We start from the raw sequence: 57,671 nt of genomic DNA, 5'->3' as shown, positions 1-57,671 counted from the left end.
TCAGAGTCATCGACGACGACCGACTCGGCCCAACTCGCCCAGGTTGGTGAAGAAATGGACAACGATGCGGCCATGCCGGCGTCTGGTCCTGTGTATAGGGAAATGATTTACGGCGACCCTGCCGCTCCGGTGACAATCGTTGAATATGCGTCTTTGACGTGTAGCCATTGCGCCACATTCCACACAACTGTGCTACCTGAACTCAAAAAGAATTACATTGATACAGGCAAAGTCCGCTTGGTGTTTCGTGATTTTCCACTTGATGGCCTAGCGATGGCCGGCGCGATGCTTGCACGGTGCGCTGAAGGCGACCGCGGCCAAGCCCTGATTAACGTTATGTTCCGTCAACAGGGCATCTGGGTGACGTCTCAGCGTCCCATCGAGCCTCTCACCTCATATGCAAAACTCGCAGGCCTCTCAGAAGACGATGTTAATGCGTGCCTCGAAAACGAAAATATTATGAACGCTATTCGAGAAGGGCAAGAAACTGCATCGACTCAGTATCAAATTGGCTCCACGCCGACATTCTTCATTGAGGATGTCAAAGTTGAAGGCAATCGCGGTTATGAGTTCATGGCCGATGTCATTGACGAAAAATTGGCGGAGAAAGGCTCCTAAAGCTTAGGGCCTTAATCCTTTAGAATTGTTTTCTTTCCCGTAACAGAACGTTTTTGCGGAGACCTGATCCTTGGTTGAATTTACCCGGCTGCGCTTGACCGGCTTTAAATCCTTTGTCGATCCGACCGATCTATTGATCGAGAAAGGTATGACTGGCGTCGTTGGTCCCAACGGCTGCGGCAAATCGAACCTCGTTGAAGCCCTGCGCTGGGTTATGGGTGAAACCTCCGCTAAGCAGATGCGCGGTGGCGAGATGGACGAGATTATTTTCGGCGGCACACGTGATCGGCCCGCCCGCAACATTGCCGAAGTCACCTTGGTAATGGACAATAGCACGCGCAAAGCCACCGCACAGTTTAACGACACGGACGAACTAGAAGTCACGCGCCGCATTGAACGCGGCAAAGGCTCGGTTTACCGGGTTAATGGGCGTGACGTTAGGGCGAAAGACGTACAACTGCTGTTCGCCGATCTGTCTTCCGGTGCGCGCTCGACCGCATTAGTGAGTCAAGGTCGTATTGGCGCAATTATCAATGCGAAACCACAGCAACGGCGGCACCTTCTGGAAGAAGCCGCCAACATCACTGGGTTACATAGTCGTCGGCATGAAGCTGAATTGCGCCTGAAAGCTGCCGAAACCAACCTGGAACGGCTAGATGATGTTATTCAAGCCTTGGATACACAACTTCAAAGCTTAAAGAAACAAGCCCGCCAGGCCGCCAGGTATCGGACCATCTCTGATTCCATACGATCTGCTGACGCAATGGTGCTGACAATACGGCAAAGCGCGACAGAAGCTGATTTAAGCCGGGCGAACGAAGGTCTGAGCGCAGCAGAAACCGCCGTGAATGAAAGAACGGCAGTCGTAGCCGAGGCGACCACATTGCAGGCGAACGCGGCGGAAGCGGTTCCACCGCTGCGCCAAGCAGAGGCCGCTGAAGCTGCGAAAGTTCAACGTTTGAATCTGGCCCGCGAGCAATTGGATGAAGAAGAGCAGCGCCTTGCAGCTGCGCAAGAAGCAGCAGAAATGCGGCTCTCTCAATTACGTGAGGATATGGCGCGCGAGAAAGAACGTATTGCAGATGCGCGCGGTGCCTTGGACCGACTGGGTCGGGAAAAGTCAGACCTGGAAGAAGCACAAGCCAGTCAAGCCAACTCCCTTGAGCATGCCAGGACGACACTAAAAACCGCCGCTCAGGCTGTTGAAGAATTAGAATCTGAAATCGCGCATCTCGGTGCCGCACTTGCTGAGGCAGACTCTGCTCGTGCAACAGCTCGCCAAAAAGCTGAAGAAGCTAAGCTTCGTGGCGGACGCGCACTGCGTCGTTTGGAAGAGGTTGATGAACAGTTGGATGCCACGCGCGTTCAAGCTCAACCCGCACTGGATCTAAAAGCTGAAGAAGTAACAGCGCAACAATGCGAAGAAACAATGTCATCGGTTCGCGCACAATGGGAACAAGCTGAAACATCGCGGGCACAAGCCCAAGAAGAAGATCAGGCTTTACGCGACCAGCTCCAGGAACGGCGTGGCGAGGAATCTAAAGTTCAAGCCGAGATTATCGCACTTGAAGGCCTTCTGGCAGAGCGCGAGACCGACGCAACATGGAGTCCAATTCTTGACTCCGTGACTGTTGAGCCCGGTTATGAAGCTGCTCTTGGCGCTGCAGTTGGTGATGACCTGAATGGTGCCGCAGATGACACTTCAGCCGTGCACTGGTCTAGTCTTCCGCCTTTCGCGCCCGCGCCTTTATTACCTGATGGCGTCCGCCTTCTCAGCAGCATCGTACAAGCACCAGACAAGCTTTCACGCCGCCTATCGCAAGTTGGTATTGTGGACGATGAGGCCGCTGGTAACGCGTTGCACAGCACGTTAAAGCCGGGTCAACGCCTGGTCACAACAAGTGGAGATTTATGGCGTTGGGATGGCTTTGTAAGTGCATCAGGAGCCCCAAGTGCTGCAGCGCAGCGCCTGAAACATAAGAATCGGCTTAAAGAACTGCGGAGCGAAATCGAAACGCGTCGCCTTGCGACACAAGATGCAGAAACCAAAGCAACAACAGCACGGACATTGGTTAACACTACATCCGAAGCTGAAAAAGAACTGCGCGCAAAAGTTCGCGAAGCTGAACAAGCGCTCGAAACGGCGCGGGCTGCTTTGGCGGAACGCCAGCGCCTCGCAGCCGCGCTGGAAAGCAGAATTTCCAGCCTAGAAGAAACACGTAAAACTCTGGTTGGCGAACGAGATGAAGCGGGTGGCCAAGAGCGGGCCGCACAAAGCACACTCAATGAGTTGGGCGACGGGTCCGAAGAACGCCAGCGGCAATCTACGCTGCAGAGTCAGCTGGCTGGACGACGTAATGAATTAATGGAAGCCCGTGCGGCTTATGATGCACTGACACGCGCATCGGAAGAACGCCACCGGCGGCTGGCCGCTCTAGCTGAAGATACAGACTCCTGGTCAACCCGCAGAACAGAAGCTGAGAATCAGCTCTCAGCATTAACAGAGCGTGAAGGGTCAGCTGTAAGTGAAGTTGAAGACCTGGCCGGCAAGCCAGAAGCTCTGGCCGCTCAACGGCAAGAACTGATGGTCCAGCTGGACGCAGCGGAAAGCGCACGCCGAACAGCAGCTGATGCTCTGCTCCGCGCAGAAACAACACTGAACGAGGCGAATAAAGCGTTGCGTCAGGCTGAACAAAGCGCTGCCACGGCGCGCGAAGAGCGTGTCCGTCGTGAATCAGCGGTCGCACAAGCAACACAAGCCCTAGAAACACTGGCTGCCGCCATTCAAGAACGCATTGGCTGTGCGCCATCTGAGGTCCGTGCCCAAACGCGCCTCAAGGATGATGAAGAGCTACCTCCCCTTGAAAAGGCTGAAAAGAGCCTGCAGCGCCTGATCAGTGAGCGCGACAACATGGGAGCCATCAATCTGCGCGCCGAGCAAGAAAGTGAAGAGTTGAGCGAGCAGATCGAAACCCTTGATACCGAACGGGAAGACCTCATTAACGCCATTGCACGTCTGCGAGACGGTATCTCAAAGCTCAATCGTGAAGGTCGCCAGAGGCTGCTGCAATCCTTTAAGGAAGTAGACGCCCATTTCCGCACCCTCTTCACCAAACTCTTTGGTGGCGGTCGGGCGCACTTGTCCATGACGGAAGCAGAGGACCCCCTTGAAGCGGGACTCGAGATCATGGCCAGTCCGCCCGGAAAACGCCTCCAGAACCTCGGTTTATTGTCAGGCGGAGAACAAGCTTTGACAGCCATTGCGTTGCTGTTTGCCGTCTTCATGGTCAATCCAGCCCCAATTTGTGTGCTGGACGAAGTTGACGCCCCCTTAGATGACGCAAACGTGGATAGGTTTTGCAATCTTATCACCCAGATCACGGAAGCCACAGGCACCCGGGTTATTGTCGTAACTCACCACCGTATGAGCATGGCGCGGGTTGACCGGTTGTTTGGGGTCACAATGGCCGAGCGTGGCGTTTCAAAATTGGTCTCCGTAAACCTCAATGAGGCCGAATCCTTCCGTAATACAGCTTGATCTGTGCCAATTTTTGCCGGTTTTCAGGTTTTGCATGAACGTGCTAAACAAGCCACAGGTCTAAGACCATCCTCGATTAGGTCCAAGCCTCAAAAAAGCCCGGAATTCGGCGGCGTTTCCGCCTTGACAGGGGTCCGGCTGCTTCCTATTGTGCGCCCGCTTTTCGCGCTGCAACAGGCCGGTTCCGGCCCGAGCTTCGATCGTCTTAAAAGGTGGGGTTTTCAGCCCTAAATGTTCAATCAACCGCGGTTCCGGAACATGCCAATCGGTCTAGAGGACCTTCATGGCGACGCAAGACCCGCTAAATGATCTGAATGCCCGTTTAAAGGCTGCTCGAGGCAACAGAGACACGGAATCTGCCTCTCGTGGGCGTGGAACGCAAAGCGGACTAGGCCAAGGTCTCCGTATCGGGATCGAAATGGTGGTTTCCGTCGCCGTCGGCGCTGGATTAGGCTATTTCATCGATAATTGGGTTGGTTCTACGCCGCTTTTTATGATCGTGTTTTTGTTTCTTGGATTTGCCGCAGGCATTATGAATGTGCTGCGTATTGCCAGGGGGCTGGATGAGGCGGTTGGCCTCGGTCGCGCGATCAGAGAAAAAGAAGCCCGGGACAAAGAAAACCTGGATACTGAGACGAAGAATTAAAGTGGTCTAGATCATATCGATCCAGACACCACAAAACGGAGCGGACGAACATCATGGCAGCTGGACAGGGCCCAATGGCACAGTTCGAAATCAAGCCCCTGATTGACCTCAATCTGGGTGGCTATGATATCTCGTACACCAATTCTGCGCTTTTCATGACTCTGGCCGTAATCTGCACGTTCAGTCTGTTTTGGGCTGCCACGCGGAAGCGCACCATGGTCCCGAGCAGAATCCAGTCTATCGGCGAGTTGATGTTTGAATTCGTCGCTGGAATGATCAAAGAAAACGTGGGCAAGGAAGGCATGAAATACTTCCCCTTCATTTTTGCCCTGTTCTTTTTCATTCTCTTTGGCAACGTCCTAGGACTATTGCCCTACAGCTTTACCTTTACGTCCCACATTATTGTGAATGGGGCTTTGGCGGTTTTCATATTTATCGCCGTCACTATCATCGGATTTGCCACTCATGGCTTGCATTACCTGCGCCTATTCTGCCCTCCCGGAACACCACTGCCTGTGGCGATTGTTTTGGTACCGATTGAAATTATGTCCTACTTCATTCGCCCCGTAAGCCTGAGCTTGCGTCTATTTGCCAACATGCTGGCCGGACACGTACTGCTTAAAGTGCTGGCTGGGTTTGTCATTTCCCTGGGCGTCTTCGGCATCGTGCCATTCCTGGCCGTAGGCGCCGTGACCATGTTGGAAATCATGGTGGCTGTCATTCAAGCTTACGTATTCGCTTTGCTCTCGACCATCTATCTCAACGACGCTGTTCATCTTCATTGAGAATAGCGCTACAACAACCGCGTATTATTTTAAGACATCATCCTAAGGAAGGACTCTAAAAATGGAATTAGAAGCTGCAAAAATGATTGGTGCTGGCTTGGCTGCTATCGGTGTTATCGGTGGCGGTGTTGGTGTGGGTATCGTGTTCGGCAACTATATGACTGCCGCCGCGCGCAACCCTTCACTCAAAGATGAACTTCGTACATACGCATTCTTGGGCTTCGCCCTGTCAGAAGCGACTGCGTTGTTCGCCCTCGTGATTGCACTCATCGTTCTCTTTACCTGAGTCGTCACACCGCCCCGCCACTTGATATTGAGTGGCGGGATTTAAGCTTTCTGAAAACTGCGAGGCGTCATGCCACAGTTCGACCCTTCGACCTTCTCTTCTCAGCTGTTTTGGCTGGTGATCAGTTTTGTTGCGCTTTATTGGGTGGTCTCAAAATTCGCGATTCCGCGGATTGCAGACATCCTGGAGCAACGCGAGCGCGTTGTACAAGACGATCTCGACCGTGCTGAAAGCCTTAAAACAGAAGCTGAGCAAGCTCTAGCTGATTATCAAGCAGCCATGGCTGATGCCCGCGAACAGGCCCGCAGTATGATGTTTGCGGTCACCAGTGAGGCGAAAGCTGAAGCTGAAGCCCGTAATAAAGTTATTGGGGCTAAAGTCACAGCGCAAATCGCCGAGGCCGAAAAGCGCATTGCGACCGCGCGTGACGAAGCATTGGCTAGTCTGACAACAATTGCAGCGGATGCTGCTCAAGATGCTGCCCGTCGTTTGGCAGGTCTAGAGGTCAGCAACAACGATGCCGAAGCCGCCGTGAGCGCAGCCATGAAGGGGAACGCCTGATGTTCTCAGATCCCTCCTTTTGGGTTGGCCTCGCCTTTGTTTTGGTTGTTGGTTATTTGGCCCGTCCGATCGCGCGCAGTGTGTCTGCCTCACTCGACGGTCGCGCCGATAAAATTCGCACGCAGATTGAAGATGCCCGCAAGCTGCGCGAAGAAGCTCAAGCCTTGTTGGCCGAGTACCAACGCAAACAGCGTGATGCACTCTCCGAAGCCGAGAGCATTGTGGCTCAGGCCAAAGAAGAAGCCAACCGCATGAAAGTTCAGGCCGAGAAAGACCTTGAGCATTCTATCGCGCGCCGCCAGAGCCAAGCCCTTGAACGCATTGCACAGTCAGAAGCCCAGGCGATCGCCAGCGTCCGCAATACCGCCGTCGATGTGGCCGTTGCAGCAGCTGAAAAATTGATCACCGATCAAATGAACGGGGATCGTCAGGCTGCGTTGGTTGATCAATCGATCAAAGACTTACCGAGCCGCTTGAACTAATAAGGTCGCTTTACAGACGTTTAAAAAGCCTCAGTCAATGACTGGGGCTTTTTTTATGTGGTGGCTTTAGGGTTGTCGTAACGACCCAGTCCCTTGACGCTGATACAATGTCTGACCGCGCCTCATCACAATGTCAGGATGTGAAAACGCTGTGATGTCTTTGGCTGGGTCATAGGGCAAAACAATAAAGTCAGCGTCCATACCAGTGGCCAACTGACCGGTGCTATTGGACCGGCCAAACCGTTTAGCTGGAGCTGTTGTGAGCGATGACAGTATCTGATCGAAGGTCAGGCCGGCCTCTCGCATCAAGAGGTATTCATCCGTCGGATCAAAATCGGTCATGTACCCAACGTCCGTGCCAAATAGGATTTCACCACCTAACTGCGAGACCGTGAAGACCTGCTCCTGAGCAATACTGGTAGCGTACACAATAGAAGCTTCAGGCAAAGCAAACCGCTCACCCTCGTAGCGCAACAGCTTCAATGTAGGGATAAGGGCAACCTCCCTCTCGATCATCGCCGAGGGAATAGTGCGATCCCATCCTTCCTGAGGAAATGTATGAGCCAGTATATCAACTCCACCACGCACAGCTGCCCAGGCGCCTGTATTGTTGCTTGGATGGGCTATGACAAACATACCGCGGGCATGGGCGGCATCTGTGACGCCCTTCACCACAGCAACATCCATGGGAACAACCTCTGGCCCGGCAGGAGACAGCCCAACAATTGATCCTGTATAAATTTTGATCGCGTCAGCGCCCATCTGAAGTGCTAAATCAACCTGTGCTTGGGCGCGTGTGGGTAATTCAGCATCAGGCAATACAGTTGGGCGCAAATAGAATGGTGAGGCACCAGCGGGCACCAGAGATCCACCAGCGACCAAAATATGAGGCCCTTTCATTTCGCCACTTTCAACACGCCGTCTGATCTCTGTGGCCATCCCGGGCATCGACCCCGTATCAAGAACATAGAGAAAGCCACGGCTAAGCAGCATATCTGTGACGTAAGCTATTAAGTTACCCTGACTTAGCACATCAAGGGACGGCAGGTTAAAATGAACATGGGAGTTTGAAAGCCCAGCCGTAATGGTTTTCCCAGTTACATTAATCACTTCAGCTGAGGCAGGAACGTCTATCTCGCTAGACCGGCCTATACCTGTGATAATGCCATCACGAACAAGAATAGAACCTCGCTCGATAGGTGCTCGGCCGGGTGCCGAGTAAATTTTAGCCCCTACAAAGGCGGCCTCGTCGGCACCAGCCTGGGACAGCCAGATCAGATTCGACGCGATAACGCAGAAAAAGATGAGGACAAGCGATCGGATAAAATATTCCAATCGCATCAGCATTAGGCCCTACTCCGCTGCGTGTTTGAGCGGCTCTGGCTTCCACCGTAAAACTGGCTTCCGCGCGGCCTGGGTCTCATCAAGACGACGACGCGGCGTAAGCTGCGGGGCCGACAAGAACTCTGACGCCGTATCGCCGCGTTTGGCCTTGCGCGCCAAAGCCAAAACAGACTCACAGTACTGATCCAATGTCGCCTTGCTCTCGGTTTCAGTCGGCTCCATCAACAGAGCGCCATGCACGACAAGCGGGAAGTACATGGTGGGCGGGTGAAAGCCTTCGTCAATCATCGACTTTGCAAAGTCGAGTGTTGAGACACCAGTGCCCTTAAGAAAACGATCATCGAACAAGGCTTCATGCATACAGATACCCTCGTACGAAGACGTTAGCTCTTCTGACAAGCGCACCCGCAGATAGTTGGCGTTGAGCACAGCGTCGCCTGACGCTTTACGCAGTCCATCTTTGCCTAGACTCATCATATAAGACAATGCGCGCACAAAGACACCAAATTGGCCGTGATAGCCCTTCATGCGACCAAAGCTTTGCGGCGCATCTTTATCACCCGCATGCTCAGCCATATGGAAACCATTGCTGTCGTGCACCAAAAAGGGAACAGGTGCGAACGGCGCTAGGGCTTCAGACAAGACTGTCGGCCCTGCCCCTGGACCGCCGCCGCCATGAGGCGTGGAAAAGGTTTTATGGAGATTGATGTGCATAGCATCAACGCCAAGCTCGGACAGCGTAACGCGCCCGACGATGGCATTGAAATTCGCGCCATCCATATAAAAGTAAGCCCCGGCTGCATGGACAGCATCCGCGATCGTCCGCGCTTCATTTTCAAATAATCCACAGGTGTTTGGGTTGGTGATCATGACCGCCGCAACATCCGGCCCGAGCCGTGACTTAAGCGCGTCCAAATCAACACGGCCCTCGCCGTTTCCGGGAATAGATTCAACCGAATAGCCGCAGATGGCTGCTGTGGCCGGATTTGTGCCGTGCGCGGACTCTGGCACCAACACAACCATGCGGTGGTCGTTCCCCGCAGCCTGATGAGCTGCACGGATGGCCATAAGGCCACAGAGCTCACCATGGGCCCCAGCCGCCGGAGATAGGGCGACAGCAGGCAAGCCGGTAAGCTCTTTTAACCAGGTGGCCAGCGTATCCATAAGGCGATAGGCCCCCTGGACCGTGGATTCCGGTTGAAACGGATGAATGTCCCCAAGGCCAGGAAGGCGGGCCATTTTTTCATTAAGACGAGGATTGTGCTTCATGGTGCACGAGCCAAGAGGATAGAATCCGGTGTCGATGGAATAGTTTTTTTGCGACAGTCGCGTGTAGTGTCTCACCACTTCGGGCTCTGATAACCCAGGCAAACCTATGGACCCTTTGCGCCGCAAACCGCCAAGGCGATCCTTATCGTGTGCCGGTGGCTCCAAATCGACCGCCGTGGACCCCGGCGAGTCCAGCTCGAAGATCAATGCCTCTTCAAATTGAAGGCCACGATTTCCTGATGTGGTTTCGATATGAGTGGCCTGGTCAGTCATCACAGCACCTTGTTCAAGTTAGAAACGAGCTGATCTATATCGTCTTCGGTTGTGAGTTCAGTCGCCGTTACAAGCAGTATGTTATTTAGTTCTTCGTACTGAGGATAAAACCGCGAAACAGGCACACCACCCAGGACGCCCTTGCGCACCAGGTCCTCGACGACAGTATCGGCCGCACTAGGCAAAGACACTGCAAATTCGTTGAAGAAGGTTTGCGGAATAACTTTAACGCCTGCAATATCATTCAATCGCTCCGCCATGGTAACCGCGTTGGCATGGTTGACCTCAGCCAACCGGGCAAACCCGGCTTCGCCAAGCAAAGTCATATGCATCGTAAAGGCCAATGCAATGAGTCCAGAGTTGGTGCAAATGTTTGACGTCGCTTTTTCGCGACGAATATGTTGCTCACGTGTGGACAGCGTCAGCACGAAGCCCCGTCGTCCATCGGCGTCAACGGTTTCGCCACAGAGCCGCCCAGGCATTTGCCGGATGAATTTTTCTTGAGTTGCGAACAATCCAACACCCGGACCACCGAATGAGGCAGGACCTGCCAACGACTGACCTTCGCCCACCACAATATCAGCGCCCATTGCGCCAGGTGGCATCACCAAACCCAAAGAGACAGGCTCAGTGACACAGGCCACCAGCAAGACCCCAGCTGTATGACAAACGTCGGCCAGTGGCGTCAGATCTTTGATCTGGCCAAAGAATCCTGGGTTTTGCACCACCACGCAGGCGAGGCTTTCGTCGATACGACCGATGAGATCTTCAATGCCGATGGGATCTGGCGCGAGACACTCAATCTTCAGACCTAAGTGCTTTAACTGTGTCTGCGTGACGTCGCGGTAGTGTGGGTGCACCGAACCAGACATCAAAACATGATTGCGTTTGGTCACCCGGCAGGCCATGGCGGCGGCTTCAGCACAGGCGGTCGCACCATCGTACATAGAGGCATTGGCCACCTCCATATCCATCATCAGAGCGACCTGGGATTGAAACTCAAAAATTGTTTGCAGTGTGCCCTGGCTGATTTCCGGCTGATACGGCGTATAAGCGGTCAGAAACTCGCCACGCTGCATCAGGTGATCCAAAGAAGCGGGTGTATGATGGCGATAATTTCCAGCGCCAAGGAATGACGGCACATCCGCACACGACACGTTTTCCCGGGCCAAAACGTTCATCGCCCGCTCAACCTCTATCTCACTTTTATGATCCGGCAAATCGAACACGGGGCGCGTTGGTGGAAGTTCGGCAAATAAGGCATCCACGGATTCAACGCCGATGGTTGACAGCATCGCGCCTCGGTCTGCATCGGTCAGGGGCAAGTATCGCATTGGGTTAGTCCTTATCCGTCAATCTCTTTGAGGTAACTGTCGTACGCGGCCTGATCCATCAACTCATCAAGCTCAGAGGGATCAGAGAGAGTCATTTTAAAGAACCAACCGTCCCCATCGGGGTCAGAATTGACGGTGTCGGGCGCATCGGCCAAAACCGCGTTTCCTTCTGTTACCGTTCCGGACACCGGGGCATAGACTTCGCTCGCCGCCTTGACTGATTCAACAACAGCCGCTTCGCGACCTTTGCTGACAGACTTGCCATTATCGGGGATTTCTACAAAAACGATGTCGCCAAGCTGGCTCTGGGCATATTCAGTAATGCCAATCGTGGCAATATCGCCATCCATACGAATCCACTCATGCTCTTTTGTGTAGCGCGTGTCGCTCATTTACTTCCCCTATAGTAACGTTGTGGTACGAACGGCATTGATGTGACATCTGCCTCTAAGACTTTGCCGCGAACGATAAGATGAAGACGGGTGCCAGGTTGGGCGTAAGTTTTCTCGACGTACCCCATGGCAATAGGCGCTTCGACTGTTGGGCCAAAGCCACCAGACGTGATTATGCCAACACCATCACCCTCGACCGTCTCAATGACCGTTCCCTCGCGGGCCGGAGCGCGCCCAATAGGTTTTAAACCAACACGCACTCGAGACGGCCCCTCATGAAGCTCTATTAGGAGTCTGGCATCACCCGGGAAGCCGCCTTCGAGGCGTCGTCGCTTACCAATAGACCACACCAAATCGGCTTCAACAGGAGACGTGGTGACATCAATGTCGTGGCCATACAGACACAATCCTGCTTCTAGCCGCAAAGAATCCCGGGCGCCGAGGCCAATGGGCTCGACATCAGCATGTTCGAGCAAAGTTTCTGCTAATTTTGTGGCTGAAACTGCTGGAACGGAAATTTCAAATCCATCTTCACCCGTATACCCACAGCGTGAGACCACAACGTCAGTCCCTGCGATGCTCGCTGGGCGCAGTGACATAAAAGGCATTGTTGCGCATTGCGGGTCTAACAACGCCAACACCTTAGCCGCTTTTGGGCCTTGCAGGGCCAGCAACGCATGCTGTGATTTTCGCTCCAGAGAGCCTCGACCTTTCAGGTGCGCTTCAAAGACAGCGTAGTCTTTGTCTTTACACGCGGCGTTAACCACTAAATGAAGGCGATTGGGGTCATCGTCCACAGGTTTAGCAATCATCAAGTCGTCAATGATGCCACCCTCTTCGTTCAGTAATTGGGTGTAACGAATGCGGCCCGCCTTAAGCGACTGGATATCGCCGGGCACCAGTTCTTCGACCGCCGCGGCAATATCCTCACCAACTAAGTCCGCTTGGCCCATGTGGGATACATCAAACAGCCCCGCCGCTGCGCGCGTGTGAAGATGCTCTTTCAACACACCAAGTGGATACTGCACAGGCATGCTATAACCTGCGAAGGGTACCATTTTGGCACCAAGAGTGCGATGTAACGCATCTAAAGGCGTAGCGTGGAGCGCGTCGGTGGAAACCGTATCTGGCAAAAGTTCTCTCCAGGTTCACATCACACAATCGGAGTCGTCACCAACCCTGGCTTGCGCCATGGTCGATGCCCTCCTCTGTCGATAAACCTGAGAGTTTGGCAGGGTTAAACTTCCTGCTTTCCCCGTCGGTGAGATATTCAGCTCAATAGCTGATCATCTACTTTCCAGAGTCCCCCAACCCCAACGGTCCGGTTGCCTGAGAGATTCCGAGGGCGGTTGCTCCTTCGGCGCCGGATACTTGCCACGAACGCAAAATCCGAACTCTTCCACCAGGGTATAGCGGGATGTACTGATTAAACTGAGTTTAGAGGACAGGTCAAGGCAGTGACTCGAGGTCCTCGAAATTCCTTAAGGGGAACGGTTACGATTGTAAGCCAACTGCTCATCTGTGAGTTGAAAACCGATATAAATATCGTAGCCAGCCGCGGTCAGGCGGTCCTCCAGTGGGATAAAAATGCGTACATTCGACTCGGTTATACGCTCCCGGCGCGCGCCGCCTGCACGAAGCCGATGAGTCCGTTTGAAAATTTGCTTGCCGGCCGGATCAGGAAAGAAACGCGGAATAGCGATGAAGTAGTATAAATCCACAGGACCCGGCTCCATAGCAGGTCCGCCAGCGACCATGAGGTCAATGTCCATAACAGCTTCTACACCGTCATCATCAAATTCGCAGGTTCCCTCGAAGGAAACGATCTCAGCCTGATACCCTACGTCGGAAATGCCGCGCCCTGCTATGCCAGGGGCAAAATAGGTTAACTGTGAGGTGTTAGAGTCGATGCGAATCTCTGGGCAGGGTGGCACAGGCTCAAGCGCACACCCTGAGAGCACCGTAGCTGCGATGCCTGCGGCAAAAATGGCAGTGATGGATTTCGGAAAAAAAAGATCAGAAAGCAAAAGAGTACTCATCAGGTCAGGGTTATCGGGTCAGAGCTTGCTGTGACTACCATCACACAACGGCATACGAGCAGTGGCTTTACATCCACAGAAGTACAGCTTACCAGCCTGCTCTGCGGTATGCTCTAGCGGAGAAAACTCTGTACCTTTATGTGCCCCATCACAGAAGGGTTGTTTAGAGCTTCGACCACAAGAGCACCACCAATATTTCTTTCCTGCCTCAACTTCGACCGCGAACGGTGCTTTTTCAGCGACCACAGCCTGATTTGGGGGTGTCTCTGCGCTCGAAGACTCTGACATGCAATCCACCTTTTTAAGGGTAACTATATCTGCTAGGGATATTATATATGACGTTGTTGAGCTTGGCAGTTCAACCATAGGCTATCAACAACAGTTACAATAGCGGGCCTGTCTCCTGGATGCTAGACCACCTGGCTGCTGACTTAATGCGTGCTATAAAATAACCCGGACTCCGAATCCTATGACTAAGCCTGCTCTTTCCATTTTGCTTGCCGGTCCACGCGGGTTTTGTGCTGGTGTAGATCGCGCTATTCTCATCGTAGAAAAAGCAATTGAAGCTCATGGAGCGCCGGTTTATGTGCGCCATGAGATTGTCCACAACAGATACGTGGTGGAATCTTTGGAAGCTAAGGGCGCAATCTTTGTAGAAGAACTTGATGAAGTGCCAGACGGTGTACACGTCGTTTTTTCTGCCCATGGCGTGCCAAAATCCGTGCCCGCGGCAGCTGAACACAGGGGTTTAGATTACATCGACGCCACCTGCCCTCTGGTCTCCAAAGTTCATGTCGAAGCCGAGCGTCATCACCGGCATGGCCTGCAAACTATTCTTATTGGTCATGCCAATCATCCCGAAGTGATCGGCACCATGGGACAAGTGCCAGAAGGTACAATGTTACTGGTAGAGACCGTGGAAGACGCTGAAACAATTAAACCAGACAACTCTGATTCCTTGGCCTATGTCACACAGACCACTTTATCCGTCGATGATACTGCAGAAATTATTGAAGTTCTGCACAAACGCTTTCCAAATATATCTGCTCCGCGCAAAGAGGATATCTGCTACGCTACAACAAACCGGCAAGCGGCCGTAAAAGCAATTGCGGAACAATGCGACATGATGATCGTCATCGGAGCGCCGAATTCTTCAAACTCGCAACGGCTTGTTGAAGTGGCGCTTAAGGCTGGCTGTCCAATAGCTAACCTGGTTCAACGCGCGAACGATATATCTTGGGATAAACTATCCGACGGGCAGACCTTAGGAATTACAGCTGGTGCATCTGCACCTGAGATTTTGGTCGAGGAAACTATCTCAGCAGCGCGCGAACGGTTTGATGTTCAAGTCAATGAAATCAAGGTTGCGGAAGAAAACGTCACCTTCAATTTACCTCGCGCCCTAACGGCATAAAAGTATCAACACATGGCTGTTTACACAGAAGTCGATGATCAAGCCTTAGAGGCATTCATTGAGGAGTACAACATAGGCAAAGTCGTCTCCTGCAAAGGTATCGCTGAAGGTGTGGAAAACTCGAATTACATGCTTCATACCGAGCAAGGTCCATTTATCCTGACGCTTTATGAAAAACGTGTAGATCCAGACGATCTCCCCTTTTTTCTCGATCTGATGCATCATTTGGCTGACAATGGGGTTAAATGCCCTTTGCCAGTCGCAGCCCGCGACGGGAATGCCTTGCGCACGCTTGAAGGCCGCCCCGCTGCAATTATTACTTTTTTGCAAGGCATGTGGCCGCGACGTATCGCACCATACCATTGTGAAGAGCTAGGGCAGGCGATGGCAGCTTTGCATAAAGCTGGTGAGAGTTATGAAGGTCACCGGCGTAATACCTTATCGATTGACGGTTGGCGCCCATTGTTTGACTCCGTCGCAGACCATGCAGATGAGGTTGCAGATGGGTTATCAACTGAGATAGCAGAAGAATTAGCTGAATTGGAAAAGCTTTGGCCACATGATCTGCCGAAAGGCGTCATTCACGCAGACCTCTTTCCTGACAACGTTTTTTTTCTGGATGATACGTGCTCAGGCCTGATTGATTTCTATTTCGCGTGCTCTGATTTTCTTGCCTACGATATTGCGATTTGTCTCAACGCTTGGTGCTTTGAGCCCGATGGAGCAATGAATGTGACCAAGGCGCATCGTCTACTCGCCGGCTATGAAAAAGGAAGACTCCTGACCGAAGCAGAAAAATCTGCACTCCCGATTTTAGCGCGTGGGGCTGCAGTCCGGTTTCTACTGACTCGGCTTTATGATTGGGTCAACACACCTGAAGGCGCACTGGTCCGCCCTAAAGATCCATCTGAATATTTGCAGAAACTGCGGTTTCATCAAAGCGTCAGCAGCATCGCGGCTTACGGATTATCATGACCAACGACAAGGCCATTTCAGTTGAGCTTTTCACCGATGGTGCCTGCCTCGGCAATCCAGGGCCAGGGGGCTGGGGGGCTTTGTTGCGCTTCAATGGCACAGACAAAGAACTAGCTGGGGGAGAACCAGACACGACCAATAACCGCATGGAAATGCAGGCCGTGATTGAAGGACTCAATGCCTTAACACGACCGTGTACGGTCGTTGTTTATACCGACAGCCAATATGTACAAAAAGGTATCACCGAATGGATACAAGGGTGGAAAGCGCGGGGCTGGAAAACAGCAGCGAAAAAACCAGTAAAAAATGCTGACCTATGGCTCTCTCTCGACGACGCAAGAAAGAAACATAATGTGACATGGAAATGGGTAAAGGGTCACGCCGGACACCCAGAAAACGAGCGGGTTGATGATCTTGCACGCTGGGAAGCAGAGAAAATCCAGCACGGTGAACAAGTCTGCTAAAAAAGAACTAACGCTCACACGTAAATATCAAATTTCAGTTTTAAACCCACGTTAAGACGTTTTCAGCACTTGAAATACCGAAGCCGCCTGAAGGCTCAATAAACACATCCTCAACCCGAGCGTCGTCTGCAATCAAAGCAAACCGATGGCACCGCTCACCCATGCCCCTCTCACTCATATCCCGATTTAAACCAAGGGCAGAAGCAAAATCACCATTGCCATCTGCCAGCATCAAAATTTGATCATTCACTTCTTGCTGCTGCGCCCAAGCACCCATTACAAACGCATCATTCACAGACATGCAGACCAATTGGTCGATTCCGGCCTCTTTAAACATAGATTTTTTTTCGAGATAGCCAGGAAGGTGTCGTGTTGAACATGTTGGCGTGAACGCGCCAGGAAGACCAAAGAGCACCACGCGCTTGTTCGAAAATATATCACCTGTCGTGACAGGTTGAGGGCCGTTTGCCCCCGCAACAAAAAGGGAGATGTCTGGAATAGCGGACCCGGTCGAAATTGTCATACTGGTCGGACTCTAAACAAAATATATTGATTAAGGTGTTAGGCGTATGAACGAAGCCTGTCACCTAAAAATGCAAGAAAAATTTTCCAAATACCGCCCTTGTTTTGCCATCATGATCAGCGCATTGTTTAGATATGATCCGCAACTCAACTGAACCTGGATATTTATCTGGCCAGTTTCTGGCGGCGATGCCTGCTATGGGTGATCCCCGCTTTGAACGCGCTTTAATTTATATTTGCGCGCACTCCGCAGATGGTGCGATGGGCTTGATTGTTAACCAGCCACTCGAAGAATTAAAATTTCCAGACATCCTCGACCAGATGGGCATAGAGTCTACGCCTGCCTGCGATCGGATCATCGTCCACTGCGGTGGACCGGTAGAATCCGCCCGAGGCTTTGTATTACATTCTTCCGACTATCAAATGGATGGCACGTTAGTTGTTGATGAGTCTGTCGCGCTCAGCGCAACAACAGAAATTCTAAAATCTATTGCTTATGGGACTGGCCCAAAGAAATGCCTTATGGCGCTTGGCTATGCAGGCTGGGGAGAAGGCCAGTTGGATGAAGAGATTAAAAATAATGCCTGGCTTAACGTGCCCGTCGATAGCGAGCTGTTATGGTCCGAGGACTCAGATTCTAAGTGGGATCGCGCGTTGGGCACTCTAGGCATTAGTCCAGCATCCTTGGTCGGTGAGGCCGGGCACGCCTGACCAGTTTTAGCTGGCAGTCTTAATGCGCAGTCCAGCCACCATCTACTTTTAGGCACGAACCGGTAACCATACGCGCCGCAGGTGATGCCAAATAAACAACTGCGCTGGCAACATCTATAATTTGACCGATATGGCCAAGTGGAATCTGTTTTAAAACTGAATCCTTAAACATTGCATCTTCAAAAAATGGTTGCGTGAGGGGCGTCTCTATAAATGTTGGCGCGACCGTATTCACCCGAATACCATGAGGTGCCAGTTCGACGGCCATGGCTTTCGTCAAACCTTCAATGGCATGCTTAGACGCACAATAAACTGTGCGATTGACTGCACCCACATGCCCCATCTGTGACGACATATGAATGATAGAGCCTTTGGTTTCCGCAACAATCATGCGCCTCGTAACAGCTTGCGCCACGAAGAATGCTGCACGAACGTTGACGTCCATAATTCTATCGAAGTGTTCTTCTGTTACATCCTCAAATGGTTCTGGCACATTTGTGCCCGCATTATTCACAAGAATATGAATGGGCGGCGCATCGGAAAGTAGCTTATTAAACGACGCCCCATCCGTGACGTCACAGACAATTTTATGTGCATTCCGCCCCCTGCGCTCGATCTGGGCAGCCACATCTTGCAATGGCTCTGCCTTACGCGCGACTAAAACGACATCTGCACCGGCATCTGCCAGAGCCAACGCACATCCTTCACCCAGGCCCTTCGAAGCGCCTGTGATCAGAGCTGTTTGGCCCGTGAGATCAAACAGTGATGTCCCTACTTCCATGACAGCCCTCTTTCTTAATCGCCTAGTTTTTTTGCCGCTTTCCGTTTATGAGCCGCCAACGCCATAAGCCGACGGTCGCGCCATTCACGCCTGGAGGCAAGGTCTTCTATAGATAAATGAGTTCTGCGCTCAGCTTCAACATCGTGAACCAATTTATCGCTCCATGGTTTTGGTTCCGTCCGGGACTGAGCGACAGTATGATAAAGAGGGCTTAGTCGTGCAGCGTAATCAGCGACGCCACCGGGCGCATTCAGGTCAATGGTTTGAAAAGGTCCCATGAATGACCACCTAAGCCCGAGCCCTTCAGAGACCGTCTTATCGATATCTTCGGCAGAGGCGTAACCCTCTTCAAACAGGGCCCAGGCTTCATTGAGCAACGCCCCTTGCAAACGGTTAAGGACAAAGCCGTCCACTTCACGGGTGATGCGGATTGGCGATTGGCCAACTTCTGTCATCAGTTGAAAGGCTACATCCATTGCAGAAGAATCAGTCCAGGGTGCAGGCACCAGCTCCACCAAGGGCACCAAATAGGGAGGATTGACCGGATGAGCAATCAAGCAACGGTTCCGGCCAGGCAATGCCTCCGTAAAGGCCGAGGCCGGGATGCCCGAGGACGAACTACCAATAACCACATCAGGGGCACAGGCGGTATCAAGAGCAGCGGTGATTTCAGACTTAACGGGAATTGTCTCAAACACTGATTCCTGAACATAACTCACACCATCAACAGCAGACTCGATGGTATCGTGAACCGTGATTAATTCGGCCACAGTGCCCGTGGACTCAATCAGATCAAAGGATTCCAAATCTTCCAAGTTTGTGCGGATACTGGCCAATATCTTTGACCTAAGGCCTGGATCAGCATCATAGATACGCGTCGGGAAACCCGCTCGTGCGAAGACAATGGCCCAGCCCGCACCGACCAAACCTGCGCCGACTACTGCAATAGTAGCCTTCATCCCAAATCTCTAGGAGTTGCCATAGCGACGAACCCGCAGATCACATTGTTCCTGGTGGCCTGCAAAGTTCTCAATCGCACAAAGCCGAGACCCATACTCACCAATAATACGCGAGGCTTCTTCTGTGCAGGTTTGATAGGTACAGGTCTTAATAAACTTTCCAACCCAAAGCCCACCCGTATAGCGAGCCGCCTTACTGGTCGGCAGGGTATGATTTGTTCCGATCACTTTGTCGCCATAAGCTACGTTCGTTTCTTTACCAAGAAATAAGGCACCATAGTTGGTCATATTGTCCAGCCACCACTTGGGTTCTGCGGTCAGAATTTCAACATGCTCAGATGCTAAAGCATCAGCCTCACGCAGCATCTCAGCATCATCTTCACACAGAATGATTTCACCATGATCCCGCCACGCCGCACCGGCAACATCGGCCGTTGCCAAAACGCCAAGTTGACGCTCGATTTCTGCAACGGTTTCATCGGCAACACGTTGTGATGTTGTGAGTAAAACAGCGGGCGAAGTCGGGCCATGCTCAGCTTGACCGAGCAGGTCTGTGGCAACCATTTCACCGTCCGCCGTATCATCAGCAATCACGAGAATTTCCGTGGGGCCGGCAAATAGATCGATACCTACCCGGCCAAAGAGTTGACGTTTTGCTTCAGCCACATAGGCATTACCCGGACCGACCAGCATATCGACTGGCGCGATGGTTTCTGTTCCAAGCGCCATCGCCGCTACGGCTTGCACACCGCCTATGAGATAAATTTCGTCCGCGCCTGCAAAATGCATGGCTGCAATGGTCGCCGGGTGGGCCGCGCCGTTGGTCGGCGGTGTACAGGCAATAACCCGTTTACATCCAGCGACGCGCGCAGTCAGCACACTCATATGCGCCGAGGCAACCATAGGATAGCGTCCACCAGGGACATAACACCCAACGTTTTCAATGGGGATATTTTTGTGACCAAGCCGCACGCCAGGAATGGTTTCAATCTCGATATCCTGCAGGGATGCTTTCTGGGCTTCTGCGAATTTGCGGATCTGTGTTTGCGCAAACTTGATATCCGTGATGGTTTGCTCGTCCAGCGAATCCACACAGGCTTGAATCTCGGCCTCAGTTAACCTGAAGCTTTCGGGCGAGAACTTATCAAACGTATCCGAGTAATGCCTGACGGCGGCGTCACCTTCTTTGCCGATCCGAGATAAAATTTCAGTCACCGTATCGCGCACTTTTAAAGCTGCTGCTTCAGTTTCTTCTGCTGTTGCGCCGCGTTTTAAATAAGTCGCCATATCAATATCTCCAAGCTGGTCAGATGGTTGCTTCTGAAAGGCACACTATCCACGCCCGGCGTTGAGGCGAGCCCCCACTTTAAAGTGACCGATATGTGACCGTGCCGTTCACTTGAACGCTTAGACAACGGCAAGCCCCCTAGGATGTTTTTTTAAGTCAAACGGGCTTTGATGGAGTCGTAGTCAGCCAATCGGTCAATCTGTCCAATGGCTGCGATGGTCGGGGATGTCGAGAAAACTCGATGGGCGGCGTCTTGTATGGATGCCATAGAGACACTTTCCACCTGTTCAATAATCTCAGCAGAATCCAATGTACGGCCATAAACTAATATCTGCCGGGCGCGCTGGACACACCGACTTCCTATACTTTCAAGCCCCATTAGCAAACTGGCCTTGAGTTGAGCTTTCGCACGTTTGATTTCGTCAGCGGTTGCCCCTCCCATCATTTTCTTAATTTCTTCGGTCAGAACCGTGACCAATTCTTCGGTCTGATCCAGGCTGGTTCCTGCATAGACCGTAAATACACCCGAATCTTCACAAGCATTGGTCGACGAAAACACTGAATAGGCTAAACCCCGCTTCTCTCGCACTTCTTGGAAGAGTCGAGACGATAATCCTTCTCCGAACAGCACCGACAAAGCCGATAAAGGATAATAATGGGGATCGTGATACCCCACGCCATCAAAGCCCAAAACCAGATGCAATTGTTCGACTGGGCGAGCAGCGCGAACATCACCGCCCACATAATGGGCAAGTTGGCTGTTAGGGCCGTCACCTTGTGGTAAGGACGCAAAGGCATCTGCAATGCTCTGAACAAAGGCATCATGATCAACGCGACCGGCCGCAGAAACAACCATATTCCCGGTCCGATAATGGCTAGACATATATTGCTGTAGGTTGTTAGCCGTCATTCGGTTAACTGACTCAACAGTGCCGAGCACCGGCCACCCCAGCGCTTGCTCCGGATAGGCCGTTGCTTGCAACCAATCAAAGACAATATCATCGGGCGTATCTTCTGATTGATAAATCTCCTGCACCACGACTTGCTGCTCGCGCCCAAATTCTTCTTCATCCATAGTCGCGTTGAGCAAAATATCCGAGAGAATGTCGACTGCCAGCGGCAAGTCTTCTTTCAAGACATGAGCGTAATAGGCCGTATGGTCGCGGCTCGTGTAGGCGTTTAACTGCCCTCCAACGTTATCCATATCCTCAGCAATCTGAAGCGCTGTGCGACGATGTGTACCCTTAAACGCCATATGCTCTAGCAGATGGGAAATACCGTTTAGTTCGAGCGTTTCATGTCGCGTACCAGCCTCCACCCAAGCTCCAACCGCGGTCGTTTCAACAGAGGGAATAAGATCTGTCACGACACGCAAACCTGAATCGAGGGTCGTTGTTTTTAAGCGAGAAGTTCCACTCATAAACTGTTCATCAAATTACTTTGCCTCAGACTCGACTGTGGGCGCGGACAAACGCCTGTACTTGTGAAAGATCATTGGGCAGTTCTGTATAGCGTTCTTTGCGATCATACAGATCGGCCATCGCGGGCGGTAAACCAGGGCGGACACCGGTCGCCGCTTCAACCGCATCCGGAAATTTTGCTGGATGTGCCGTCGATAGCACGATCTTAGGAACAGAGGGGTCCAGTGTGGACTTCCGTGCCGCATCAACACCAATTGCCGTGTGAGGGTCAACCAGCAGACCCGTCTCATGGTATATGGATTTCATCATGGCTTTGGTCTCATCGTCACTCAAGCGACTGCCGACGAATTGTTTGTCGATAGCACTGCGCGCGGTATCTTCAACAGTGTAAGATCCGCTTTGAGCAAGGCCATCCATCAAACGCTTCACGGCATTACCGTCGCGTCCATAAGATTCAAAGAGAAGCCTCTCAAAATTAGAGGAGACCTGTATATCCATGGCGGGGCTGAGCGACGGCACAACTTGCTCGGTTGTCATGGCACCCGTCTCAAAATACCGGGTCAAAATATCGTTCCGGTTTGAACCGACCAAAAACGCCTTAATCGGCAATCCCATTTTAGCAGCACAATACCCGGCAAACACGTTGCCGAAATTCCCGGTCGGTACAGCAAATGCTATTGGCCTGTCTGGTGCACCTAAAGCCAACGCCCCATAAAAATAATAAACCATCTGCGCCATAATACGTGCCCAGTTAATGGAATTGACCGCCGACAGATGCATCTCGTCGCGAAAAGACTGGTCGTTGAACATCGCTTTAACAAGCGCCTGGCAATCGTCAAATGTACCGTCGATGGCGACGTTTTGAACATTACCTGCAGTCACTGTTGTCATCTGACGGCGCTGCACCTCAGAAACACGGCCCTTGGGGTGTAAGATGATAATATCAACAGCATCGCGATCAGCGCAGGCTGCAATAGCCGCAGAGCCTGTATCGCCAGATGTCGCCCCAACAATCGTGATGCGCTCTTTCTTCTGTGACAACACGCGGTCAAACAGATGGCCAACAACCTGCAGGGCGTAATCTTTAAACGCCAGAGTTGGCCCATGATACAGCTCCATTAGCCATGTATTTGGCGCCAACTGCACCATCGGTGCGACAGCCGGGTGATCAAAAGACGCATATGCCTGTTTCATTACTTCGGGTAAAGTATCAGCCACATTTGATTCAGCTAAATATGGCTTGGTCACTTCAGTGGCCAGATCAGCATAGGATAGCGCCCTGAACGACTTTAGCTCGGCGGCGCTAAGCTGTGGCCAAGCCTTAGGCAAATAGAGTCCGCCATCTCTGGCTAAACCAGTCAGTAAAACATCGTCGAAATCAAGCTTTGGGGCTTGTCCACGGGTCGACTCAAATCGCACGGGGCACTCCTACAACGGCAGTTCAGGCCGGAAAGGCGCGGATACTAACCGGGAGCGGCAATCGTCACAACTACCAGAACGATAATGCTGCATAGGACCCGGTTACAAAGGACCTAACTGCACAGGTCCTACGACTAGGGACTTAAGATCCTGGCCTGGTCAATATCGCCAAGCATTTCACGCAACAGATCATCAAGAGCCGCACTCATTGTACTAACAGCGGCGGCAACTCCACGACCAGTGTCTCTTTCTGTGCGATAGGTCTTCAGAAACACCAAATCGTTGCCCCGAATGCGGCGTAAGCCCACATCAAACTCTACAACGACCTTGCTGGTCCCACCAACGACATGCTCAAGACGACGTAAAATTCCCGTCAACTCATAGTCACGATTAGTGCGGATTTCCGGTGCAGCGACCTGATCAAATGCCTGCGCTGACCGCAACGCATCAATGACACTGCGTTGAATCATGATAGCAGGGGGCTCAGACCAATAATGATACGTATATTGCTTCTGAATAGTTTCGGTTTCGCGATAGACGATGGCGCGCTCGTTAATGACGCCCTCAGCACGAAACGGCGGCACCTCTAAGGCTGCAGATATCTTCGACTGAGACTCAACGCCTACAGAACGCCCAGACGTTAGATTGTAAAATGTATCGGTTGGAACCGGCGGAGACGAACAGGATGCAACCGCCACTGCCAGTATGCTAGTAAAACCAACACGCCTGATCTCAGCAAACAACCCACATCGGACAAGTACTGAATGTGCCATACCGCTCTCCGTTACCGACCTGAATTTGCCAAGGATTCGTCCTGCTGGGGCGAACCACCCAACAATAGACCAGGGTTTTGGCGAATTGAGCGGCTAAACTCTGCAAAATTTCGACTGCTCGCCTCAAGGTTCCCTGTGATGTCATCAATCGTCCGGGAGATGGTCGCCAGGGTGTAACGCAGGTCCTTGACGGAATCGTTAACATCCGTTGCATTCTCAGACACAACAGCATTGATCTGCTTTACAGACTCATGAATGAGCGTCCGCGTCTCATTAAGTTCTGCTGCAAGGCCAGCCATATCCGATGAAGCCACTTCAAAATTTCTTAATACTGCTGTCAGGTTGTCGCGATTTTCTTCACCCATAACATCGGTCTCAATCAAACGTGCCGTGCGTGTTAAACTCGCCGAAATCTCGGGGAGTTTTGTATTGAGATCCGCTGAAATGGAGTTGAGGTTCACGAGCATTGGTCCAGCGTTATCGACAGCCGCATCACCTAGTTGGGTAACGTAAGACCCAAGACTCTCAATCAATGGCTTAATGGAGTTCTGACTCAGGTCTCCAAATTCAGCACCGATTTCAGAAAGTGCTGCAAAAAAGTTACTCGGCGCAACGCCGGGAATCTGTGATCCGGGCGGCAGTCTAACGTCACTATCTCCGCCGGCGATATCGACCGTCATCGCCGACAACAAGCCGGACACCGTTGCTCTGGCAACGCTGTCATCGGGAATGACCCATCCTTCCTGAACTTCAATGTTTACGCGGAACTGGACTTTCCCATCTTCAAATATGGGCTCAACACTATCGACTTGCCCAATCTGATAGCCCTCGTAAAGCACTTGGGTTCCAAACTTGAGACCACCCACGTTGCTGTAAACAGTGTAATACTTGTCGGTCGATCCCGTGCTTCCCGCAAGCATGCTAATGATGACGACGAAAACGACGATCATGACGGACACAAATCCGCCGACAACCACGTAGTTAATACTGCTGTCTTTCATGACATTATCTAGACGACGTTAATACGCCGACGCCCCTTCCCTGTTCCCTCAGTCTTTTGCCGCTGTTAACCGGCGAAGATACTCATCCGGGTCCAGCACTTCTTCTTCAGTGCGGCGATTGAGCAAATTTTGTATACGCTCATTATCACTGGCTTTCACTTCTTCAACCGTCCCCACCATTAAGATATTACCCTGATCCAGCACACAAATGCGATCAGCGATCTTAAATGCGCTCTCAAGCTCGTGTGTCACCACAACGATGGACATGCCCATGGCATCGCGCAGATCAATAATGAGATCGTCAATAGCGGATGCGACAACCGGATCAAGGCCAGCTGACGGTTCGTCACAGAACAAAACACGTGGATCCATAACGATAGCCCGAGCAAAAGCCGCGCGCTTAATCATGCCTCCAGATAATTCGGCTGGCATCAGATTATCAAACCCTGACAGATTCACCACTTCCATCTTAAGCCGCGCCATAATTTGCATGGTCGTTTCGTCAAGAGTGGTATGTTCCCGCAAGGGCAGCATGATATTTTGAAGAACGTTCATTGACGTAAACAAGGCACCGCTCTGAAACGCAACGCCCATTTTCTGACGCAACTTCGTCCGGGCCACGCCATCAATTCCATTGAGATCTTGCCCCAGGAGTCGAACATACCCTGACGTGGGCTTTACCAATCCTAAAAGTGCATTCAAAAATGTGGTTTTACCCGAGCCAGACCCGCCCATAATAACCAAGGTTTCGCCCTGATAAACGTCGAGACTGACAGAATGCAGAATCTCACGTGGACCGTAATGTGTGACGAGGTCACGCACTTCAATTACGACGTCCCGATCTGGTGCCGCCTGGGGACTATCTACGTTCGGGTCCTCTAAGAGTGCGGGTTCAGCCATATCAGCGCGTCGTTATGAATGCAAAAATCATGTCAGTGACTATGATTGCGCTTATGGCAAGCACCACAGAGCGAGTCGTCATGCGACCGACACCTTCCGCACCCCCTTCGACCAACGCGCCGTTAATGACACCGACCAACGTAATCAAAACACCAAAGAGAACGCTTTTACCCAGGCCATGCATCACATCATCAACAACGATAATCTCACGCAAGTTATCTACGTACGCACCCATGCTCATACCAAGTTCGATTGAAATATACCAACCGGCTCCCGCAAGCATGACCAAATCAGCCCAAAAGGTCAGAACCGGCACCATAACCGTCATCGCAACTAACGCAGGCGTCACCAAAAAACGCACCGGATTCACGCCCATGACTTCCAAAGCATCGACTTCCTGATTGATTCTCATCGTTCCAATACGCGCTGCAAGGGATGAACCCGTACGACCTGCAACGAGAATCCCCGTTATCAAGGGGCCGAACTCTCGCACGACAGAAATGCCTACCCCAATCGTCACCTGCTGCTCGGCGCCAAAAGTGGACAAAGTATAGATGCCCTGAATCGCAAGCATGATTCCGATGGTGATCGACATCAAAGTGACGATAGGAACCGCGGCAATCCCAACTTCCATCGCACGCTCGAAAATCATAGTGAGACGAACAGGTTGCGCCCGCTTGTGGCCAAGTACCATCCAGAACAGACTTTGCGCAAACAATACCGCTGCAAAACCAACTTCAGCTACGCCTGCAACAGCGGCTCGACCAACGCGTTCTAGACTATCTGCAACACGGCCCGTCATATGACTAACCGTTCGATGCCAATGCGCCTTCAATGCTCTCGTGGATCGAGAACACTTTATCGAGGCGCGCCAGGCTCAATACGCGCATTGCTGCCGGACTCACGTGCGCAAGCGCAAAAAAGGTGCCTTTCTTGCGCGAAACCTGAAAAGCTTCGACCAAGCTAGCAACACCAGAAGAATCGATGTAATTCACTTCTGACATATCCACGACAACACGATCATGAGTTTCAAGACACTCAAGCAAACCCTGTCGCACTTGCGGCGAGGTTTGAAGGTCAACGTCTCCTGACAGGGCCACAACCGTCGCACCGTCTTTTTCTATAATTTCCAACGCCATAAATCCCCCTTGCGTTAACTGGCAGTCTAGCGTGATCTATAAACGTTTGGTCAATTTAAATAAATTGCCAACCCCAGGCGGGGGCTCAACAAATATAGCCTCGTCTGTGACAGATTTAATGAGGTGAACGCCGAGTCCTCCGGGACGGATCTCATCAAGGTCACGAGATTTGATCTTGGAGGGGTCTACGGGTTCAGCAAAGTCCATGAGATGTACGATCAGACACTCTTGCTTACGAATAAAATCAACCACTATGTCACCAGGCTCATCCATTCCCGTATAGGCGTGTCGGATGATATTTTGGCACGCTTCATCAACGGCCATAACTAGATCAATGGTCCAAGCTTCTGATGCCCCACAATATGCTGCGGCTTGCTCGGTTCCAGCACGAATCACTTTCAACCGGTCCGCTTTCGCTGGAACGCGAAGTCTGAGAATTTGACCGACCGGAGAATCGTCTGTTTCTAAGGGCTTAACTGCAACCCGCGTCCCGTCTTCATAGCCGGTATCTTTAATAATCAACATCGTCAAATCGTCACGGAGAGACTGACCAGGTAATCTTACTGCCCCAGTAATTGAATTGAGTTGAAGATCCGGGCTTTCCTCGGCGTGCTGGCGAATTAGGGCGCGTGCACCGTCAATACCAAGCATACCCCCACCAAATGTAGTGGCTTCTGTCAGACCATCTGTAAAAATGTAAAAAGTCCCGCCATTAAGCTCTATTTCATGAGTCGGATAACCCTCTGGGCCTGCAATTCCGCTCATAATACCAAGAGGCGGTGCTTCAGCTTCAAAGAACGTAAAAGACTCACCGAAGCCATCCAGCAAAAGCGGGGGCTCATGACCTGCATTTGCCATGCTGACTTTGCCGGTTGCCGGATCAAACAAACCTCCAGCCATCGTTACAAACAGCCCGTGGGTTCCGGTCTCGCATAACTCGTTATTGATGGCGTCAAAGAGCCGCCCAGGATTATCCGTCCCCTTTGCCAAACAACGAAACAGGCTCGATGTCTTCGCCATCAAGAGCGCGGCGTTCATACCTTTGCCTGAAACATCCCCAACGTTGAACCAGATGCGACCGTCAGAGAGCGGCAGAATGTCGTAAAAATCCCCTGAAACGCTTCGCGCAGCCATATTGATACCGTGAACCGGGAACTCTGGCCCTCCATTCGGCGGCAGCAACTGCCGCTGAATTTGCGCGGCCAATTCAAGTTCATGCCGTTCGCGCTCTTGAGTCACAACTTGCTGAGTCAGGCGGAAGTTGTGAATCGCCAGCGCCGCAGCTCCAGCAAGCGTTTCAAGTAAGGTCAGGTCATCAGAGTCGAAAAGGCCAGCCCCACCGGTTTTATTGATGATTTCGATGCATCCGAGACATGCATCTCCCAAGGAGAGCGGCGCGCATAAAATTGACCTTGTCGTGAAGCCCGTCTGCTCATCAACCATCGCGCCAAAATCAGCGTCCTTTGTGACGTCGCGAACCATTTGGCCCGAATTTTCTTTATATGAGCGCCCGACAATGCCTGCGTCAGCGGGAATACGAAGGCCCGTAATATCGACCGGACCAAAGCACGCCGAGCACACCAATTCCTTCCCAGCGTCATCAATTAGAAAGAGAGAAGATGCCTCTGCCCCAACATACGTCGTGATTCGCTCAAGACCCGTTTTCGCCATTATGTCCGCATCGCGGGTGGCAATAAACTCCCGGGTCATAGCTGCAATCAGGCCAAGGTGATTATTAACTTCACCTTCGTCTACAGCTTGAACAATCTCATCAACGGCTTCTGACATGGATTAACTATGCCCGGAACAGTTGATCAGGTAAATCATCAGATACTCTTACGCTCAGTTTCAAGAAGAGTTAGCTCGAACTGAGGCGTTCAAAAAGCCGGCAATACGCTGAGATCACCACATTTTCTGAGAACCTGTCGTTCACGGCGTCCTGACCTCCTGAGACCAATGTCTTGGCTAGATCCTTATCAGATAACACCCGGCGCACAGCGACAGACATAGCTGATGAGTTATCAACGGGCACCAATAGTCCATTGACCTGATCGGTGATTAAATATCTGGGTCCTTGGCTTTCTGCCGCGACCAAAGGCGTACCCGAAGCCCAAGCGTTCACCACAACATTACCAAAGGGCTCATGCCGGGACGGCACCAAGCAAATATCCGCGGCGGCCAACAAAGCCTCCCGGTCTTGCCGCCACCCCAGAAACTTAACGCGATCAGATACTCCCAAAGACATCGCTTTTGACTTCAGCGCATGCTCACAGGACCCTTCGCCTGCGACCCAGAGATAAACCTCTGTTAATTCTGCCAGTGCTGCAATCGCAACATCAATGGCCTTACTCTCTTCCAAGCGGGCCAAAATCAGCAAGACAGGAACGTTCTCCGGCGTCGCCACACTGGCCCGTTGCACGGGCTCAACATTTTCAATTCGTGGAGAAAAGTTAGGAATATAATCTACACGATCCTCAGCCCAGCCATTACGGATACAGTGTTGCACCAAATCCGGTGTGTTGCAGATCAGATGATCGCACTTAGCGTAGTACTTGAGATTGTAATACCCTCCCAGCCTGCCGACCATACGCCATGGTCCGCGCGGTGCCAGCGCTGCAGCCCTATTCATCCACGCCAGCAGGATATCAGGGCCGAAGTTTCTGGCTGCTCGAGCAGCCCTCCAGCCAGACAACATATCCAATGGGCCGCCCATACGGGCAACCGTCACACCGCAACCGGCTTCAATCAAAGACTGAGACCTGTCAGGATAAAGCCGCGAAACAGCGTGCTGTTGATAACCGCGGGCAGACAACGCTGTGGCCAGATCAACGAAGAACCGTTCTGCACCGCCATGTTCTCCACCTGCAATAATATGAAGTAGGCGCATAAGGTCCTATCTGACTTCTATCTCTTTGGGCAGCATCCGGGCTGTACCCTATCGCACACTTACCGTAAGAATGGACAGACCTTGCAAGGTCAAAATCAGCGGAATAAAAAAACATGACACGCAAGGCCCTTGCTAAACCAATTCAACACAGACTCGAAGCAGCACTGGCCTATGCCGCCTTCAGTCTATTTCGCGTGCTGCCCGTCACGATGGCGTCGGCCATTGGCGGAAAATTGGCGGAATTATTTGGGCCACTCAGTCGCGCCCAACTCACGGCCCAGCGGAACCTAGCCTTGGCTTTGCCAGACATGACAGACCGCGAACGTCGGGCAACACTAAAAAATGTTTGGAATAATTTTGGCCGTGTCATGGCTGAGTATGCGACCTTGTCACGGCTTTGGAGGGGCGGAAAAGGACATGTCGAAGTTGATGGATTGCATTTTGCTAAAGAGATCGCGAACGCGGATGCGCCGGTCATTATGTTCTCAGCGCATATTGGAAACTGGGAGGTCAGCGCCTTAACAATAGGATGGGCCGTAACGCCACCATCCTTAGTCTACCGGGCACCCAATAACCCGTTAATAGAAGATCTATTAAGACATGCACGCGGCAGCGGAACCGGCGCGTTAATTCAAAAAGGCGCAGGCGGTGCGCGTGAAATTATACGCGTGCTGAAAGAGGGCGGCTTTGTTCAAATGGCCGTTGATCAGAAAATGAACACCGGCGTTTCAGTCCCATTTTTTGGGCGGGATGCTATGACGGGGGATGCCGTTGCACGACTGGCCCTGAAGTACGGATGCGCTCTGCTCCCAGCGCATTCAGAACGTGTGAATGGCTGCCATTTTCGCGTGACTTACGAACAACCTTGGTTCGCAGAAAATACTGGGGATACAGAAGAGGATGTTAAGAAAGTACTGCTCAAAATCAACCAAACCATTGAGGGCTGGGTGAGAAACCAGCCAGGACAATGGCTATGGCTGCACAATAGGTGGCCACGTGACGAGGTCAAAAATTGAGCGCTCTCACATTTATTGGTCAATCGATCTCATGCCCACTGTGCTCGTCTGCGAATCTTATTTGTATTGGCCAGAAGGACCGTCATAATACTCCACTTAAGACAGATCTCTGTCGTAACTGCGGACATGTTTTTACCAATCCACAACCCACAACGGCGGAACTGAACGCCTTTTATTCGGACAATTACCGCTCTGATTATAAAGGCGTGATGACGCCAAAACCAAAACACGTTTATCGGGCTGGCCTGCGAGCGTTAGAGCGTTTGGACCGTCTGTTGCCCTATGCGCAACCGGCAGGCCGAGTGCTGGATATTGGGTCTGGCGGTGGAGAGTTCATCTATCTGATGACACGGGCAGGATTTCAAGCCAAAGGCATTGAACCAAACCGTGGATACGCAGACTTCTCCAATACATCTTATGAAATTGATGTCGATGTCGGCACCGTGGAAGCCACGCTTCAAACCGGCTCTGCGTGGGATGTTATCACCCTGCACCATGTGCTCGAGCATCTGGCTGATCCCGTGAATGTTTTGCGCGCGCTCGGCCAGCAGCTATCAGAGTCGGGGGTGCTTATTGTTGAAGTTCCCAACGTAGAGGCCCGCTACCATGGACCCCACCGGTTGTTCCATTTGGCACACCTCCACAATTTTTCTCATACCGGGCTGATTTACGCAGGCAGTCTGGCAGGATTAGTGGCAACAGACTTGGCTATTTTGCCGGGAACCGGACACCTGAATGTGGTTTTTAAAAAATCTGACCGATCACCCAGCACTCCAAACTCTGACCGTGCCGTTGAAATAGAGCGGCATATCAGAAGAAATACGCGATTACGTGACATCTTCTCAGCGCGACCTTTCTGCCGTCTCTGGGCAAATCTCAAGCGCCCAATTCGTGAAGCCACGGCCCTAAGGTATCTGGGCAACCCGGATTCTGCGCGGGATATCCTTGACCGCATGTACGGCCCTGCCCTGTTGATACGCGTTAATTCCTAAGGCTTAAATTCATCATAAATTTAAGACCATTGCTTGCCTCATGCGGTGGATTAGCCCTACGCTTTACCGAAGTAATACCAACAGCCCTGGCCAAATCTATTGGGATGGCGCACATGATCAACCGTAGAACACTGCTACAGACTGCCGCTGCGACAGCAGTGACACACACAGCATCTAAGGCACACGCGCAGTCAAAATCAGACGTGATCGTGATTGGAGCCGGATTATCGGGTCTCAACGCAGCGCTATTACTGGAAGATTTCGGAATGTCCGTCACCGTGCTGGAAGCACGCGACCGCGTGGGTGGGCGGGTCTACACGCTGGCAGATAAGCCTGAAATGCCAGAAGGCGGCGGGTCTGAAATCGGCCCCATGTACGCACGTATTATGAGCACCGTTGATCGCTTTGGCCTCACGCTAGAACCCTGGCAAATCGCGGGTTTGAATTTCATGATTAATGCTGGAGGCCAAAGGGTGTCCTTAGCGGACTGGCCTCAAGCCAGCGTCAATCAGCTTCCCGACAAAACCAGAAATATTCCGCCCTTTGGCTTGACCCGCGCCTTCATGCCGAAGGAGACGGGTCTCCCAGAGCTTGACAGTTGGCTAGAGGCAGAGTTCAACGCCAACGACAAATCATTGTACGACCACTACGTTGCTGCCGGCGCAAGTCCAGAAGATCTTCGCTATCTGCAACTGGCTGCGCAGTCTGACAGCCTACACACAGAGTCTTATTTCTGGAACCTGCGCAAAGCGCGCGTATCGGCTTTTGAAATGACGGGCGAGCCATTCAATTTGGTTGTCGGTGGGATGAGCAAAGTTCCAGAAGCCATGGCAAATGCTTTAAAAGGAGACGTGCGGCTGAACACGCCTGTCGCTGCGATCAACCAATCAGCCGATGGCGTTGAAGTAACAACAGCGTCTGGCGAAGTTTTGAGAGCACAATACACGATCTCTAGTCTCCCCCTGACGCTGCTCCGTACTTTGAAACTTGATCCCGTCCTACCGCCCCTGCAGGCAGAAGCCGTATCAAATATCCCATACGGGCAGGCCACCAGCGTCTATCTCAAAGTGAATGAACCGTTTTGGGAAATTGATGGTCTGGGCTCATCGCTCTGGTCAGACGGACCAATCGGTCGCGCGTATAACTGGGGCACGCCCAATGGCAAGTATATCTGGGTCTATCTGAACGGCATTGTGAATTACACCCTGCGTACGTGGAACGATGAAGACATCATGGCCTACGTAATGCGAGAGATAACTGCCATGCGGCCCAGCATGGAAGGGCGCGTCGAAGGCATTGCTGTTCGCAATTGGAGCGGCGACCCCTACACGCGCGGCACCTTCGCTTACCGCGCCCCAGGGCAAATCGCCAAATACGGCAACATCGTCGCAAATCCTCACGGACGTCTTCACTTTGCAGGCGAGCACACAGCCCTCCTGCAGCAAGGGATGGAAGGCGCGATGGAATCTGGCGAACGTGCTGCATTTGAAGTGTTCGACCGCGCGTAAAAATAATTGTGAGTCCTGCACGCGTGGGGCTGTGTCTAAGGCTGATTTGCCGTAACGTGCAATAAAGTTGTGATCAAGGGGACAGCGGCCCAATGAAGCCTTTAACTGCCGACACTGTTGCCGAGAGCCAAAAGCTTCCACGGTACTACCAAGTCTACCTGACGCTGAGAGATTGGATTCACAACGGAAACTATCGGTCTGGAAAACAACTTCCAACCGAAACCGAGCTCTGCGAAACCTTTGGTGTTTCACGCATCACAGTTCGTAAAGCCGTTGATCTGCTGGCAACAGATAAACTGGTGCGCCGGGAACAAGGACGCGGCACATTTGTCACGGGCAATGATGCGACACCACCACTCACTGGCGACATGGGGCAAGTCTTAAAACGCATCGATTCACTCGCGCAACGCTCTCAAGCCCGCAATTTTAAGGTCGAACAGGTCTCGGCGGACGCCGATACAGCGACAGACTTGCAGTTGGATATTGGTGCTGAAGTCACCTGCGTCTCGCTAACACGTGTCATGCAGGGCAGGGTCATCGGTCGATCAAAAACCTACTTCCCTGCCAGCTTAGAGGTTAAACTCGACGTTGCTGAAATTGATACTTTGTCTTTGGTGAGCATATTGGAGCGCAAGGGCATCAACATCCTCAGCGCAGACCAATTGATCGGGGCCACGTTGGCCGACATGCAAGATGCAAATGTCTTGGGTTGCGCTGTAGGAACACCCCTGGTGCGTATTAGGCTTATCGTTTTCGATACCAATTATCAGCCTGTTCAGCGACACGATTCTGTTTATCTCGCGGATTTCTATCAGCATCGCATTCACTTGGTACGGGAACCCGGCGAACTCGGAGGTTTCAAATGGTCCCAAAGCGACTGAGATTTCGGCCCGGCTAGTCCGCCTTCACCCTAACGTTCTCGTACATCACAACTTTATTAGCTACCTGCACATTGCTGACATTTGGTGCATGGGCGAACAGGTCAAACATCTCCACCAAGAACAAACTGGGCGCTCGGGTATGAAACTCCTGCGCCAAGTCAAAGAGGCGTTCCTGACGCAACTCGGTCTCCATGGCCGCCGCCGCTGCAGAGACCTTAGCCGTCAACACCTCGTCACAATAGAATGGCACCGCTTTGAGGCAGGAGAAATACTCCATTGGGCGCAGTACATCGTTGTAGGGCAACGCATTCCAAGACAGCGTAAAGCCGTCAATACTGTCGTTCCATGTCCCCGGCAGATAATTATTGATCCATGTTGGAAACGTCACAGTTTGCAGATTGAGTCGCACCCCAACTTGAGACAAATAATCAGCCACCGTCTGATAGATCGAACTGTCACCGGGTACGCGCTCGATCATCACCGCAAAAGTCAGGTCGAAGCCATCTGGGTAGCCAGCGTCAGCCAGCAAAGCGCGGGCTTGGTCTGGGTCGTAAGGATAAGGCTCGATATCTGGATTATAGCCAAAAGTGCGTCGACCCGCGGGCTGCCCTCCTGGTACCGTAACCCCAAGCAATAAGGCGTCCGCGATGGCCTGTTTGTCGACCGCATAGTTTAGCGCTTGGCGCACACGGATATCTTTAAGTGGCGTCTCTCTGTCCTCTTCAAGGCGAAATGCCATGCTCATAACCCCAAAAATCGGAGCATTCACCGTCTTAAATCCAAGGCGTTCGACCAATTCGATGTCATCAATATTGATGTTCCCAGCAATGTCGATTTGGCCCGCCAGTAGGGCCTGAATGCGTGCCGCGTTGTCTGGCAGGTTGGTCATGCGCACGCCATCAACATATGGAGGACGCCAGGACTCAGGCCGCGCCGTTAGCTCTGCAACACCAGAGGTGTCGCCCCAATCAGACACAACAAAGGAGCCCGTACCTGCCGGATCTTTGGCATACGCATCCGGTCCAAGTTCAGCCCATGCCTTCGGTGCGACGACAAACATCGCGTTGAGACGGTTTGGCAAAATGGCATCAGGCGGGTCAGTGCGAATTAGAACCGTGTGGTTATCAATAGTTTCAGCCGAAGTGATGCTGCGCACTTCATTGCCAATAATGGAGCGTCGACCTTCGTCGGTTTTAAGCCACATGATCGTATCCACAACGGCTGCAGACGTAAACGGCTCTCCGTTTGAAAACGTGACACCCTGCCGAAGATGGAATTGCCAGGTGTTTGGATCAATGTTTTCCCAGGAGGTCGCCAAGGCAGGCACCAGATTTCCATCTGGGTCTAACCGGGTCAGCGCGTCAAATATACCAAGCCATATGAAATTAGAGGGGGTGCCGTTGGCGCGATAAGGATTGCCGTAATTGATCGGCAAGCCCTTGGTCGCATACCGGAGGATATTCTCATCTGCCCGGACGGCTGTTCCAACCGTCCCAAAACTGGTGTGCAGCGCCAAAACAAAAACCAGAAGAAGCCGCATTACATGTTCCAACCGCGTGATGACTGAAGCCAGGCGTCCAAGACCTTTACTGTGAGGGGGATATAGTCCTCCTCATGCACAACGCAAACAGCGAGAAGATCCAAAAACACAACGACGCAGATTAGGACCTCAGCCGCTTCTTTATTCTTCAGGCGCAACAACGATGGTCAGGCCATCCAGCTCGTCTGTCATCGTGACCTGACAGCTGAGGCGCGAGCTGTTGGGTTGATAGCTCTCGGTTTCTTCCACCAATTCTTTCTCATCTTCCGACAAAGGAGGCAGTTTATCGGCCCAGGCGGCATCGACAAAAATGTGACATGTGGCGCAAGAACAGCAACCGCCACAAATGGCTTCAACATCAAGATCGTTGTCGCGCAGAATTTCCATCAAGGTCGCGCCTGCCTTGGCTTCAACTTGGCTTTGTTCGCCAGCGCGGTTGGTGACATTCAAGGTTGCCATGGGGTAAAACTCCGATCCTGATATCTAAGGCAAATACTATGAGAGCGCTGGTACCCCAAAGGCAGGGTTGCGGGCAACCCCTTAGCCGTTCTCCAAGAATGAACAGGCCCGAAAACAAGGACTTTATCCGCAAGGCAGGCAGCTTATAGTTTCTCAGAGAAGAGAAAGGAGTTTGGATCATGCTGCTACCACCACCCCAAGCCACCCACGGCATCACGCCCAAATGGTCAACGGATGATAAGGCCAGGCAAGCCTTTCAAAGGACCCTGCGGGAATGTGTCATTCGTAACCTGTCCAACGGGAGCCGGGTCATTTTCGAGAACCGAGTCACACCTCGATTCGAGAAAGAACAGGGCCGACCCTTTGAAACCCGCCAGGAAATTAAAACCGAGATGCGCAAGGAGCCCTTTTATCAGGCGCACCTCAGCATCCAGCGCGCCGCCCAGGAATTGATGTGGGCGTCAGTGACTTACTCTTTGAACCGTCAGATCGACGACATGATGGTCCGGGCTAAGCAAAGCATCGACACCCTCGGCAGCCTGACCCTAAATCCGGATATGGAAATTCCTAAATACATCGACAGCTTGGATATCCACTGCATGCCGGGCGGGTACACGACGGACCTGGGCGATGGCGATATCGCGGCAGGTGCAATTTACGATAAAGGCTCTTACATCTATGGCAGCGGTCGCGGTGGCCCCCAGGGGGACAGGTCTGGCCAGTCCATTGTTGGGTATCTGAAACGGGAGCACCCCGGCTTCGCTCCCAAACGTATACTCGATATGGGCTGCGCCACCGGCAATAACACTGTCCCCTTTTGTGATGCATATCCAGACGCAGAAGTACACGGCATCGAATTGGGCGCCGCATTACTTAGGTATGCACATGCAAGAACCGAGTCTCTGGGTAAAGCGATCCATTTCAGTCAGCAGAACGCGGAAAAGACAAACTTTGAAGATGAGTCTTTCGACCTCGTTGTCTCCTGTATCATCTTCCATGAGACATCTCGTAAAGCCGTGCCCCGTATCCTGGAAGAAACCCGACGCCTGCTCAAACCAGGTGGTCTGATGGTCCACTTAGAGGCTGGCCAATTCGAAAACTTCGACTTGTGGCGGCAAACCGTTTTCGATGCCGAAACCTATAACAATAATGAACCCTTTTGGTCGACCTATCGAGATATGGACCTTGAGAAAGCAATGGCCGACGCGGGATGGCCTGAAGGATCAACTAAACTACATCTCGAACCCTTTGGCCATGCCCCCGTCACATCTACGAACACCGCTCAGAAAAACATGATGGGGTTCTGGTTCATGGTCGGCCAAAAATAGGAGAATACCCATGAATGAGACATCTAAAGTCAAGGTACCGCAAACCGCAAAGGGGCATCGCCCGACATTCTTTGATGATCCGGTGAACGATCGGCTCATCGCCATGATGATGTCGATGATCACAGAAATGTGGGTGATGCGTGAACGCCTTGATACAGTCGAAGCGGTAGCAGCTCAAAAAGGTGTTTTTTTAGAAAAAGACATTGAAACCTTTGAGCCGTCTCCCGAGCGCGCCGAAGAGCGGGAACGCATGCGTCAGGAATTGCTGGACCGCATTTTTTATGTGTTTCAGGAAGAAACTGAAGATACGGCCCGTGGTGACACCGAGGAAACCTACGAGCAAGCCATCAACATCAGCGCAGATCGCTAATTGCGCCGAAGTCATACAGCGCACGCGTCGGCGCGCACCCCCTTGCCACGTGTTGAGCGAGCATTAGACTCCTTGACAATTCGCAGTTCATACTCTGCATGACGGCAAGGATACCTGCTATGGCCAGCACACTCCCACCCACCTACGACCGCTCTAGCACACACCCTCTGTCACCTGCCGTAGACCACGATGAAACGGCGCGATTCAATTTTTTGACCAACCTCAATGTGCATCTCAATCAGCAGGTATTCCCTGGGAATCGCCTCGCCTTTGAGAAACGCGTTGCGCCGGCATTTCAAAAAACCCAAGGCAAAGCGCTGGAAACACGACAGCAGGTCCGTGATGCGATGAGAAAAGATCCACACTACCAATCTTGGGCCGCACTTCGGCGCAATACTATGGAACAACGTCAACAAGCTGGCCGGCATGTGGTTCTGCGCCAGTTAGACAATCTGGTGAACAACGCCAAAGCGCATAACACAGGCAAAGATACACTCCTGTTGAATAAAGACACGACCGTGCCGCGCTATCTTGCGGCAGTCGACAATCACTGCATGCCGGGCAGTTACCACACCGGCGTTGTAGACGATGATGTGCTTGCTGGCGTGAACTATGAAGCTGGTATTTTTGTCACAACCGCAGGGTCGATGTCGTCAAGAGGAGATGGCGGCGGACGTGCTGTTGTGAACTTCGTGAAACAAAATGCACCGGACTTCAAACCGCGTCGTATTTTGGATTTGGGCGCAGGGATTGGAGTCAACACCTTGCCAATCGCCGCAGCTTATCCGGAGGCTGAGGTAATTGCAGTTGATGTTGGCGCGCCAATGTTGCGCTGGGGGCACGCTCGAGCACAAGCTCTGGAATACAAAAACGTACGTTTTATTCAGGCTGATGGAGACGCACTGGATATCGAGCCCAACTCCATCGACTGGGTACAGACCACCATGTTCTGGCATGAAACCTCAACTTCAGCCTTTCAAAGCATGATGAAAAAGATATACGCGATGATGACTCCTGGGGGGCTCTGCCTGAATGTGGAGCAGCCTAATTTCACGCCGGATACGTCTTTGTACGATCAATTCACCCGCGACTGGGATGCCTGGTACAACAATGAGCCTTTTTGGTCAAAGTTGCATGTCATGGATGTCTTCGACGTTATGGCCAAAGCGGGCTTTTCTAAAGAGCACATGTTTGAAGGCGGCACCGAAGCTGATATCGAGCAAGGACAGTTCCAGCCGTGGTCAAGCACCATGTCACGTCACTCAGCGGAGTTGCATAAAGGTCCGAGAGCGAATGGAAACGGTGACCCTGCCGATCTTTCGAAAGACTGTGGCGACGGGAAAGATTCCAAGTATAAAGGCGAGCGCTGGTATTTATTCGGCGGTTGGAAATAAGTCGCACACAAAGAAGGAACTATAGGAACACACAATGGCCGATATTGACGTCAACAAACTTGCGAACGCCAAATCAAAAGGTAAACGCCCTTATTTCTTTGACGATCCTGCCGTTGAACGTGTTTTGTCGATCACTATGGCCGTAGCCACCGAGCTTGCTGTCACCCGCGAGCGCTTAGACACTGTCGAGCGCCTGCTTGAAGATGGCGTACCGGTGACCAAAGCCAATATCGATTCCTACCGGCCCGATGACGATGCCTCCCGAGAGCGGCAGCAGTGGCATGCAGATTACATCGCCCGCATTCTGCGCATCATTCATCAAGAACTTGAGGCCCTCGAAGACGAAAGCCTGAATACGGACCCGGAAAAACTTGCGGATGAGTTCGCAGCAGGCGAATAAGCTAGGCGTTGCAAAAGTTTCGCAACATTAAGTGACCATCCCGTTAAGTATCTAGTCCCCTCTATATCGACAAAAGAATTTCAACTGTTTCTTCCGGAGCTGTAACCATCAAGTCATGTCCGGTGTCCAGAGTCAGATAAGTCCATTCCGGATCAGCCGCCGTTATGGTTTCGACTGGATCGCCATTCTCGCCAATCTGACGCGCATTCTGGGTGCATCGGACATAGGTTTTCGGCAAGCCGGCGGGGCCGCCGTTTTCATAAACAACGGTTTCCATCAATGTTGGTAGCGGATGCTCAACCAGCTTGGTTTCAACCCAGTCATACAGCGGATGCCCGTCTGGGATGCCTAAAAAGGCCATCCCGGCGTGGGCCATAAGATAGCCGTCTTTGGCATCCGACATGCGTTCCTCTCCAACACCGGGAGGTAAGAACGGCTTACCATCAGTCGGCAGAACCGCATCCAGATACACAACATGCTGCAGGCGGTCTTTGACCTTATCGGCCACCAGGCTGACCACATGCCCGGCATAGGAATGCCCGACGAGAATAATATCCTCCAATTCCTCAAATTCGATCAAGTTTACGATGTCTGTCACATGTGTGCTGAGGTTGACCTCTGGGTTGCGCAGATGAACGCGGTCACCGAGTCCTGTCAGGGAGGGCGTAAAGACAGCGTGGCCAGCAGCAATCAGCGGGTCGCGCACGTACTTCCAGCACCACCCACCATGCCAGGCCCCATGCACAAGCACGAATGTCTTGCGCTCAGCCGCAACCGCTGCGCGCGCGCCTGTATTAGCGGCAAAAGCCGTCATAGCGGCACTTGCCAGTAAATCTCGTCGTGTCATCATCATCTCCTATACGTGAAATTCTGATCTAGTTTGGGCGATCCCCTCTTGCGGACCAAGCCCATTTCGAAACATCATACATATATGACCAATTTCCCAAGAAAGCGTATGGCCTTTATGAACGTTTTTTTCCGCACTTTTGGTACCCTCACGCTGGCTCTATTGCTTGCAACACAAAGCATAGCAACGGCGTCGACCTTACATCGCGGGACCAATTCTGAGCCTCGCTCCCTTGATCCCCATAAGGCAGTCGGCAATAGCGCTGCGGTTATTCTCTACGATCTATTCACCGGACTGATGACTCTGGATGCCGCTGGCAAGCTGGTCCCGGGCGTCGCCGACTCCTATACGGTCAGCGACGACGGATTGACCTATACATTCACTTTGAGACCGGATGCTTTGTGGTCTGATCGCACCCCGCTTACGGCAGAGGATTTTGTCTATTCCTTTCGCCGTCTGCTGACGCCGGAAACGGCGGCGCGGTTTGCCTCTCAACTGTCTCCCATTGTGAATGCTCAAGCCATCAACAAAGGGGAGATGCCACCGGAAGCTCTAGGCGTTGAAGCTACCGACGCCCGCACCCTTGTGGTCAAACTCAATCAACCAACGGCGTATCTACCGCAATTGATGTCGTCCAATGCAGCGTCCCCGGTGCCACGGCATGTTATTGAGGCGGAAGGCCGGGGTTGGACGCGACCACAGGTTATGGTCAGCAACGGAGCGTATAAGCTGGCCGAAGTGATGCCCGCCACCTTCATCCGGGCGGTTAAGAATGATTTCTTTTACGATGCCGAAAATGTGGCCATTGATGAGGTCATTTTTTACCCCACCGAGAACCAGGGCACGAGCCTCAGCCGGTTTAGGGCGGGCGAGCTTGATGTCATCCTGAATTTCCCGGCAGATCAAATTGATCGCATCCGCGAAACCATGCCGGACTCCCTGCACATCACGCCAGCGTTGGGCATATATTATCTCGCGCCCAATATTCGCAACGCCCCCTTTGATGATCCGCGCGTGCGGCGCGCACTGGCCTTGGCGATTGACCGAGACGCCATCGTGCAGCGACTCTTGCCGCCGGGCACGTCTGCGGCAACCAACATCGTGCCCCCCATCACCGACGGCTATAACGGCACGCCCGCAGAGTATGCAGACAGGCCGATCGGCGAACGCATGGCGGAAGCGCGCGCCCTGCTGCAAGACGCCGGATATGGACCAGACAACCCTCTGACGTTTTCGCTCAAAACCGACCCAATCGAGCAGAACCGCCGTATTGCGGTAGCGCTCACGGCCATGTGGCAAGCGATTGGTGCGAAGGTCGATACCGACACAACTGGCGCGTCTGATGTGAACCGAGACGGCCGGACGGGCAATTTCGAAATGATTCGCTGGACCTGGTTTGGTCCTATTGATGACGCCGCCACGTTTTTAGGGCTGTTGGAATCTACCAACGGGGCCAACGTCACCGGCTACAGCAACCCGGTCTTTGATGCGAAATACCGAGAAGCCAATGCAGAACGCGATCCGCAAAAACGGGAAACCTTACTGGCCGAGGCCGAAGCGATCCTAAACACTGATCAGCCGATCATTCCACTTTATTTTCATGCCGGGCGACGCTTGGTGAACCCGGTTGTGCAAGGCTGGGTCGATAACGCGCGTAGTGCAAATCTCACCCGCTATCTGTCACTTAATCGATAACAGGCGTCTGCGTGTGTCACTGAATGTCACCGTGTAGTTCTTGACCGAAGGAAACAGCGAGCCTTAGCCTGACTATAAAACATGAGGGGAAGATAAGATGACCACAGACCAGACTGGATCTCAGCTTATGGTGCGCGAAGACGGCACCTATCCCACCGTGCCACTACGTAAAGACCGCATCACCATTTCAGTGGTTCAGACGGAAGTGCATGGCGTACCCGGCGACAAACCGGAGCCCGCGCTGAAGGAAAATCTGAACTACATGCTCAACAGCATTGATGCGGCCAATGGCTACGGCGGCCCCAGCGATTTACTACTGTTTCATGAGTTTCCCCTCACCGGCTTCAGCACTTGGACGCGCGAGCAGCACTATAATGTGTGCCGTGAAGTCCCCGGACCTGAAACCGAAGCTATCGGACAAAAGGCCAAACAATATGGCTGCTACGTGGCTTTCGGGACTTATGCCAAAGACCCCGTAAACTGGCCCGGCCATATTCTGCACTTGATGGTGTTGATTGGCCCCGACGGCAACATCGTCGCCCAGCATTGGAAACAACGTAATGTGCGCGGCATGTTCCCAGGGTCGGAACAATTCACCACAAACATTTACGATGTGTACCCGCGCTTCATTGAGATGTACGGCGAGGACGCGGTTATTCCCGTGGCCCAAACAGACATCGGCAACATCGCTATGTCAGCGGTTCAATTTGAGCCGGAGTTGTTTCGCTGCTTCGCTATGAAAGGCGCTGAGATTATCTGCCGGGTGGCGACCGGCGGATTTGAGTCAGACGACATGCGACTCACCTCCTATCACAACAGCGTCTACACCATGATCACCAATAACTCAGTCACCATCAGCAAAAAGAATAAATCGTTCTTCCAAGACACCGCTTATGGCGGCCCAGGGCGTTCAGCCATCTATGGTCCGAGAGGCGTAGAATTGGCATTAGCGGGGCCTTTTGAGACCCAAAGAAAAACCATCGTGCCCATTAAGGATTTCCGTGAAAAACACCGAATCCCCGATGTGCATATGGCCCTGTACCGGCCCGTGTTTGATCAATACCGTGAGCGCTACGATACGGGGATGTATTTGGAGGGCGAATTGCCGCAAGATCGACGCGCGGCTGGCAAACAGTTCGCGGAACGCGCCCGATGGATACACTATTGGTAAATTCAAGTTTCTAAATCTCGACCGCAATACTTCATAGGATACGCCTCTGAAGGGAACAACGGCAGGAGAGTTAAGATGCAGATAGTAACGCGTTGTGTTGGTGCCGTGATGCTCGGCGTCATGATGATGGCAGGACCACTGGCGACACCCGCTGCCGCAGAAATGGTGCTGAACCGCTCCGGTGGCAGCGATCCGTCCTCGCTTGACCCGCAAAAAGCGACCGGGAATACAGCTGTCCCGATCCTCAACGAATTGTTTGTCGGTCTGATGACGCCGGATGCCAACGGCCAACTCACCTATGGTTTGGCCGAAAGCCACACCGTCTCGGATGATGGCCTCGTTTGGGAATTCACCATGCGCGAGGGTCTGAAATGGTCGGACGGCACGCCCCTGACCGCGCAAGACATGGTGTGGTCTATGCAACGCTTGATGAAACCTGAGACCGCCTCTCGCTATGCCCAGTTTTTCTATTCCGTAAAGAACGGTCGACCAGTCAACTCCGGCGATCTGTCCCCAGAAAGCTTAGGCGTCAGCGCACCCGCTGCCCGCACCGTGCGCATTGAGCTTTCGGTTCCGAACCCTTTGTTGCCCCAAGCCCTGAACAGCTTTTCCGCCACGCCTTCGCCGCGTCATAAGGTGGAAGAGCTGGGCAATGACTGGACCAAGCCAGGACAGTTCGTCAGCAATGGAGCCTATACGCTTGAAGAGTGGGTTCCCAATACACGGCTGACGTTGAAGAAAAACCCAAGCTTCTATGCCGCAGACGACGTGCAAATCGAAACCGTTAACTTCTACCCAACCCAAAACCTGAACACGGTCTTCAACCGGTTTAGAGCCGGTGAACTGGATGCCATTCTCAACTTCCCGCCCGATCAAATGGACTGGATCAAAGAGAACATGGCGGACGAGCTGCGCATTTCGCCAACCCTTGGCATTTACTACTTCCTGATCAACACGAAAAAAGCACCTTTTGATGATATTCGGGTACGTAAAGCTCTGGCTTTGGCCTTTGATAGGGAGACGCTGATCGAGCGTTTGATCGATACTGGTGTGGTTCCGGCTTATAGCTTTGTCTCGCCTGTGGTTGATGGGTATGAAGTTTCGCGCGCCTCTATTGCGTCCATGCCTATGTCCGAGCGCATGACCGAAGCCAAGCGCCTGATGGCCGAAGCGGGATACACTCCGGAGAATCCACTGACCTTCGAGCTGGCTTACGATACCCAGGAAGAGAATCGCAAAATTACATCCGCCATGAAATCCATGTGGCAAAGCATTGGGGTCAACGCCGACCTGATGGACACAGAGTTTCGCAACCTTAACCGCAAGGCTCGCACGGGTGACTACGATGTGATGCGCTGGGCCTGGTTCTCGCCGTTCAATGATGCCTCTGGCTACCTGAACCTGTTGCGATCAGACGACCCGAGCAATTTTATCGGCTACAACAACGCAGAGTTTGACGCCCTGATGAAAGAAGCAAATTCCATTTCCGATCAGCAAAAGCGCAATGAACTCATGAACAAAGCCGAGACGGTTTTGATGGAAGATTATGTTATCCTCCCCGTCTATCATTATGTCAGCCGCCGCCTTGTCAAAACATATGTCGATGGCTGGGTCGAGAACGCCGGTAACAACTATCTGTCGCGTTACATGGCGGTGAACCGCCCAAACTAATGCGGTGAACCGCCCAGATTAAGGCGGTAAACCGTCCCGATTAATCTGGACCAGAGAGGGACAATACCCATGCTGCTAAACTGCTGGTATGTGGCTGCAGAAACCAAAGACATCACCGACGCGCCTAAGGGCGTCCGCATGTTGGGACAAGACCTGGTGATTTTTCGGGACAGTGCGGGAACGGCGCATTGTTTGAGCGACGTCTGCGTTCATCGTGGCGGCTCCCTCTGCCGGGGCAAAGTGGTCAACGATGCTGTAGAATGCCCTTATCATGGCTGGCGCTTTAATGGCGCTGGCGATTGCGTCGAAATCCCTTCTCTTGGGCCGGATGCCAATATTCCGAAACGCGCCCGCGTGGATTCATACCCGGTCGCTGAAAAATATGGCTGGCTCTGGGTCTTTCTCGGCGATGCTCCTGAAGCCGAACGCCCCTCATTGCCCGATTACTTTCCAGAGTACGGCGCCTGGGAACAGGGCGAAAGCGACGAGTGGAAGTTTGTAAAGGGCACATTCACCTTCGAGGCCAACTGGGTGCGCGCTATTGAGAATGGCTGTGATCATACTCACGCCTTTTATGTGCACACAGATTTCGGCAATCCGGGCAAACCCACTGTTGATGACTACGACCTCGACATTGATGAGCAGAAGATCGAATCCATCACCTTTGCAAAGCCGGTCAGCAAGCGCGGAGTCTGGGCTGAAAAAATTGACGACGACCGGCCCGATGTCAAAACCATGGTACGCATTTACAAACCCGCACCGTCTATTCGGATTGAAATGCATCTGAAGCCGCCCATGTGGCAGATGATTGTGTCCGGCTACACACCCATTGATGAGCACCGCACCAAAGTGTGGTGGTGTCACGGTCGCAACTTCTTCACCGATGACAAATACGATGCTGACTCTCACAACCGCGTCCTGCTGGTGTTCCAGGAAGATGCCAAAGTGATCGACTTCATCCGACCCGCTATGGTGCCGCCAACATTGTCCGATGAACTGGCATTAGAGAATGACAAACACGGCATTGAATTTCGTAAATGGGTCAAAGAACAGGAGTTGGCTGGACGGGCGCTGGATCTAAAAACTCAACAGACCACAGATGAAATGGTCAAAGTCATCCCGTCGCCCAAACGCCGCGAAGACCCCAAAAACTGGGTGCTAGAGCCGGTACCCATGAAGCGACCCATACATAGTCGTGAAGCAGCCGAATAAATGAAACCACCTAGCCAGATCGCAAATATACTATGACGTCTTATGCGGTGCGCCGCTTGTTGATTGCAGCGCCAACTCTTTTCTTGATTGTCACCCTGTCGTTCTTCCTGATGCATTTGGCACCGGGTGGGCCGTTCGACGACGATGCTTCTTTAGAGCCAGAAATCATTGCCAATCTGCAAGCAGCCTATGACTTAGACAAACCGGTGATTGTGCAATATGGACTGTATCTCAAGAAAGTGGCCAACGGCGATTTTGGGCCGTCGATCATTTACATCGACCGCACGGTCACGGAACTGTTGATCATCGGCTTGCCCGTCAGTTTGAAACTCGGCATTTCGGCCATGCTGTTGGCCATTATGATTGGGTGTAGCCTGGGGATCATGGCCGCGCTCCGGCAAAACTCCTCTACCGACTACGCTGTGATGGGTGTCGCCATGACTGGAATCGCCGTGCCAAGTTTTGTCATGGCGCCGCTGATGAGTTTGATCTTCGGAGTCATCCTGCAAGTGCTGCCCGTGGCGACTTTAGAACCGCGCGGCGGACTGGCCGAGGCTATGCCGCTCTTGGCTCCCATTACACCCTACATCATGCCGGTGATTGCCTTGGCGCTGCCGCAGATCGCTATTCTGGCGCGACTGACACGCGGGGCGATGATTGAGACCCTTCGACAAAATTACATTCGCACCGCACGCGCTAAAGGACTACCGCAACGACACGTGGTGTGGACTCACGCCTTTAAGTCCGCCGCCCTGCCCGTGATGAGTTACATCGGACCAGCTGCGGCATCTGTGGTCACCGGCTCTGTTGTCATTGAACAGATTTTCCAACTGCCCGGCATGGGCCGGTTCTTTATTCAGGGTGCCATCAACCGGGATTATCCGTTGGTACTGGGTATTGTTGTTGTTTACGCCGTCGCCGTGATCATTCTGAATTTGATCGTCGACCTGATGTATGGGCTCCTCGACCCGAAAGTGAAGATGAACTGATGGCTCTTTTCGCCGCACAACGTGACGCTCAAATGGCCTTGATGGAAAGCGCAACCGCTTTGCAAGGTCGCTCGCTCTGGCAAGATGCCCTGCGACGTTTCAAAGCAAACAAAGCAGCCATGGCCGGCGTGATCGTCCTCGGTCTCATCACCCTAGGGGCCATCTTTGCGCCTTCGTTAAGTCCCTACACGGCAGAAGATCTAGACTGGATGAATATTGGCGCCCCACCCTCACTGGAAAACGGCCATTGGTTCGGCACCGATGATACCGGCAAGGATATGTTTGTCCTGACCTGGATGGGGGCCCGCGTTTCCCTAATCATCGGCATCATGACCACGGCGGTGGCGCTTTCTATCGGCGTTATCTACGGGGCAACGGCAGGATACGTGGGGGGCAGCACCGATAACGCCATGATGCGCTTTATCGACGTGCTCTACGCGCTGCCGTTGCTGTTTTTCATCATCATCCTCGTGACCATCTTTGGCCGCAATATCTATCTGGTGTTTCTCGCCATCGGCTGTGTCGAATGGCTGACCATGGCCCGCATTGTGCGCGGTCAAACGCTGTCCATAAAACAGAAAGAATACATCGAAGCCGCCAAGGCCAGCGGCGCCGGACCCGCCAGCATTATAGGCCGTCATGTTTTGCCCAATGTGGTTGGCCCCGTGATTGTGTATGTGACGCTCTTGGTGCCCACGAACATTCTGGTCGAGAGCTATCTGAGTTTCTTGGGATTGGGCGTGAAAGAACCCCTGACCAGCTGGGGCGTGCTGATTTCACGCGGGGCCAACAGCATTGAGACCGCACCGTGGTTGCTGCTAATCCCGGCCACCTTCCTGGCGATTACAATGTTTTGCTTTAACTTTATCGGCGATGGTTTACGCGACGCGCTCGACCCGAAGGATCGCTAGACCCTGCCAAAGACCACTAGAACCTGCGCAACGGTTTACGGCAGCAAATCAAAGTCTTCAAAGTTCATCACGTCCTGTACCGGCGCATAGCCGGTAACACGGGATGACAGGCCGTCAAAATCTATCCCTTGCCAGAGAATAATGCCCGGCGGATTTTCCCGCTCGTGGGCCATCACCTGGCGATAAAACGGCAACGCGGCCTCGGCAGAGACCTGGTTCCGTGCCTCAGCCAACACGGGCAGCAATGCTTCATCGCAATGGTAGGGACTACGGTCCGGCAAGATGCCCTGACAGACCCGGTGGCGATAGGCCATGAGAGGATCGGCGCCCCGCACGGTCATGCTGATGACCTCGCCGGTTGTGTTGCCAAAAAACAGATCCTGCATATTCTGAAACGGCGGCTTGCCCCGTAATTCCATGTTCACGCCGATCTTAGCAAGGTCTAAGGCCACCTGCTGGAAATACAGAAGATCATTGGCAACGCGCGAGGCCACAGTCGCGACCAAATCGAGACCATCTGGGTATCCCGCTTCCGCCAGCAGGGCCTTTGCGCGTTCCGGATCATACCCATAGGGCGGCAAGTTGGGATCATACCCAAAGGCACCGGGATAGGCCAATTGGGCCAGAGGCTCTGCCTCTCCCTGCAAGAATGCAGTGATCATCGCTTCGCGGTCGATCGCATAATTGAGGGCAAGCCGGACCCTCGGGTCCACAATCGGCCCGCCGTTGACGGTTAGAAAACCTAGAAACACGGTCGTGGTCATATGGCGTAGCGCAAGCCGCCCACCTTCCGCTTCCAGAAAGGGGGCATCATCGGGGCCCAAACCCACAACAAAATCCACAGCATCAGAAAGAATGGCTTGAAGCCTGGCCGTTTGATCTGGGATTTCCACAAAAACCAATCCGTCCAACTTTGGAGCCCGCCAGGACTCATTGAACGCAACCATGTTGACCCGAGAGTCCGTCCAAGCTTCCACCTGAAAAGCACCCGTCCCAACAGGATTTGCCTCGTATTCGGTGCTTGGCAGGGTTTCCCACGCCTCCGGTTCTGGAATGCGCCAGACCGCAGCATGTAAGGGGAACAGCGCATCACGTTCATTCAGTTCGATCTCGACCGTCAGGTCATCGACAGCGCGCGCGCTGGCCACTTGATACAACATTGTACTGATGGTCCACAGCCCCGCCTCTGGGCTGCGCATATGGCCGACAGAGCGGACAATGGCATCGGAGGTGAACGGCTTGCCGTTGGAAAAGGTAACACCCTCGCGCAGCTTAAACGTCCAGGTGATCGCGTCTTCACTGTGCCACGACACCGCCAAACTGGGGCCGATAGACCCATCTTCTTCCACCACTGTCAGCGTGTCATAGATCGCATTCAACGGCATGATGGCTGGCATGGTGATGCCCTGATAGGCATGACCCCGGTTGGGACCAAGGAAAGCCGTGCCGACTATTAGGGTCTGTGCCGAGGCTAAAGGGGCGAACATGCCAACAGCCAAAGCCAGCCCAATAATGACCCACCTGGTGCTGTATTTCCCGCACTGAGCTAAACATGAAGAATAAATGAACATGTGAATATTAAGCTCTCTAAAGGTGAACGGGCTTCGACATAAGATTGACTCTGCGCGCAGTTCATTCAAGGCTTTACCTCAAACAAGTTTACGCAGCGGTTGGATAGGGGGTTAGGATGAGACGAAGACAACGACATCTGATTTCAGTTTTCTGCGGTCTGACAGCCCTTGTGGGCGCAGCGCCAGCCTCAGCTCAATCCCTGTTCCTTGAGAACGTCACAGTCATCGACGGCACAGGCGCAGCCCCTCAACCCGGCCAGACCGTTGTCGTTGCGGATGGACGTATCGTGTCCATCCGTGCGGCTTCGTTGCCGGCATCCAGCTCTGCGGATCGCATAGACGGGAGCGGGAAATTCCTCATTCCCGGCTTAATGGATGTGCATATTCATGTGCCGGGAAGTCCGGTGACATCAAGCTCAGGTGAGGTGACTCGGCTCGAAGACCGCCAGGCCGGTGTTTCAGCGTTGCACAGTTTTCTCTACAGCGGCGTGACCACTGTTTATGACGCTGGAAATCAAGCGGACTACATCATGGGTCTTCGTGGAGACGAGCGTTCGGGCAAACTGCTCAGTCCTCGGATTTTCGCCTCTGGTAGCACGGTGACGTTCCCCGGCAGTTGGGGCGCTGGACCAAACGCTGTGCTGATCGACAGTTGGCCGAACGGTCAGGCGGGACTAGACCGCAACTTTGCGCGGCAGCCGGATCTTCAGAAAATCACTTACGAAAGTTTTGGTGCGGGTGCCAACCCCTGGGTACCAACGTTTTCAGACGACCTCGTGGCGGAGATTATCAAGTACGCCTCATCAAAGGGGGTACGCACGACCATTCATATTTCAGATGAAGCTCATGCCCGTATCGCACTGGCAGCTGGGGTTGATACCTTTGCACATCCCGTCGCCATAGGACGCATGTCCGAGAGCTTTGTCCCGATGATGGCCGACAGTGGCACAATCGTGGTGTCCACCCTGGCCGTGTTTGATAACATCGCCCGGCTTGTCGACGACCCGGGTTTCTTAGACGCACCTTTGTTTCAGGCGGTTTACACAGCCGCACAGATTGAGGAGCTCCGAACCCAAGCGCGTCCACGCTACGCCTCGATTGGCTGGGGAAGCTGGTTTAAAACGACGCTGACCTACGCGATGGAAAACGTGAAGCGATTGCATGACGCAGGCGTGATCATTGCGCTCGGCACAGATCGCCCGATTGGCCCGCTGACCCAGCGCGAGTTAGAACTGATCGTCGAGGCTGGAATTTCGCCCCTTGAGGCCATCACAATCGGCACGCTTAACGCGGCCAAGTATCTCGGGCGCGAGACTGATCTCGGCAGCTTGGAACCGGGCAAACTGGCCGATATGGTGCTGCTGGAGGCTGACCCCAGTGAAGACATACGCAACACACAACGTATCGCTGCCGTTTACAAAGGCGGTGTTAAAATAGACCGGTCAGATTTGCAGATTCCGGCTAACAGTAAGTAGCTTTAATCAACGACGGCATCTTTGAGATGGGTCAGCACGTATTCTTTGTCTTCATCAGTGATGGCTTGTTTGACCAGAATGCGATGCTCGCCGGTGATCCAGATTTCGATGTTGGTCAGTAAATAGCGTTGCGTCTCAAAGGTGCCTGCAGGAACCGTGATGGTTTCATTACCTAAATATTTGAACGTCGCGGGATGCAATCGGCCACGGACCGATTCAGATCCATCCGCCGCCGGATTGAAATTATAATATGTTGCCTGGTGATTGCCGTCAGCGTCCCGTTGTCCCTGCCACAAATACCAGCCGTTCATAGCCTCACCATGGGTGACCACGGAAATCTCCTCCGGCACGTTCACTTCTTCAGCATAGGGACCCGCCGGACCTTCGGAGACCGCCCGCAGCTTTGAGCCGTCTACCCCAACCCGGATCGACCCACGGTAGCCGCCGGGTACCCAGTAGGTGGCATAAACATCTATGGGACGAAAGTTCGCATCCACATGGGCCGTCATGATTTGCAGCGCATTGGCCGCAATAAAGTCTTTGCTGAGCATCATCGTGCGGGAGCCGTCGGGATGGACAAACAAGCGCCATTCTTCAACGCCCCGGTAGCGTTTGTCGGACTTGGTTTGCAGCCGCAGCGTGCCGACAATTTCACGGGTCACATTGATATTAGGACCCGTATTCTCCTGGTGTTTTTCCTGAGCATCACCCGGCTGTGGCGCGGCGATAAGCATCCCAATTACGAGCAAAGTAGCCGTCAGAAAACGCATCATCATACTCCCATTAATTAGACGCCAGGATCGTCGAGCCACCCCGGATAGTCAGCTTCTAAGCGTCGACTTAAGCGGTCGGGCATATCGTCAGGAGAACGCACTTTGGTGCCCAGAAGTTGCCAGGTTGTCAGCCCTGGGTCTTGCCCCATCTTCATCCACGGCAACCACGGCGAGAGGTTTTGAAAGTGCAGTGTGGCGGGCATAAAAGCCATCTCTTCATTGTTCAAATCCGCCAGTTGACCGGTGAACGAGGCCAGCGAGGTCAAGGTGATCACTGGGCCGGAATAGGCCAGCGGGTCTTCCGCTTCGCTGCGCGGATTGGGCAGCTTGGTGACCATGTTTTCCGTGGTCCAGACGCGACCGCTGTGGCTCTGCGCTTCCACCGTGCCGGTAAACTGCACCGGCACGGCAGCCGCCTCGGAACCGGACACGCCATCGGGGCCGACAACGATGGTCTGGCTGGATTTGTAATGCCCCGGTTCACAGGTGCGGCCATTGAGTGGGTTCACCCAACTGTCGACGATTTCATCGCGCTCAGGGTCAATAAAGAATCCCGCTTCGGCCATGATTTGATCGAACGTGCCATCAGCGCGGCGGGCCAGACGATTGAAGCTAAAGCCTTCGATCTTTAAGACACGCTCGGCCACGTCATCGGGGCGTTTGGCGAACATGTTGCCGCGATACCACCACATCCCGGGGGTCCCATCCAGATTGCCGCGCATCCGGGCGTAAGCCTCGACCGCATCAACAGGGTCAGACAGATCGTATGTGCCAGCAGCGGCAAATGCAGCTTTTTTAAGAGCGGGTACCGCCAGGCCCGGTGCGGCTAAGCTCGCGGCCCCAAATCCCAAGAGAGCGGTGCGTCGTGTGGGCATAGAAAATCCTTCTTGGGCTTCTGGGTCTCGGTAACATTTTAAGCGGCTATGTTTACCACAGGACTTAGCGCCACTCACTCAGCAAAATGAGCGGCACGCACAATGATGCAACCACGCGCCCTAAAGCCACGCGCCCCAGAAACCGCGCGCCCTACACCCTACAAAATACCGCGGATGATGGTGTTGGGCAGGAAGGGCTCGTCGAAGCCCATGCCCTGCGGCGGCGGATAACCGTTGCGCAGAATAATCAGGTCATGCTTACGGCTGATCCAGACGCGCACCTTGCCGCCGCCATCCAGATAAAACATGTCATCGGTGGCAAAGGGTTCGGAGTGCTTATTGGCGAATTCCAGCGGATACATTGGGTCGTAGGGCCGGTCGGCTTTGAACTCGTTGTCGATCCAAATCTTGAAACCGTAGTTGGGGTTGGCCTCTGAGCCTTCCAGCATCTGGTCGACCCAGCCTTCGGGCAATAACTGTGTGCCATCGGGAAGCTTGCCATCTTCTTTCAGGAGATGAGCAATGCGCATCCAATCCGCTGGTGCAGAAAGGTAGCAACAGTACGTGATGACGTTGCCATAGACCTTATCCAAGCGCAGCGCGCCCCATTGCCCGCCCATGGGCCGCCACAGTTTCTCGCTCAGGTACGCGGCGAAGTTCTGGCCAGTGGCGCGATGAATGATCATGCCTGCCAATTGCGTGTTGGGATTATTATGCCGAAACACCGTGCCGGGCTCATCGGACAAGGGCAAAGACAAGACGACAGCATTGACGTCCTGACCCTCGACAAACTGCGTGCCGGCTGACCATGGCTGATCGGGCGCGCCAAGGTCGCTGGTCAGACCGGTGGTGTTCTCCAGGGTTTGACGCACAGTGATCTTACCGCGCGGATCGCCCTTCCATTCCTCAATGTACTTTTCGACCGGATCATCCAGGCTTTCAATATCGCCATCCGCGACAGCAAATCCCGCGACAATGCCGTGCAGCGTTTTTACCCAGGAGTGAGAGCTAATGGGCAAGGTATCATGGACGCCGTCCATGTAAGCTTCATGCACAATCTTGCCCTTATGATAGATGATAAAGGCTTGTGTCTCGCGCGCCATGGCCCACTCAGTCGCGGTCTCTAGCGCCGCGGCGGAAATCGTCGGCGCATCCTCTGCGCTGGCACGCGGGAAGTACGGCTGCGTGTTGCCCCCGGCCACCAAGATCATGGGATTGTACCAGTCCTGAGGTTGGCGGAAGGCCCCGGCATCGGGCTGGTCACGAAAGCGGCGCCAGAATTCGAAGTTCTTATTGTTCTCAGCATCATTGACCCAGTCGATTTTCTCCTGGATTTGCTCCGGCGTCATATTCGCAGGACGAGGGTCAGGCTCAGCACCGGCATGAAATGAAGCAAACGCGAACGTTGCGCTAAGACCAGCCATGAGAAATCTACGCATAAAAAACATCCCCTGAATGTATACAGTTGTTGGGCTGCATGCTGCCGGGCAGAGCGGGTCTTGGCCAGAGCAAACCGCAGCAAATGATCAACCCCTGAGTAAAAAACGACCAAGACAGAGGTCGTGGACTTATTTTTTATAGGGCTCGTTCCGACTAAACGAGCCCATGCACCCCCCTCAAAACAGAGAGAAAGTGTTTAGAAACAATGACTTGGGCGAAAATTAAACGAGCCCATGCACGAAATTTACTTTTAGAATCAAAGGCTTAGAACGCTATTGCCCACGGTTTTTATAGGGTTTCGGCCGACTTGACGGCAATCAAAGAAAAATCATGCCGCGCGCCGTAGCGTTCTGGCATGGGACAACGAATCGCCATTCTTCAAGGACACCCGGACCCCGCCGGCGGGCACCTGTGCCATGCGCTGGCGGCGGCTTATGCGGACGGGGCAAAAGCGGCGGGGCATCATGTCAAGATCATTGATGTGGCCACGCTCGAGTTTCCCCTGCTGCGGACCCAGGAGGATTATAAGACCGGCACAACGCCGGTCGGATTGGTGGAGGCCCAAGGGCAAATTCTCGATGCCGAGCATTTGGTGATTATTTATCCGTTATGGCTTGGCACACTGCCCGCCATCCTCAAAGGCTTTCTGGAACAAGTGCTGCGGCCCAGCCTCGCCGCCAGCTCACCCGGCGAGCAACCAAGCTACAGCGAATTCAGCCGGCTGATGAAAGGCACCAGTTGCCGTGTGATCATCACCATGGGCATGCCCGCTCTCGCGTACCGGTTTTTCTTTTTTGCCCACAGCTTGAAAAACCTGGAACGCAACATTCTGAAATTCGTCGGGGTCAAACCCATTCGCACCAGCCTGTTCGGCATGGTGGACACCGCCAGCGCCGAAAAGCGGCAGCTATGGTTAGCAGCGATGAAGATGTTGGGAAAACGAGCCGGTTAGTTGCCCACCACCAAACAGCTTGCCATTGATGCTTATAAACTGATAGGTTGAAATATCACATAGGTACAATAAACTCTGGATCTGCATTTTCTTGCAAACAAGGCGAGTGACTCGTCGAACATTGCAATGAAAGCACCCTGTACCTTGCCTCCATCTTTGACTGAGTCTTTTGTATCTCTGTTTCCGCCCGGCCGCCGGTTTATTCGAGCGTTCCGAGGCTTGCAATTGGCTGTTAAGCAATTGCAGAAGGAGGCCAGATCGAATCCATGCTCAAGCGATGTTGACGCCGATACTGTTGACCAAAACACAGATGTATCAGAGCTGATTACAGCGCGTGAGATTCAACGCGCCGCCGCGGCACACTTACCTTTACAAGTGGGAGAGTTGTTTGTTCGAGAAGGCAGCGTAGAAGTGGCTGGCATCATGATTGCGCCAGATGGTCTGACGCAAAACATGGCCTTCTTCATCAACGGCCAAAAATGCGATGATGTCACATACCCAATCGCTGACCAGCGCACCGAGGAGCGGTTTGCCCTTACCGGACACCACGGCGCGGCCTTTCGCGCTCGAATAACGAAGGATCTTGAAACGCTTGAGCGGGCAGACTTCTTTCGAATTGACGCATCACCGACCGGGACATACGTCCCCTCACGTTGGCGTCATGCCATTTGGTTCATGAATCCTGACAAAGAAGCTTTCCCTATGCCGCCGGTGGCTAACATACAGCGTGTTGTCGGTGACGATAGCGTGTCCCGCTTCGGCATGGGCGGTGCCACGATTTTTCATAATATCAGCAATTTTCTGCGGGAGAGTGATCGCGATTGGAAAGACTTCCCAAATATTCTCGACTGGGGGTGTGGGGCTGGTCGTCTCACGAGATATCTCATGGCCGGAACGGAGTCTGATGTCTACGGATTAGATATCGATGAAGACAATGTGAATTGGTGCAGTAAAAATTTATCTGGCGCATACTTTATTCATGCGCCCCTCAAGCCCCCAACATCATTGCCAGACGGCTTATTTAATCTTGTGGTGGGCACTTCTGTCGTCACGCACTTGACGGAAGAGATGCAGTTCGCATGGCTTCAAGAATTGCACCGGGTTACACGCCCTGGGGCTTTGCTTTTTCTGTCTGTGACCGGGCAGGCACAAATCGGACATCTTGGCCTATCAACTGCGATTTACCAGAAAGCCCAGAAAGCTGGCTTTCTTGATCTGTCTGTAGATCACGCGCTTGATGGATACATTGAGGATTCCAATTACTACCGGAGCACGTGGCATTCGAGACCGTATATTATCGAAAAATGGGGGCAGTATTTTGATGTTCTCGCCATACTAGATGGCATTGCCGCATTGCAGGACTTCGTTGTTCTCCGCCGTCGAGACTGACATTTTGCGCGATTGCAGCCTTTCTTAGGGTGCTGGCAACTGATGGATTAGCGGACAGAACGGTAGTTAGTCCTTACCTGAGTTTGCGTTGTCCGTCGCCACCCAACTCTCTGGCTTTTTCCAGTCGCCCTCGCCCGAATACACCGCTGAGGCGGGGTACGGATACACGGGGCGGGACCAGTCGTAAGCGTCATCGGCCAAAGGATATCTGATGCGCGGCAGACCATTATACGCCTGCGGCGTTTTCAAATGATAGGACGTTAAGGCATCAGGCGCGCTGCCCTGCTCAACCCACTGCTCAAGCGCCGTGAGGCTATCAAAGGCATCGGCCCCAGGGCCGCGTCGGCAATGGGCCATGCCGGGAATCATGAACAGGCGGAAGAATTCCTGGGTCGCCTCGTATCCTCCCATCGTTTTACTCGCCGTCTCATAATAATCCACCGATAAGGCGGGCGGAATCTCAAGGTCATCCCAGCCGTGATAGAGCACCAGCTTGTTGCCCGCATCGCGGAACTTGCGCAGGTCGGGGTTTTGCGCGTTGTAGAGCGTTTCCGTCAGCATCAGACGCGGCGGATCGCGATCCCAATCGAA

General features: G+C 53.0%; 56 protein-coding genes and 1 riboswitch (2 of these 57 cut by a window edge). Of the genes, 28 read left to right on the top strand and 28 right to left on the bottom strand.

Annotation, left to right across the window (positions count from 1 at the left end):
• From RIC29_06435 to RIC29_06405, 7 genes are all read left to right on the top strand, one after another.
• On the top strand, positions 1–618 hold the 3' portion of the coding sequence (locus tag RIC29_06435) for a DsbA family protein (protein MEQ8734541.1). Its footprint begins 132 nt before the window's first position; only the last 618 of its 750 coding nucleotides appear in the window; its start codon lies off the left edge, out of view; the stop codon is at positions 616–618.
• Between the two features lie 70 nt (positions 619–688).
• Entirely contained in the window at positions 689–4,156 is a 3,468-nt protein-coding gene (gene smc, locus RIC29_06430; GenBank protein MEQ8734540.1) for a chromosome segregation protein SMC, read from the top strand.
• Positions 4,157–4,439: 283 nt separating this feature from the next.
• A complete protein-coding gene (locus RIC29_06425) occupies positions 4,440–4,802 on the top strand; it encodes an AtpZ/AtpI family protein (protein MEQ8734539.1) in 363 nt (120 codons plus the stop codon).
• A gap of 53 nt (positions 4,803–4,855) precedes the next feature.
• On the top strand, positions 4,856–5,587 hold the full coding sequence (locus RIC29_06420) for a F0F1 ATP synthase subunit A (protein MEQ8734538.1): 732 nt from the start codon (positions 4,856–4,858) through the stop codon (positions 5,585–5,587).
• A gap of 61 nt (positions 5,588–5,648) precedes the next feature.
• A complete protein-coding gene (locus RIC29_06415) occupies positions 5,649–5,873 on the top strand; it encodes a F0F1 ATP synthase subunit C (protein ID MEQ8734537.1) in 225 nt (74 codons plus the stop codon).
• 69 nt (positions 5,874–5,942) lie between these two features.
• Positions 5,943–6,434: a F0F1 ATP synthase subunit B' gene (locus RIC29_06410; GenBank protein ID MEQ8734536.1), complete on the top strand. Its 492-nt coding sequence runs from the start codon at positions 5,943–5,945 to the stop codon at positions 6,432–6,434.
• Entirely contained in the window at positions 6,434–6,916 is a 483-nt protein-coding gene (locus RIC29_06405; protein MEQ8734535.1) for a F0F1 ATP synthase subunit B, read from the top strand. Before RIC29_06410 ends, RIC29_06405 begins: the two co-directional genes overlap by 1 nt.
• Positions 6,917–6,982: 66 nt before the next feature.
• Here RIC29_06405 and RIC29_06400 read toward each other — a convergent pair whose 3' ends face one another.
• The 7 genes from RIC29_06400 to RIC29_06370 all read right to left on the bottom strand — a co-directional run bounded on the left by RIC29_06400 (position 6,983) and on the right by RIC29_06370 (position 13,855).
• The gene (locus tag RIC29_06400; GenBank protein ID MEQ8734534.1) at positions 6,983–8,263 is read right to left on the bottom strand and encodes an amidohydrolase family protein; all 1,281 of its coding nucleotides are present in this window, start codon (positions 8,261–8,263) and stop codon (positions 6,983–6,985) included.
• A 6-nt stretch (positions 8,264–8,269) separates the two neighbouring features.
• On the bottom strand, positions 8,270–9,802 hold the full coding sequence (gcvPB, locus tag RIC29_06395) for an aminomethyl-transferring glycine dehydrogenase subunit GcvPB (GenBank protein MEQ8734533.1): 1,533 nt from the start codon (positions 9,800–9,802) through the stop codon (positions 8,270–8,272).
• Entirely contained in the window at positions 9,802–11,136 is a 1,335-nt protein-coding gene (gene gcvPA, locus RIC29_06390) for an aminomethyl-transferring glycine dehydrogenase subunit GcvPA (protein MEQ8734532.1), read from the bottom strand. The genes gcvPB and gcvPA overlap by 1 nt, the downstream gene beginning before the upstream one ends.
• Positions 11,137–11,147: 11 nt before the next feature.
• Positions 11,148–11,528 (bottom strand): glycine cleavage system protein GcvH, encoded by a 381-nt coding sequence (gcvH, locus tag RIC29_06385; GenBank protein ID MEQ8734531.1) that lies wholly within the window; start codon positions 11,526–11,528, stop codon positions 11,148–11,150.
• The gene (gene gcvT / locus RIC29_06380) at positions 11,525–12,661 is read right to left on the bottom strand and encodes a glycine cleavage system aminomethyltransferase GcvT (GenBank protein MEQ8734530.1); all 1,137 of its coding nucleotides are present in this window, start codon (positions 12,659–12,661) and stop codon (positions 11,525–11,527) included. The genes gcvH and gcvT overlap by 4 nt, the downstream gene beginning before the upstream one ends.
• 174 nt (positions 12,662–12,835) lie before the next feature.
• A riboswitch (glycine riboswitch) is annotated at positions 12,836–12,940 on the bottom strand.
• 69 nt (positions 12,941–13,009) lie between these two features.
• A complete protein-coding gene (locus RIC29_06375) occupies positions 13,010–13,555 on the bottom strand; it encodes a hypothetical protein (GenBank protein MEQ8734529.1) in 546 nt (181 codons plus the stop codon).
• A 30-nt stretch (positions 13,556–13,585) separates the two neighbouring features.
• The gene (locus RIC29_06370) at positions 13,586–13,855 is read right to left on the bottom strand and encodes a CDGSH iron-sulfur domain-containing protein (GenBank protein ID MEQ8734528.1); all 270 of its coding nucleotides are present in this window, start codon (positions 13,853–13,855) and stop codon (positions 13,586–13,588) included.
• A gap of 181 nt (positions 13,856–14,036) precedes the next feature.
• On the opposite strand from RIC29_06370, the gene ispH reads away from it, so the two are divergent.
• From ispH to rnhA, 3 genes are read left to right on the top strand one after another with little or no spacing between them, the layout of a single operon-like run.
• Positions 14,037–14,981 carry a 4-hydroxy-3-methylbut-2-enyl diphosphate reductase gene (gene ispH / locus RIC29_06365; GenBank protein MEQ8734527.1) on the top strand — a complete coding sequence of 315 codons (945 nt, stop codon included), beginning with the start codon at positions 14,037–14,039 and terminating at the stop codon, positions 14,979–14,981.
• Positions 14,982–14,993: 12 nt separating this feature from the next.
• Positions 14,994–15,956, top strand: a complete 963-nt coding sequence (locus tag RIC29_06360; protein ID MEQ8734526.1) for a homoserine kinase — start codon at positions 14,994–14,996, stop codon at positions 15,954–15,956.
• Positions 15,953–16,420: a ribonuclease HI gene (gene rnhA, locus RIC29_06355; protein ID MEQ8734525.1), complete on the top strand. Its 468-nt coding sequence runs from the start codon at positions 15,953–15,955 to the stop codon at positions 16,418–16,420. The genes RIC29_06360 and rnhA overlap by 4 nt, the downstream gene beginning before the upstream one ends.
• Before the next feature lie 40 nt (positions 16,421–16,460).
• On the opposite strand, the gene RIC29_06350 is transcribed toward rnhA, so the two are convergent.
• A complete protein-coding gene (locus RIC29_06350; GenBank protein ID MEQ8734524.1) occupies positions 16,461–16,943 on the bottom strand; it encodes a peroxiredoxin in 483 nt (160 codons plus the stop codon).
• 134 nt (positions 16,944–17,077) lie between these two features.
• Between RIC29_06350 and RIC29_06345 the strand changes: the two genes are divergently transcribed.
• On the top strand, positions 17,078–17,653 hold the full coding sequence (locus tag RIC29_06345; protein MEQ8734523.1) for a YqgE/AlgH family protein: 576 nt from the start codon (positions 17,078–17,080) through the stop codon (positions 17,651–17,653).
• Between the two features lie 19 nt (positions 17,654–17,672).
• On the opposite strand, the gene RIC29_06340 is transcribed toward RIC29_06345, so the two are convergent.
• The 12 genes from RIC29_06340 to RIC29_06285 form a co-directional block, all read right to left on the bottom strand.
• Positions 17,673–18,434 carry an SDR family oxidoreductase gene (locus RIC29_06340; protein MEQ8734522.1) on the bottom strand — a complete coding sequence of 254 codons (762 nt, stop codon included), beginning with the start codon at positions 18,432–18,434 and terminating at the stop codon, positions 17,673–17,675.
• A 14-nt stretch (positions 18,435–18,448) separates the two neighbouring features.
• On the bottom strand, positions 18,449–19,393 hold the full coding sequence (locus RIC29_06335; GenBank protein ID MEQ8734521.1) for a 3-hydroxyacyl-CoA dehydrogenase: 945 nt from the start codon (positions 19,391–19,393) through the stop codon (positions 18,449–18,451).
• Between the two features lie 9 nt (positions 19,394–19,402).
• Positions 19,403–20,680 carry a histidinol dehydrogenase gene (hisD, locus tag RIC29_06330; GenBank protein ID MEQ8734520.1) on the bottom strand — a complete coding sequence of 426 codons (1,278 nt, stop codon included), beginning with the start codon at positions 20,678–20,680 and terminating at the stop codon, positions 19,403–19,405.
• A gap of 152 nt (positions 20,681–20,832) precedes the next feature.
• Complete coding sequence (locus RIC29_06325; GenBank protein MEQ8734519.1) at positions 20,833–22,101, bottom strand: pitrilysin family protein; 1,269 nt, start codon at positions 22,099–22,101, stop codon at positions 20,833–20,835.
• Between the two features lie 25 nt (positions 22,102–22,126).
• Positions 22,127–23,521, bottom strand: a complete 1,395-nt coding sequence (gene thrC / locus RIC29_06320) for a threonine synthase (protein MEQ8734518.1) — start codon at positions 23,519–23,521, stop codon at positions 22,127–22,129.
• Between the two features lie 134 nt (positions 23,522–23,655).
• Positions 23,656–24,294 carry an ABC-type transport auxiliary lipoprotein family protein gene (locus RIC29_06315; protein ID MEQ8734517.1) on the bottom strand — a complete coding sequence of 213 codons (639 nt, stop codon included), beginning with the start codon at positions 24,292–24,294 and terminating at the stop codon, positions 23,656–23,658.
• Positions 24,295–24,305: 11 nt separating this feature from the next.
• Complete coding sequence (locus tag RIC29_06310; GenBank protein MEQ8734516.1) at positions 24,306–25,295, bottom strand: MlaD family protein; 990 nt, start codon at positions 25,293–25,295, stop codon at positions 24,306–24,308.
• Between the two features lie 48 nt (positions 25,296–25,343).
• Positions 25,344–26,195, bottom strand: a complete 852-nt coding sequence (locus tag RIC29_06305; protein ID MEQ8734515.1) for an ABC transporter ATP-binding protein — start codon at positions 26,193–26,195, stop codon at positions 25,344–25,346.
• 1 nt (position 26,196) lies between these two features.
• Entirely contained in the window at positions 26,197–26,997 is an 801-nt protein-coding gene (locus RIC29_06300; protein ID MEQ8734514.1) for an ABC transporter permease, read from the bottom strand.
• Between the two features lie 4 nt (positions 26,998–27,001).
• A complete protein-coding gene (locus RIC29_06295) occupies positions 27,002–27,334 on the bottom strand; it encodes an STAS domain-containing protein (protein MEQ8734513.1) in 333 nt (110 codons plus the stop codon).
• Positions 27,335–27,370: 36 nt separating this feature from the next.
• Entirely contained in the window at positions 27,371–29,122 is a 1,752-nt protein-coding gene (locus RIC29_06290; GenBank protein MEQ8734512.1) for a SpoIIE family protein phosphatase, read from the bottom strand.
• A gap of 70 nt (positions 29,123–29,192) precedes the next feature.
• A complete protein-coding gene (locus tag RIC29_06285) occupies positions 29,193–30,221 on the bottom strand; it encodes a glycosyltransferase (GenBank protein MEQ8734511.1) in 1,029 nt (342 codons plus the stop codon).
• A gap of 113 nt (positions 30,222–30,334) precedes the next feature.
• Between RIC29_06285 and RIC29_06280 the strand changes: the two genes are divergently transcribed.
• From RIC29_06280 to RIC29_06265, 4 genes are all read left to right on the top strand, one after another.
• Positions 30,335–31,237: a lysophospholipid acyltransferase family protein gene (locus RIC29_06280; GenBank protein ID MEQ8734510.1), complete on the top strand. Its 903-nt coding sequence runs from the start codon at positions 30,335–30,337 to the stop codon at positions 31,235–31,237.
• The gene (locus tag RIC29_06275; GenBank protein MEQ8734509.1) at positions 31,234–32,229 is read left to right on the top strand and encodes a class I SAM-dependent methyltransferase; all 996 of its coding nucleotides are present in this window, start codon (positions 31,234–31,236) and stop codon (positions 32,227–32,229) included. Before RIC29_06280 ends, RIC29_06275 begins: the two co-directional genes overlap by 4 nt.
• A 113-nt stretch (positions 32,230–32,342) precedes the next feature.
• Positions 32,343–33,737, top strand: coding sequence for an NAD(P)/FAD-dependent oxidoreductase (locus RIC29_06270; protein MEQ8734508.1), 1,395 nt, complete (start codon positions 32,343–32,345; stop codon positions 33,735–33,737).
• 92 nt (positions 33,738–33,829) lie between these two features.
• The gene (locus RIC29_06265; GenBank protein ID MEQ8734507.1) at positions 33,830–34,618 is read left to right on the top strand and encodes a GntR family transcriptional regulator; all 789 of its coding nucleotides are present in this window, start codon (positions 33,830–33,832) and stop codon (positions 34,616–34,618) included.
• 13 nt (positions 34,619–34,631) lie between these two features.
• On the opposite strand, the gene RIC29_06260 is transcribed toward RIC29_06265, so the two are convergent.
• Both RIC29_06260 and RIC29_06255 read right to left on the bottom strand, forming a co-directional pair.
• Positions 34,632–36,158, bottom strand: a complete 1,527-nt coding sequence (locus tag RIC29_06260; GenBank protein ID MEQ8734506.1) for an ABC transporter substrate-binding protein — start codon at positions 36,156–36,158, stop codon at positions 34,632–34,634.
• A 141-nt stretch (positions 36,159–36,299) separates the two neighbouring features.
• Positions 36,300–36,617, bottom strand: a complete 318-nt coding sequence (locus RIC29_06255; protein ID MEQ8734505.1) for a 2Fe-2S iron-sulfur cluster-binding protein — start codon at positions 36,615–36,617, stop codon at positions 36,300–36,302.
• Positions 36,618–36,796: 179 nt separating this feature from the next.
• Here RIC29_06255 and RIC29_06250 point away from each other — a divergent pair, with 179 nt between their 5' ends.
• The 4 genes from RIC29_06250 to RIC29_06235 all read left to right on the top strand — a co-directional run bounded on the left by RIC29_06250 (position 36,797) and on the right by RIC29_06235 (position 40,109).
• Positions 36,797–37,945 (top strand): class I SAM-dependent methyltransferase, encoded by a 1,149-nt coding sequence (locus RIC29_06250; protein ID MEQ8734504.1) that lies wholly within the window; start codon positions 36,797–36,799, stop codon positions 37,943–37,945.
• Between the two features lie 10 nt (positions 37,946–37,955).
• Entirely contained in the window at positions 37,956–38,315 is a 360-nt protein-coding gene (locus RIC29_06245) for a hypothetical protein (protein MEQ8734503.1), read from the top strand.
• A 119-nt stretch (positions 38,316–38,434) separates the two neighbouring features.
• Positions 38,435–39,709: a methyltransferase domain-containing protein gene (locus RIC29_06240; protein MEQ8734502.1), complete on the top strand. Its 1,275-nt coding sequence runs from the start codon at positions 38,435–38,437 to the stop codon at positions 39,707–39,709.
• A 34-nt stretch (positions 39,710–39,743) separates the two neighbouring features.
• A complete protein-coding gene (locus RIC29_06235) occupies positions 39,744–40,109 on the top strand; it encodes a hypothetical protein (protein MEQ8734501.1) in 366 nt (121 codons plus the stop codon).
• Positions 40,110–40,170: 61 nt separating this feature from the next.
• On the opposite strand, the gene RIC29_06230 is transcribed toward RIC29_06235, so the two are convergent.
• Entirely contained in the window at positions 40,171–40,956 is a 786-nt protein-coding gene (locus tag RIC29_06230) for an alpha/beta fold hydrolase (protein MEQ8734500.1), read from the bottom strand.
• 117 nt (positions 40,957–41,073) lie between these two features.
• Here RIC29_06230 and RIC29_06225 point away from each other — a divergent pair, with 117 nt between their 5' ends.
• The 6 genes from RIC29_06225 to RIC29_06200 all read left to right on the top strand — a co-directional run bounded on the left by RIC29_06225 (position 41,074) and on the right by RIC29_06200 (position 48,605).
• Positions 41,074–42,651, top strand: a complete 1,578-nt coding sequence (locus RIC29_06225) for a peptide ABC transporter substrate-binding protein (GenBank protein ID MEQ8734499.1) — start codon at positions 41,074–41,076, stop codon at positions 42,649–42,651.
• Between the two features lie 97 nt (positions 42,652–42,748).
• A complete protein-coding gene (locus RIC29_06220) occupies positions 42,749–43,822 on the top strand; it encodes a nitrilase-related carbon-nitrogen hydrolase (GenBank protein MEQ8734498.1) in 1,074 nt (357 codons plus the stop codon).
• 75 nt (positions 43,823–43,897) lie between these two features.
• Positions 43,898–45,493 (top strand): peptide ABC transporter substrate-binding protein, encoded by a 1,596-nt coding sequence (locus tag RIC29_06215; protein ID MEQ8734497.1) that lies wholly within the window; start codon positions 43,898–43,900, stop codon positions 45,491–45,493.
• Positions 45,494–45,562: 69 nt separating this feature from the next.
• The gene (locus RIC29_06210) at positions 45,563–46,705 is read left to right on the top strand and encodes an aromatic ring-hydroxylating dioxygenase subunit alpha (protein ID MEQ8734496.1); all 1,143 of its coding nucleotides are present in this window, start codon (positions 45,563–45,565) and stop codon (positions 46,703–46,705) included.
• Between the two features lie 32 nt (positions 46,706–46,737).
• Complete coding sequence (locus RIC29_06205; GenBank protein MEQ8734495.1) at positions 46,738–47,694, top strand: ABC transporter permease subunit; 957 nt, start codon at positions 46,738–46,740, stop codon at positions 47,692–47,694.
• The gene (locus RIC29_06200) at positions 47,694–48,605 is read left to right on the top strand and encodes an ABC transporter permease subunit (GenBank protein ID MEQ8734494.1); all 912 of its coding nucleotides are present in this window, start codon (positions 47,694–47,696) and stop codon (positions 48,603–48,605) included. The genes RIC29_06205 and RIC29_06200 overlap by 1 nt, the downstream gene beginning before the upstream one ends.
• Positions 48,606–48,640: 35 nt before the next feature.
• Here the strand turns inward: RIC29_06200 and RIC29_06195 are convergent, their stop codons facing one another.
• A complete protein-coding gene (locus tag RIC29_06195; GenBank protein MEQ8734493.1) occupies positions 48,641–50,092 on the bottom strand; it encodes an ABC transporter substrate-binding protein in 1,452 nt (483 codons plus the stop codon).
• Positions 50,093–50,292: 200 nt separating this feature from the next.
• Between RIC29_06195 and RIC29_06190 the strand changes: the two genes are divergently transcribed.
• The gene (locus RIC29_06190) at positions 50,293–51,651 is read left to right on the top strand and encodes an amidohydrolase family protein (protein MEQ8734492.1); all 1,359 of its coding nucleotides are present in this window, start codon (positions 50,293–50,295) and stop codon (positions 51,649–51,651) included.
• A 2-nt stretch (positions 51,652–51,653) separates the two neighbouring features.
• Here RIC29_06190 and RIC29_06185 read toward each other — a convergent pair whose 3' ends face one another.
• The 3 genes from RIC29_06185 to RIC29_06175 form a co-directional block, all read right to left on the bottom strand.
• Complete coding sequence (locus RIC29_06185) at positions 51,654–52,421, bottom strand: hypothetical protein (GenBank protein MEQ8734491.1); 768 nt, start codon at positions 52,419–52,421, stop codon at positions 51,654–51,656.
• Positions 52,422–52,438: 17 nt separating this feature from the next.
• On the bottom strand, positions 52,439–53,299 hold the full coding sequence (locus RIC29_06180) for a DUF1838 family protein (protein MEQ8734490.1): 861 nt from the start codon (positions 53,297–53,299) through the stop codon (positions 52,439–52,441).
• A gap of 158 nt (positions 53,300–53,457) precedes the next feature.
• Positions 53,458–54,738 (bottom strand): serine hydrolase domain-containing protein, encoded by a 1,281-nt coding sequence (locus tag RIC29_06175; protein MEQ8734489.1) that lies wholly within the window; start codon positions 54,736–54,738, stop codon positions 53,458–53,460.
• A gap of 356 nt (positions 54,739–55,094) precedes the next feature.
• Here RIC29_06175 and RIC29_06170 point away from each other — a divergent pair, with 356 nt between their 5' ends.
• Positions 55,095–55,691, top strand: a complete 597-nt coding sequence (locus RIC29_06170) for an NAD(P)H-dependent oxidoreductase (GenBank protein ID MEQ8734488.1) — start codon at positions 55,095–55,097, stop codon at positions 55,689–55,691.
• A 144-nt stretch (positions 55,692–55,835) separates the two neighbouring features.
• Positions 55,836–57,080, top strand: a complete 1,245-nt coding sequence (locus tag RIC29_06165) for a class I SAM-dependent methyltransferase (GenBank protein MEQ8734487.1) — start codon at positions 55,836–55,838, stop codon at positions 57,078–57,080.
• Positions 57,081–57,146: 66 nt separating this feature from the next.
• Here RIC29_06165 and RIC29_06160 read toward each other — a convergent pair whose 3' ends face one another.
• Positions 57,147–57,671, bottom strand: the final stretch of a protein-coding gene (locus tag RIC29_06160) for a tannase/feruloyl esterase family alpha/beta hydrolase (GenBank protein ID MEQ8734486.1). It continues 1,083 nt past the right edge of the window; 525 of the gene's 1,608 nt are visible here — the last part of the coding sequence; its start codon lies off the right edge, out of view; the stop codon is at positions 57,147–57,149.

This window comes from Rhodospirillaceae bacterium (assembly GCA_040219235.1).
Classification (GTDB): domain Bacteria; phylum Pseudomonadota; class Alphaproteobacteria; order Rhodospirillales; family Rhodospirillaceae; genus WLXB01.
The sequence above is the reverse complement of the archived record's forward strand: the minus strand, read 5'-3'. Positions and strand labels throughout refer to the sequence as shown.

Coding starts and splice junctions, on each gene's coding strand:
- RIC29_06425 (MEQ8734539.1), top strand. CDS start 4,440: ATGGCGACGCAAGACCCGCTAAATGATCTGAATGCCCGTTTAAAGGCT.
- RIC29_06420 (MEQ8734538.1), top strand. CDS start 4,856: ATGGCAGCTGGACAGGGCCCAATGGCACAGTTCGAAATCAAGCCCCTG.
- RIC29_06415 (MEQ8734537.1), top strand. CDS start 5,649: ATGGAATTAGAAGCTGCAAAAATGATTGGTGCTGGCTTGGCTGCTATC.
- RIC29_06410 (MEQ8734536.1), top strand. CDS start 5,943: ATGCCACAGTTCGACCCTTCGACCTTCTCTTCTCAGCTGTTTTGGCTG.
- RIC29_06405 (MEQ8734535.1), top strand. CDS start 6,434: ATGTTCTCAGATCCCTCCTTTTGGGTTGGCCTCGCCTTTGTTTTGGTT.
- RIC29_06400 (MEQ8734534.1), bottom strand. CDS start 8,263: ATGCTGATGCGATTGGAATATTTTATCCGATCGCTTGTCCTCATCTTT.
- gcvPB (MEQ8734533.1), bottom strand. CDS start 9,802: ATGACTGACCAGGCCACTCATATCGAAACCACATCAGGAAATCGTGGC.
- gcvPA (MEQ8734532.1), bottom strand. CDS start 11,136: ATGCGATACTTGCCCCTGACCGATGCAGACCGAGGCGCGATGCTGTCA.
- gcvH (MEQ8734531.1), bottom strand. CDS start 11,528: ATGAGCGACACGCGCTACACAAAAGAGCATGAGTGGATTCGTATGGAT.
- RIC29_06370 (MEQ8734528.1), bottom strand. CDS start 13,855: ATGTCAGAGTCTTCGAGCGCAGAGACACCCCCAAATCAGGCTGTGGTC.
- ispH (MEQ8734527.1), top strand. CDS start 14,037: ATGACTAAGCCTGCTCTTTCCATTTTGCTTGCCGGTCCACGCGGGTTT.
- RIC29_06360 (MEQ8734526.1), top strand. CDS start 14,994: ATGGCTGTTTACACAGAAGTCGATGATCAAGCCTTAGAGGCATTCATT.
- rnhA (MEQ8734525.1), top strand. CDS start 15,953: ATGACCAACGACAAGGCCATTTCAGTTGAGCTTTTCACCGATGGTGCC.
- RIC29_06350 (MEQ8734524.1), bottom strand. CDS start 16,943: ATGACAATTTCGACCGGGTCCGCTATTCCAGACATCTCCCTTTTTGTT.
- RIC29_06345 (MEQ8734523.1), top strand. CDS start 17,078: ATGATCCGCAACTCAACTGAACCTGGATATTTATCTGGCCAGTTTCTG.
- RIC29_06340 (MEQ8734522.1), bottom strand. CDS start 18,434: ATGGAAGTAGGGACATCACTGTTTGATCTCACGGGCCAAACAGCTCTG.
- RIC29_06335 (MEQ8734521.1), bottom strand. CDS start 19,393: ATGAAGGCTACTATTGCAGTAGTCGGCGCAGGTTTGGTCGGTGCGGGC.
- hisD (MEQ8734520.1), bottom strand. CDS start 20,680: ATGGCGACTTATTTAAAACGCGGCGCAACAGCAGAAGAAACTGAAGCA.
- RIC29_06325 (MEQ8734519.1), bottom strand. CDS start 22,101: ATGAGTGGAACTTCTCGCTTAAAAACAACGACCCTCGATTCAGGTTTG.
- RIC29_06315 (MEQ8734517.1), bottom strand. CDS start 24,294: ATGGCACATTCAGTACTTGTCCGATGTGGGTTGTTTGCTGAGATCAGG.
- RIC29_06310 (MEQ8734516.1), bottom strand. CDS start 25,295: ATGAAAGACAGCAGTATTAACTACGTGGTTGTCGGCGGATTTGTGTCC.
- RIC29_06305 (MEQ8734515.1), bottom strand. CDS start 26,195: ATGGCTGAACCCGCACTCTTAGAGGACCCGAACGTAGATAGTCCCCAG.
- RIC29_06300 (MEQ8734514.1), bottom strand. CDS start 26,997: ATGACGGGCCGTGTTGCAGATAGTCTAGAACGCGTTGGTCGAGCCGCT.
- RIC29_06295 (MEQ8734513.1), bottom strand. CDS start 27,334: ATGGCGTTGGAAATTATAGAAAAAGACGGTGCGACGGTTGTGGCCCTG.
- RIC29_06290 (MEQ8734512.1), bottom strand. CDS start 29,122: ATGTCAGAAGCCGTTGATGAGATTGTTCAAGCTGTAGACGAAGGTGAA.
- RIC29_06285 (MEQ8734511.1), bottom strand. CDS start 30,221: ATGCGCCTACTTCATATTATTGCAGGTGGAGAACATGGCGGTGCAGAA.
- RIC29_06280 (MEQ8734510.1), top strand. CDS start 30,335: ATGACACGCAAGGCCCTTGCTAAACCAATTCAACACAGACTCGAAGCA.
- RIC29_06270 (MEQ8734508.1), top strand. CDS start 32,343: ATGATCAACCGTAGAACACTGCTACAGACTGCCGCTGCGACAGCAGTG.
- RIC29_06265 (MEQ8734507.1), top strand. CDS start 33,830: ATGAAGCCTTTAACTGCCGACACTGTTGCCGAGAGCCAAAAGCTTCCA.
- RIC29_06260 (MEQ8734506.1), bottom strand. CDS start 36,158: ATGCGGCTTCTTCTGGTTTTTGTTTTGGCGCTGCACACCAGTTTTGGG.
- RIC29_06255 (MEQ8734505.1), bottom strand. CDS start 36,617: ATGGCAACCTTGAATGTCACCAACCGCGCTGGCGAACAAAGCCAAGTT.
- RIC29_06250 (MEQ8734504.1), top strand. CDS start 36,797: ATGCTGCTACCACCACCCCAAGCCACCCACGGCATCACGCCCAAATGG.
- RIC29_06245 (MEQ8734503.1), top strand. CDS start 37,956: ATGAATGAGACATCTAAAGTCAAGGTACCGCAAACCGCAAAGGGGCAT.
- RIC29_06240 (MEQ8734502.1), top strand. CDS start 38,435: ATGGCCAGCACACTCCCACCCACCTACGACCGCTCTAGCACACACCCT.
- RIC29_06235 (MEQ8734501.1), top strand. CDS start 39,744: ATGGCCGATATTGACGTCAACAAACTTGCGAACGCCAAATCAAAAGGT.
- RIC29_06230 (MEQ8734500.1), bottom strand. CDS start 40,956: ATGACACGACGAGATTTACTGGCAAGTGCCGCTATGACGGCTTTTGCC.
- RIC29_06225 (MEQ8734499.1), top strand. CDS start 41,074: ATGAACGTTTTTTTCCGCACTTTTGGTACCCTCACGCTGGCTCTATTG.
- RIC29_06220 (MEQ8734498.1), top strand. CDS start 42,749: ATGACCACAGACCAGACTGGATCTCAGCTTATGGTGCGCGAAGACGGC.
- RIC29_06215 (MEQ8734497.1), top strand. CDS start 43,898: ATGCAGATAGTAACGCGTTGTGTTGGTGCCGTGATGCTCGGCGTCATG.
- RIC29_06210 (MEQ8734496.1), top strand. CDS start 45,563: ATGCTGCTAAACTGCTGGTATGTGGCTGCAGAAACCAAAGACATCACC.
- RIC29_06205 (MEQ8734495.1), top strand. CDS start 46,738: ATGACGTCTTATGCGGTGCGCCGCTTGTTGATTGCAGCGCCAACTCTT.
- RIC29_06200 (MEQ8734494.1), top strand. CDS start 47,694: ATGGCTCTTTTCGCCGCACAACGTGACGCTCAAATGGCCTTGATGGAA.
- RIC29_06195 (MEQ8734493.1), bottom strand. CDS start 50,092: ATGTTCGCCCCTTTAGCCTCGGCACAGACCCTAATAGTCGGCACGGCT.
- RIC29_06190 (MEQ8734492.1), top strand. CDS start 50,293: ATGAGACGAAGACAACGACATCTGATTTCAGTTTTCTGCGGTCTGACA.
- RIC29_06185 (MEQ8734491.1), bottom strand. CDS start 52,421: ATGCGTTTTCTGACGGCTACTTTGCTCGTAATTGGGATGCTTATCGCC.
- RIC29_06180 (MEQ8734490.1), bottom strand. CDS start 53,299: ATGCCCACACGACGCACCGCTCTCTTGGGATTTGGGGCCGCGAGCTTA.
- RIC29_06175 (MEQ8734489.1), bottom strand. CDS start 54,738: ATGCGTAGATTTCTCATGGCTGGTCTTAGCGCAACGTTCGCGTTTGCT.
- RIC29_06170 (MEQ8734488.1), top strand. CDS start 55,095: ATGGGACAACGAATCGCCATTCTTCAAGGACACCCGGACCCCGCCGGC.